Raw genomic sequence first — 57,671 nt, 5'->3', positions numbered from 1 at the left:
CACGGGCTGGGCGTTCGGGTGCTTGCGGAAGTGGCGGTTGGCGAGCAGGAGGGCGTGGTGCAGGTTGGTGCCCTTCTCCCACTTCTCGTCGAGCCCGACGAGCTGCTCGATCTGCATGACCTTCGCGGCGCGCCCGAACCCGATGAGCTGCAGGTCGTCCCCGCGGAACCGGCTGGTGACCAGGGTGTGGAGCGCCAGCGCGGTGCGCTTCATCGGCACCCAGCGCCCCTCCATCGCCATCGAGAACGACGTGTCGACGAGCAGCGCGACGCATGCCTGGGTGCGCGCCTCGGTCTCCTGGATCTCGACGTCGTCGACCTGGATCGTGCGCGACCCGCGGACCAGCGCGTTGGTGATGGTCCTGCTCACGTCCCACGGCTCGGTGTCGCCGAACACCCACGGGCGGGTGGACCCCGACGGCTCGCCCGCGGCGCCGGATCGGCGGATGTCGTGGCCGCCGGTCCGGCCGGACATCGTGTCCGCGACGTCTTTGAGAACCGCCGTGCCCAGCTGCCGCATGGCCTTCGGCGTCAACGCGAGCTGGCCGTCCGAGCCGCGCCGGATCGTGCCGTTCTCCTTGAGGCCCTTCTCGAGCTGCTGCAGGGTGCGGGCATCGACGGCCGCGTCGCGTCCGAGCTGGCGGGACAGCTTCTCGAGATCGAGGTCGTCCAGCTGGGAGCCCTCGTAGGACTGCGCGAGCTGTTCCGCGAGCGCGTCGAGGTCGGCGAGATCCTGGAACACCCCCGTGCCGTCGCCGAGCCCGAGCCCGTTCTGGCCGTCCATTGTTTCTGACCCACCCCAGTTCTCGCCGGGTCGCAGCGATCGCAGGCTGTCGTCCAGCTGCCTGAGCTCGTTCACGAGGTCCGACGAGCCGAACGCCTGCTGCGCGAGCGCGTCGAGGTCGTTGCGCTGCTCCTGCGTCATCGAGTTCCGCATCCGCTGCGCCGCGGCCGCCCGTGCTGCGAGCGCGTCCAGGAGCTCGTCGAGCGTCCGCGGCTGCTCGGGGAAGTAGTCCCCGTACTTGGCCATGAAGTCGTCGAACTGCTCCTGGGTGTCCTGGCCACGCTTCCGCGCGTCGAGCAGCCCGTTGAGGTCGGCGAGCATCTCGTTCAGCGCGGCCCGGTCGTCGTCGGTCGCGTTCTCGAGCGCCTCCTTGATCCCGGCGAAGCGCTGCTCGAGGACCTCCCGGCCCAGGAGGTCCTTGATCTTGTCGAACTCGGCGCGCGCCTCGTTGCTGCGCCAGTCGTAGCCGTTGAGCTCGTTGACAGCGGCAGCCGGCGACGACGGCAGGTTGTCGAGCTGCAGCTGAGCCAAGGCGCGGTCGCCCTCGTCCATGTCGACGTCGCGCGCCAGCTGCTTGCGCTCGGCCAGGACTGCCCGGTCGAGGAGCTCCTTGACCTGCTGGAGGGTGCCGTCGAGGTTGTTCCTGCTGGTCAGCTCCTTGCGCTTCTCGGCTACGCGCCGCGCCAGCTCGTCCAGACCGGCCTGGTCTCGTCCCCCGCGCCGCAGGAACTCGCGCATGGCGCGCTCGGGCGAGTAGCCCGCCATGACGTCCCCGCCGATCGCGTCCAGCGCCTCCGCCAGGTCGACCGGCGGCGCGAGCGGATCCGGCCCGTCGACGTACGGGGTGTACCTCTTCAAGCGCCGGTTCGGCCTAGCCATAGATCGTCTCGCCGCCCCCGGACTCCTTGCTGATCCGTCGGGACAGGTACAGACCCTCCAGCGCGAGCTCGATCGCGGCCGCCCGCTCGCCGTCGTTCGTGGCGTTGAGACGGTTGGCGATGTCGTCGTACAGCTCGGACTCACCGAGCGGCGGGAGACCTTCCAGCACGTCGCGCGCCGTGACATGCTCGCCGGTCGTCACCATGGCGCCGCCCTGGATCGCCTCCACCAGGAGTCTGAAGTCGATCCCCGTGAGGTGCGCACGGACGGTCTCCGCGGTGGCGAGACGGAGCAGGTGGTCGAGGATCTCGTCCTCGCGCCCCTCCTCCCCCGACTCGAACTCGATCTTGCCCGCGAGCACGTCGACGGCCGTCTCCAGGTCGACCGGCCGGGCCACCGCTTCGTGCTCGCCCTGCCGTGCGGCCCGGTGCAGAGCGGAGGCGGCGACGGTCTCCGCGCCCGCGATGGCGAACCGCGCACTCACCCCGCTGCGCTGGTCGACCGAGCTCGACTCCCGCAGCGCCGTAGTGAAGCGGGCCAGGATCTCGATGAGGTGGTCCGGCACGACCGCGTGGAGGAGTGCCTCCTGGCGGATGACCGCGACCTCGTCTTTGAGTTCGGTCGGGTAGTGCGTCCGAATCTCCGCCCCGAAGCGGTCCTTGAGCGGCGTGATGATCCGCCCGCGGTTGGTGTAGTCCTCCGGGTTCGCGGTGGCCACCACGAGCACGTCCAGCGGCAGCCGCAGCACGTAACCGCGGATCTGGATGTCCCGCTCCTCCATCACGTTCAGCATCGCCACCTGGATGCGCTCCGCGAGGTCGGGGAGCTCGTTGATCGCGACGATGCCCCGGTGCCCGCGCGGGACCAGGCCGAAGTGGATCGTCTCCGGGTCCCCCAGCGCGCGCCCTTCGGCGACCTTCATGGGGTCCACATCGCCGATGAGGTCCGCGACGCTCGTGTCCGGGGTCGCGAGCTTCTCGACGTACCGCTCGTCGCGGTGGCGCCAGGTGATCGGGAGATCGTCACCCTCGTCTGCTGCCCGCCTCTTGCTGGCCACCGTGATCGGCTCGAACGGGTGCTCGCCGATCTCCGACCCGTCGATGACCGGCGACCACTCGTCGAGCAGGCCTTGGAGAGTGCGCAGAAGTCGCGTCTTGCCCTGTCCGCGCTCGCCGAGCAGCACGATGTCGTGGCCGGCGATCAGTGCGCGCTCGAGCTGCGGGATGACGGTGTCGTCGAAGCCGTGGATGCCCGGCCAGGGGTCGCGACCCTCTCGGAGTGCCGCGAGGAGATTGGCGCGGATCTCTTCCCGCACCGACGTGTGCACATGCCCCGACGCACGGAGCTCGCCGACAGTTGCCGCTGTGGGACGCATCATTCGGCCGAGCGTACGTCCGGCTTCGCCGGATGCATCCCGAGTTCGCCGACGGGTGAACGGTTGCCGATGCAGGGTCGCCGGGGCAGGGTCTTTCCTGGGGTGAGAGACATGGCGAAGAAGACAGGCGTGGCCCTGGCGGTCGCGTGGCCGCTGGCCAAGAAGGTCGCGACACAGGTCAGCGTGATCGTCGCGAACAACCCCGACCTCCAGAAGCGTCTGGAGAACCTCGGCAAGAAGTTCGCCGACGTCCAACGAGCCCGGACGCCCGAGGCCAAGATCTCGCGGGCGATGGAGTCGGTGCGGGAGCAGGCGTCGATCGTCCTGAGCTCTGAGTCTCAGGGAGTCGAGTCCGTCGCCTCCGTCCAGGCCGCGGGCTGGAAGCAGCGCGCCGACCAGGTCGACCGGGCTCTGCAGATCCTCCAGCACCAGCCGCGCAAGATGCAGAAGTCGCAGCTCCCCCGCATCGCGGCGATGGCGGACTCGCTCGTCGCGGAGGTCCTGACGTCGCTCATCGACGAGGTCGACAGCGAGCAGGGTCAGATCGGCGGGACTTGACCCGCGCGAGTGGAGACCGTGACCGTGAACTTCGGGTCGCGGCTGACCTGCCGGGTAGGTCCGACGACGCGCTCCAGCGCCGGCCGGTAGCGCAGGTGCGAGTTCCACACCACCCACAGCTCGCCGCCGGGTGTGAGGATTCGCGCGGCCTCCGCGAACAGCGCCCTGGCCACCCCGTCGTGCACCGCGGCACCGACGTGAAAGGGCGGGTTGAGCAGCACGACATCGGCGCTCGCGTCGGGAACTGTTTCAGCGCCGTTCGCGCGCACGACGACGACTCGGCCCTCCAGGCCGTTCGCCGCGACCGTGGCTTTGGCGGAGGCCACCGCGGCGGCGGACTCGTCGGTCGCCGTGACCGTCACCTTCTCGTTAGCCCGGGCCAGGAGAGCAGCCAGGACCCCTGTTCCGCAGCCGAGGTCGACGGCCGACGTGACCTCCGTCGGGATCGTATCGAGGTGCTGCAGCAGGGCCCGAGTGCCGATGTCGATCCCCGTTCCGGCGAACGCGCCGCCATGGGCGCACACGGTGATGCCGAGGTCCGGGTGCTCCCTGTATTCAGGCCAGCGGTTTGCCGGGCGCTCGTCCTTCGGCCGCGGTGTGGTCGCGACGAGCACCCGCGACTTCTGCCTTGCCAGGTGCGCCTGCACGGTAGAGAAGTGGCGCCCGAGGATGTCGTTCATCGCCGTCGTCATGTGCTTGACCCGCCCGCCCGCCACGACGACCACATCGGGATCCGCGTGCTCAGCGATCAGGCCTGCAATCTCGTCGAGCGCATCGAGCGACCTCGGGAGCTGGAGCAGCACGACCCTCGCGCCGTTGACGAGCTCCGGCGTCAGCCCGAGCTGGGCAAACCCGCCGAGACCGAGCCGCTCGGCGTTCGCCTGGAGCGCCAGCTCGCCGAGCAGCCGGTCCTGGTGCGTGCGGACACCGGAGAGCCCGTGCCGCGCGATCGCGCCGAGCGTCAGCGCGCCGTGGTGGTCGCCGATGACGACGACGCCTTCCCTGGTGCCTTCCGCCAGCGCGGGCGCGGCCTCGCCGAGGATCAGCCGGTCGCTGGCATCGACTGCGTGCAGGTTGGAAGCCTCGAGATCGGGATAGCGCCGAAGGTCGGCGAGCACGTCGGTGTTCTCGTGTCCCGCCGCCGCACTCACGCCACCGAGGCTAGCGGTCAGCATGACCGTGCTCCATGAGGCGTCGGACCGCGCTCAGGCCGCCTCCACGCGGTTGGTTTGACCTCAAGCTCCGGGTTGCGGTTGATTGACGACGCGCGTGTTCGTGTCCGGCACCGACACGACGATGGCCGACTGCTGAACCTGGCGGGGACGAGCTCGGTGCTGCATCTCACGTCGTCCACTGCGTCTGTGGCATGACCGAAAGCTATCGGCGCGTCGTGGCATCTCAGCCACGGGTCCAGACGACAGAAGCAGCCACCCGCGGGCGGGTGACTGCTTCGTCGTCGTGCACGATCGCAGCGCAGACAAGTGGAGGCGGCGGGACTCGAAAGCGCCAACAGCCGTCGGAAACCGTTGGTCTAGCGCTGTAACCTGCGCGTCCGCTACGCGGCGGAGAGTGCGGAAGGGGCGTGAACCCGCCGGTCTCCACCGGGCTCAAGGCCCTTCCAACATCGGATCCACCAGCGGACTTTGCACTCACGAGCTGACGATCGAAACGTGTGGCCTCTGCGCCCCACGCATCCCTGCCCGGCGTGCCACCTCGGCGCGGGAGCTGATCGCTCCGAGCAGAAAGGCGCACCTCGAGGGCGGCTGTGCACACATGGATGACTCAGACATGTCGACGTGGGGCTACGTCGGCGCCAACGACGCATGGCAGACCGTCTGCAATGGCAACGCGATCCACGCAGATGCTCCGTCGACGCTCGAATCTGTCAGCCCCTGCAAGGACTGCCTGAACGGCCCGCTCGGCTGAGTAAGACGCACTACTCGCCGGGTAGGAGTACGCCGGGATCGCCAAGCCCGTTCCGGGATGCCGAGCCGGCGGATCACGCGACACGACGGCTCTCGAGCGCACCTTTGCCGGGATGGTCACGGGCGCGAGTAGACCGACTCCGACTCAATGTTCGCGTGGCAGAAGTCGCTCGTAATGAACGGCCTCCAGCGACCCGTCCGGGCACAATCTGGCCGGCCTACACGTGCACGTGGGCCTCGATGATCACCACGCACCTCCCTGCCACGCTCGTACACTGACCGGCATGTCTGACGAATGGAGCTCCGAGGAGCCCGAGAACCTGCTCTCACAGACCGACGTCGTCATCGAGGGCATCAAAGATATGATCATTAGTGGCGAATTGGGTCCCGGCGATCGCCTACCCATCGAGAAGGACCTCGCCGCGGCGTTCGGCGTCTCTCGCGGCCCGCTGCGCGAAGGCGTCCGGGCCCTCGTCCTGCTCGGCGTGCTCGGCACCCGCCGTGGCAGCGGCACCTACGTCACGTCGCTCGACGCCGCCCGGCTCCTGAGCCCCGTCGGCTTCCTCGTGGACCTGTACCAGCCCTCCAGCTCGGCGCACCTGTCCGCCGTCCGCCGCGTCCTGGAGGTCGAGGCTGTCGGACATGCCGCGACCGCGGTCGGCCAGGCTGAGCTGGACATCCTGACGGCCATACTCGAAGACATCGACCGTGACCTGGCCCACGATCCGGACGGCCCGGTTCTCCAGGCCGTGATCGACGCAGACAGCCGGTTCCACGCGACGATCGCGCGGGCCGGCGGCAACCCCGTCCTCGCCGCGCTGGTCGAGAGCCTGGTCAGCCGGACGTTCCGCTCCCGCCTCTGGCGCGCGATCCACGAGCGTGGCGCCAACCGACAGACCCAGGCGGAGCACCGGGCCATCCTGGAGGCCCTGCGACGCGGGGACGCCGACGCCGCGCGGATCCAGATGGCCGCGCACCTTCTCGCTGTGGAGCAGTCCGTCGAGCATCAGGAGAACGCGTTGCCCGACCAGACGGAGCCGGAAGGGTAGGAGTGGGCGGCCACCGAGGACCCGCGCATCTGCGCGGAGTACCCCGGCCGGGACGGGAGCAGGTAGTTGCCACCCTTGACCACGCACGGGTCCGTGAAGTGCTCGTGCAGGTGGTCGACGAACTCGGTGACCCGGTTCTCCAGCGTCCCGGACACGGCGACGAAGTCGAAGATCGACAGGTGCTGCACGAGCTCGCACAACCCCACCCCGCCGGCGTGCGGGCAGACCGGCACGCCGAACTTCTTGGCCATCAGGTAGACCGCCAGGATCTCGTTGACGCTGGCTAGCCGAGCGGCGTCGAGCTGGCAGAAGTCGATCGCGTCGGCCTGGAACATCTGCTTGAACAGCACCCGGTTCATCCCGTGCTCCCCGGTGGCCACCCCGATCGGAGCGACCGCCTTGCGGATGGCAGCATGCCCGAGGACGTCGTCCGGGCTCGTCGGCTCCTCGATCCAGTACGGTTCGAACTCGGCGAGGCGGTGCACCCACTCGATCGCCTCGGGGACGTCCCAGACCTGGTTCGCGTCGATCATGAGCTTGACGTCCCAGCCGATGACCTCACGAGCGATGCGCAGGCGACGCACGTCCTCCTCGATGTCGGCACCCACCTTGAGCTTCACGTGGCGGTACCCCTCGTCGACCGCCTCCTGCAGCAGTCGCCGCAGCTTGTCGTCCGAGTACCCGAGCCAGCCGGCGGACGTGGTGTAGCACGGGTAGCCGCCCCGGGACTCGAGCTCCGCTATCCGATCGACGCGCGTGGGCTCCATCTCGGCGAGGAGCGCGACCGCCTGCTCCCGGGTGAGGACGTCCGACAGGTAGCGCAGGTCCGCCGCGGCCACCAGCTCCTCGGGCGTCATGTCGACGAGCAGGCGCCACAGCGGCTTGCCCGCACGGCGGGCAGCGAGGTCCCACAGTGCGTTCATGACGGCCGCCATGGCCAGGTGCACCACGCCCTTCTCGGGGCCGAGCCACCGCAGCTGCGAGTCGGAGGCCAGCTCGCGGTAGACCGCGCCGAGGTCCCCCACGAGCTCTGCGACGTCGCGGCCGACGAGGGGCAGCGCGCGCTGCCGCGCAGCCTCGACCGCCAGGTCGTTGCCGCGCCCGATGGTGAACGTGAACCCGTAGCCCGCGAGCGCCGCGTCGTCGGTGTCCAGGAGGACGTAGGCGGCCGAGTAGTCACCGTCCTTGTTCATGGCGTCCGAGCCGTCGCGCAGGAGCGACGTCGGGAACCGGATGTCGTAGACCCGGATGCCGGTGATGGTCGTCATGATCAGGTTCCTCGCTCTAGGGCGGTCGCCGGAAGAAGCCCGTCGGCTACGAGCTCGGTCCAGAGGTCGTCGGACACGGGTGCGGTGTAGCGGCCGACGAGGCTGGAGACGTGGTGTGCGGTGCGCATCCCCACGACGACAGACGCCACCGCCGGGGGGAGGAAGGGGAACTGCACGGCCGCGTCGGGCAGCGTGACGCCGTGCCGCTCGCACGCCGCGGCGATCCGGCGAGCACGCTGGACCAGGTTGCCGAGCTGCGACGCACCGGACCCGAGCCGGGCGAGCACTCTGCCGTGCCATGGCCTGTCGGCTCTCACGTACGACCTCGTTCGCGCTCCGGTGGATAAGTAAGATCAATGATGCCATGCGCAGGCGCAACGGCGACGTTTACTCAAGCAACTCGGCACGCTAGGGTCCGTTGGTATGACTACTTTGCCTGACGCGACCACTTCGGTCGTCGGAGTCGCCTACCTCGGTGACGCCCGGATCGACGTACGCGAAGCGGCCGCAGAGCCGCCGGCGGCCGGGCAGGTCCGGATCCGCGTGGCCTATGTGGGGCTGTGCGGCACCGACCTCCACATCGTCCACGGGGCCATGGACGCGCGGGTCAGCACGCCTCTGGTCTTCGGCCACGAGATGAGCGGGACGATCGAGAGCCTCGGCGAAGGAGTCGACGGGTGGCTCGTGGGTGACCGGGTGACCGTCATGCCGCTCGACTGGGACGGAACCTGTCCCGCGTGCGTCGCCGGCCACCAGCACATCTGCCAGAACCTCGACTTCATCGGTATCGACTCGCCCGGTGCGCTGCAGACGCTCTGGAACGTGCCGGCATCGACGGTGGTCGCGCTACCGCCGGATCTCGCCCTCGAGGTCGCGGCCCTCGTCGAGCCGACGGCCGTCGCCGTGCACGACGTGCGGCGCGGTGAGGTGGCGCCGGGCGACCGCGTGGTCGTCCTGGGCGGCGGCCCCATCGGGGTCCTGATCGCCAGCGTCGCGCGGCACATCGGTGCCCAGGTCGTCATCGCCGAGCCGGACGCCCGCCGTCGGGCGCAGATCGACGAGCTCGGCCACCTGACGATCGACCCCCGCGCCACCGACCAGGCCGCCTGGGTGACCAAGTGGACCGCCGGCGCGGGTGCCGACGTGGTGTTCGAGGTCTCCGGCGCTCCGTCAGCCGTTGCCGCGTCGACCGGGCTCGCCAAGGTGCGCGGAACGGTCGTCGTCGTCGCGATCCACGGGGCCCCGCGGGAGGTGGACCTCAAGCAGGTCTTCTGGCGGGAGCTTCGGCTCCTCGGGGCCAGGGTCTACGAGCGCACCGACTTCGAAGCCGCCGCCGAGCTGCTCGCCGCCGGCGTCGTGCCGAGCGAGCTGCTCGTGACGGCGATCGTGCCGTTGACCGGCGTGCGGGCGGCCTTCGACGACCTGGAGCAGGGCCGCGCCATGAAGATCCTCGTCGACGTCGCAGGTGCGGGCAACGAGGTGGCGGTATGAGCCCGTTCGACCTGACGGGGCGGCTCGCCGTCGTCACCGGCGCCAAGCGTGGCATCGGATTCGCCATGGCCGAGGCCCTCGCCGCAGCCGGGGCCGACGTGATCGGTGTCAGTGCCACTCTGGAACCGGTCGGCAGCGCAGTCTCGCGCGTGGTGGAGACGTACGGACGCTCCTTCGAGGGGCACGCCGTCGACTTTGCCGACCGGTCGGCCGTCCTCGCCTTCGGGCATCTTGTGGCCGAACGTGCGCCGGACATCCTTGTCAACAACGCCGGGACGATCGCTCGGAAGCCTGCCGCCGACCACCCCCTCGCCTGGTGGGACCAGGTGCTCGAGGTCAACCTGACCAGCCAGTTCGTGCTGACCCAGCTGGTGGCGGCGCCGATGCTCGAACGAGGCTCCGGCAAGATCATCTTCATCGCAAGCCTGCTGAGCTTCCAGGGAGGCATCAATGTCCCCGGGTACACAGCCTCGAAATCGGGCATCGCCGGCCTGACGAAGGCGCTCTCGAACGAATGGGCGTCCCACGGGGTGAACGTCAACGCCATCGCGCCTGGGTACGTCGACACGGACAACACCGAGGCGCTGCGCTCCGACCCGGTCCGCTCCCAGGCGATCCTCGACCGCATCCCCGCCGGCCGCTGGGGCACCGCTGCCGACCTCGGCGGTGCTGCCGTCTTCCTCGCCTCGTCGGCGTCGGACTATGTCAACGGGGTCACCCTCGCCGTGGACGGAGGCTGGCTCGGTCGGTAGCCGGCGCCTGGCTCGCCCGTGTCATCCTTCGGGCCGCGCGCTCCGCCGGCGGCGGGACCGGACGTTCCCGTCGCACACGTCAGGACAGGCCCGCGCGTACAGCGCTCGGACGCGCACGGCGAGGCGGTCCGCCGCGGTGGCGACTCCCTCGACGTGTGTCCAGTCGTCCTCGAGCTCGCCGAGACATGCATCAGCCGCGAGCTCCACTATCGACCGCTCCGGCTCGCCGAGCGACGGGATCACCGCTCGGGCGGCACGTCCTTGGAGACGATCGCGCCGGTCTCCAGCGTGACGACCATGCGGGCCAGGGTGAGCACGACATTGCGCTCGTCTCCGACCAGACCGTCCAGGAGCGGCTCGAGGCTGTCGTCGATCGAACGACGCAGATCCGCGACGGGGGCGGCCGGCACGAGCTGGTCCGGGCGGGGGCCGACGGACGTGAGCTCCAGCGGCGGGCGCGGCGGCGGATCGGTTCAGACGCCATACAAGCGCGACGCCGTGCGCCAGGACAGCTGTTCGCGCTCCGCGGGGCTGGCGGCCAGCTCGTCCAGGACAATGGACAGCCATCGCCCAGGGGCCAGCCGTCGGGGCAACATCGCCGACATCGGCCAGTCGCTGCCCACCATCGCCCGGTCCGCGCCGAACGCATCGAGCGCGACCTCGAGCCACGGGCGAACTGCGGATGCCAGGTCCTGGTCGTCACGGAGCTCGGGGGGCATCCCTGACAGCTTGACGCTCACCTGGGGTAGGGCGGCTAGCGCGCGGAGGTCCCGCTCCCAGGTTCCGTCATCACCGGTTGCGACCGGCGGCTTGGCAAGGTGATCGAGCACAACGGGCAGCTCCGGAACTTTCGCAATTAGCGCGGTCAGGGCAGCAAGCTGGTGATGTCGGATGCACGCATCGAACGGCAGTCCCGCCCGCGCGAGCGCGCGCAAGCCCTCGAGCAGGCCGGGATCCTCGAAGAACGACAGCGGCTCATCCTGTAGCAACCGGCGGATGCCGACCGTGCGGCCGGCTTCGCGCAGCGCCGCCAGATGAGTGACGACCCTGCTGCCCTGCTCTAGCGGCGCGTGGGCGACGACGCCCAGCAGCTCCGGCCAGCCGAGAGACTCGGCCCAGGCCACCTCGTCCGTCGTGCCCGCTGCGCCCGCCTCGACGAATATGAAACCGGTGGCGGCAGGCGCCGCGGCCTTGTATTCGGCCGGAAGGTAGGGGCGATCGAGCTCACCGTCCAGCCAGGAGTACTCCAAGACGGTCGGATCCCAGATGTGCACATGGCTGTCGATGAGGCGTGCGCCGTCGTTCTGGTCTGCGGCTCCGGCGGGCACGCGCACAGCAGTAGTCAGCGTGGCAGGACGCTCGCCCTGGTTCATCAGTCGACCGCACCTGCGGGAGCATCGGCGACGAGACGGAGACCCGTACGGAGTGACCGCACATGCGGCCCCTCTGGCGCTGGCCAACTCCCCGTGCGTTGGATGGCGACGATCGCATCCTCGTCGATCGCGACGCCGTTGCCGGGAAGGTCGCCGAGCACGACCCCGCCGTCGAAGAACTGCTGGTCGACCGAGATGCCGAACGGAGACCCGAGGTCTTGGACCTCGGATGAGAGGTGATTCGGAACGGCGGCCGCTGCGTGCGCGACGGCCGGGTTCGCCGTCAAGCCGACCGGGCTGATGGGGAGGTCGCGGGAGTGCGCGGCATAGGCCACTCGCAGGAAGTGCGTCACGCCCCACACGCATCCGACCTGCACGATGTCGACCGCGCCGCGATCGAAGAGCGGGGCGAACTGTTCGAGACCGGTGAGGTTCTCGCCGGTGGCGACGGCGGCGTGGACCGCGGTGCTGAGGCGCGCGTGACCAGCGGCGTCCCATCGCCGCAGCGGCTCCTCGATCCAGGTCAGGTCGCGATGCTCCTCGATTGCGGTGACATATCGCACGGCCTGTTTGAAGTTCCACGATTCGTTCGCGTCGAGCATGACCGCCGGAGCGACCGCGTTGCCGCTCAGAGCCTCGGCGACGATCCCCAGGCGTCGGATGTCGCCCCCCAGATCACGACCACCCTTGAGCTTTCCGCTGGAGAACCCTCGTTCATTCATTGTGCCGTACCAGGTCGCGAGCTGGTCGTCGTCGAGGGCGATGTCGAGACCGGAGGCATAGCCGCTCACGAAGCGGTCGCGTGCGCCGAGCAGCCGCCACAACGGTTCGCCGGCGAGCTTGGCCTTCAGGTCCCAGAGCGCCATGTCGAGTGTGCCGATTCCCCCGAACGTCGCACCCGAGTGCCCCGCCTTGAACACGCGGGCGAGCATGCGGTCGTAGAGGGCGGTCACGGCTCGAGGGTCTTCGCCTTCGATAGCAGGGAAGAGTCGGTCGATGTCCTGGTGCGACCCCATGCCGACGCCTTCGATGCCCTCGTCGGTCTCGAGGACGACGATCGAAACCTCGCTGATGCCCGGATCGATGAACCCGTTCACGTCTCCGACGGGCCGGCCCCAGTCGTGGAACGTCCGCAGACAGCGGTAACCGGTGATCTTCATGTGTCGCCCCTCGTAGATCGTCGTGGTGTGCGGGGAGCAGGGAACCACGGGCGTCCTGCCACTATCGGAATGCCAGAGGATGCTGTCGGCGGCGACCCTTGACCGCGTCGTCGCCGACCGTTCCGTTCGCTTTTCGTGATGCCTGCTCGTGGACGCGAAGAGAGGCATCGGGACACCTACGTCACGTGGTCGGGTTCTTCGTCGAGTCGCGTGGGGTTGTCGTCCCCGCCGTACCAGATCACGTCAGCCCTTCACACCGCCGGTCGCGAGACCGGTCTGCCAGAAACGTTGCAGGTACAAGAACACGATGACCAGCGGGATGATCGACAGGAACGCGCCGGCGATCACGGTCGAGAACAGCGCTTGTGCGCCACCGCCCGCCGCCGAGGTCGCCTGCTGCTGCGCGAGTCCGACCGTCAGGGGCAATAGCCTTCCGCTATTGAGCATGATGAGCGGCAAGAAGTAGTTGTTCCAGGTAGCCACGAATGTGAACAGCATCACCGTGACCATGCCAGGCGCGAGCAGGCGCAGGGAAACCGTCCAGAAGATCCGGTATTCGCCCGCGCCATCCACTCGTGCAGCCTGCATGAGCGAGTCAGGTACGGCATCGGCCGCGTACACGCGCATGAGGAACACGCCGAACGGACTCACGAGCGAAGGCAGGATGACGGCCCACGGCGTATCGGTGAGGTGCGCCGACGAGAACAGCAGATAGGTGGGGATCGCCAGTGCCGTGAGCGGGATCATGATCGCGCCCAAAGTGATGGCGAACAGCAACTTGTCACCCGGGAACTTGTACTTTGCGAACGCATAGCCCGCCATCGTCGCGAGCGCGGTCGCGCCGACCGCGGCCACGCCCGCGTATATGCCCGTGTTCAGCGCCCAACGCGCGTAGATGCCGTCCTGGTACGCGAACACGGCCCTGATGTTCGCGAAAAGGTTGAAGTCATGGCCAAACCACAGCCCGAAGGTGGTGAACAGGTCGCTGTTGTCTTTTGTCGCGGACATGAAGAGCCAGATGAGCGGCACGATGAAGTAGAGCACGCTCAACCACATCACCAGGGTGAGCAGATTGCTGCGGCGCTTTCCGCGACTGGCCGCCTTGCGGCGCTTGTCGCTCTTGGACGGCGTGCGGGGTGGCGCTGTCACCGGGGTCAGCTGGGCGGTCACGACTGGACCTCCCTCTTGTGCATGCTCAGTTGCACGACGTACGAGACGATCATGATGACGAAGCCGAGCAGGAATGCGATCGCCGCAGCGTAATTGATGTCCTGGTTCACGAACGCGACGTTGAAGGCGTAGAAGTTGGGCGTGAACCCCTGCGTGATCGCGGTAGGAGCGATCTCCACCAGCAGTTTCGGTTCGTTGAAGATCTGGAAGCTCCCGATGACCGAGAAGATGATGGTCAGGAAGATGGCGGGCCAAATCATAGGGATCTTCACGCTCCAGGCCAGTCGCCATTGGCTCGCGCCGTCGATCTCGGCGGCCTCGTGCAGCTCGGAGGGAATCGACTTGAGCGCCGCATACAGGATGATCATGTTGTAGCCGACGAACGCCCACGTAACGATGTTCATGATCGAGAACAAGATGAGCTGATCCGACAGAAAGTCAGTAGGGGGCAACCCGAGTGCGCGGGTGATCTGGCCAGTGAGTCCGAAGTCCTGCCCGTAGATGTAGCCCCACATGAGCACGGCGACGACGCCGGGCACCGCGAAGGGCAAGAAGATGAGCAGCCGCACCGCCTTGCTGCCGCGCGCTCGACCGGAGTCGAGCGCGAGCGCGAAGAACAGCGCGAGCCCGAGCATGATGGGCACCTGTACCAAGAGAATGAGCGCCGTGCGTCCGAGTCCGAAGAGGAAGGCGGGATCCTGGAACGCGCGCACATAGTTTCCGAAGGCGACGAATTTCACGCCGCCGACGAGCTTGTGCGCGAAGAAGCTCAGGTAGCCCGAGTAGGCGAGCGGTGCGATGAACATCGTCGCGAACACGGCAAAGAATGGGAGGATGAATCCGTACGCGACGAGGTGCTGCTTGCGCTGGATCGCGTTGGTCATCTCGAGCTCCTTCGATCAGGTGATGGTTCGGCGGGAGCGGCCCGGGGTGTGATCCCCGGGCCGCCCGCTTTCTATCCGTTGACCGTGAAGCCCTGCTGCTGTGCATAGTCGACGAGCGCGTCCTGCCAGGCATCCAGGCCCGCAGCGAGATCGCCCTTGGCCGCGACGGCGGCCCCGAACGTCTCATTGAAGCTGGAGTAGGCGAACTCCATGAACGGCAGCCACTGCCAATCGGTGTCTACCGTTGTGGAGATGTCCGCGAAGAGCTTGTTGACCTGCTGTCCACCGTAGAAGTCAGACTCTTGGTCGACGAAGACCGGGTCCTCGAGTACCGAGATCGCCGTCGGGAAGAAGTTCTGCTGGGTCGTGAACAGCAACGCTGGCTCTTGCGCGCTGTTGATCCACTTCGCCAACTCGTAGGCCGCGATCGGGTTCTTTGTGGTCTTGAGCACCGCGTCGGCTGAACCGCCCTGGTTGCCCGAGGCCGGCTTGCTCGTGTCCCACTGCGGCAGCGGCGCGGCGCGCCACAGGCCCGACGTGTCCTCCGCGGCACCGGAGAGGAAGACCGGAGCCCACGCCGCCGTCAGCCAGCCGGCATACTTGCCCTGGTTGAGACCCTGGTACCACTCGTCGTTGAAGTCAGGGTCGATGGAGACGAGATCGTTCTGGATCATGTCCTGCCAGTAGGCCATGACTTCCTTCGCCTCCGGGCTGTTCACGTTGATCGTGACATTCTCACTTCCGTCATAGCCGAACGGCTTGACACCCGCCTGCCACAACAGCCCGAGCCACCCTGCGCCCTGGCCCGGCGCCATGTTGGAGATGTAGGAGTCCGTGTTCGCGCGCACCTTCTCCGCCGCGGTCTTGTAGTCCGCCCACGTTGCGGGCGGCTCAGTGACGCCTGCCGCGGTCATGATGTCCTCGCGGTACAGGTTGCCCATGGGCCCCGAGTCCTGCGGGATCGCCAGCACCTGGTCGCCAGAGACGACCTGCTTCCAGACCCACGGCACGTAATCGTCCGCGATGCCTGCCGCACCGTACGGCGTGAGATCGAGCAGCTCGCCGGTCTGTGCGAACGACGAGATGAACTGGTACTCGAGCTGAACCACGTCTGGACCGCCCGTGCCAGCTTTCGAAGCGGTGCGCACCTTTGAATAGTGATCCAGGCCCTGGCCGACGTTCTCGACCTTGACGTGAATCTCCGGATACTCCTTCTCGAACATGTCGACCTGGTCCTGAACGTCGGGCACCCAGGTCCAAAAGGTCAGATCGGTCGGCGTGTTCAGCGCTTCTTCGCGTTGCGCATCCGTGATCTCATCGCTGGTTCCACCCGTGTTATCCGAGCCCGGATCTGTGTCTGACGTGCAACCGGCGAGCGTCAATGCTGCCACGGCGGCGATCGAGGTGATCGCGACCGCGGCCTTGCGTGCTCCTTGCCTCATGATTGCTCGATTCTCTCTGGTTCTGGGATGTACACGGCCCCGGATTTGGGGTCGCGTTGCTCGACGAGGACGGTGACGTCCCACGGTTCGAGAACGATCGGTTCTTCCCCGCTCCGTTGCGGCGGGTGAGCGGTGGCGGGCTCGGGTGACCAGTTGCTGATGAACCAGACGCGCTCGCCGCCACTGCTGCCGGAGGTGACCGTGACCGGGGCGTCCAGCTGCCATTCGCTCGCGCTCGCGATCGGTACGGCCCAGCGAAGAATGGATGTCGCAAGCGCGAGGTCGGGCAGCGTGCCCACGTAGGTGACGCGCCCGGCGCCGTGCTCGCGCGAGGTCACCACGGGTCGGCCCGCGTAGATGCCCGAGGAGTACACGGCCACAACATCGGCGCCGTCGGCGACGAGCGCATCCGCCCAACCCTCGGCTCGGCCGCCACCGAAGGTGGCGCCGTCGATGCCGACCGGAGCGTCGAGCGTGGAGTACTCGTCGTACCAGACCCCCGCCGCGGCGGCGAGACGCCCGGGCGCTCGCTCGGGCCTTGCCCTGGCGAGCTGGTCACCGTAGCCGGTTCGGATGCCGACCACGAGGTGCCCGCCTGCCTCCGCGTAACGCACGAGGGCGTCGAGCATGCCGTCATCGGCGACGTAGAGGGTCGGCACGACGAGGGTGGGGAACTCGGCCACGAAGTCCTCCGCGTCGCGCTCCCGGAACTGGTCTGCGTGCACGATCCGACTCTGGATACCCGCCTCGAAACCCGCGCGGTAGTAGCGGTCGAAGATCCGCAGGTACGACGTGCGATCCGGGCCGCCCTCGGCGTCGGCGAGCGGCGGGTAGAACTCGAAGCTCTGTTTGGTGTCGATCGAGTAGAGCAGCGCGACATCGGCATCGGGCGTGAAACCCTCGAGCACTGGCCCGAGGTCGCGCAACCGGCGACCGAGCTCCGCGATCTCACGGTAGATGCGACCGGGTTGGCCACTGTGCGGCAGCACCCCGCCCCAGTAGGTTTCGATGCCGTAGTGGGGTGTCTGCCACTGCCAGTACTCGATCATCCGAGCGCCGCGGGCAACGAGCGCGAGGCCCGCGAGCGCGATCTGGCCCGGGTACGGCGTGTGGTGTTGCCAGTGGGACTGCCCGATGGACTGCGCATTCGTCTCGGTGACCAGGAACGGAGCCTGTGCCGAGCTGTACATGCGGTCACCCTGCTCAAAGAGTGCCCACACTCCGGACGACCACCACTTTGCGGTTCGCGGCACCTCGACCCCGATGCGGAGTGCCTCCTGCATCAGGTAGTAAGGATTACCCGCCGTGACATCGAGTTGCTGCACGAGCTGGCGGTCGTCCATCGCCGGGCGTTCGTACGAGATGCAGGTCGTGACGAACTGGCGGGGACCCGCGTACTCGCGCACGATGCGGGCCTGCCACGCGATGAACTCCGTGACGAGCTCGGCCTGGTAGCGGCGCCACTCGAGCTGGTACTGCGGCGAGTGGTTGCCATCGGGACGCCAGAGCTCGTCCCAGCTGCGGATCCGCTGCGACCAGAACGTGAGCCCCCATTCGCGGTTGAGCGTCTCGACATCCCCGTACCGGCCTTCGAGCCAGCTCAGGAAGCCATCGAACACGCGCTGGTTGTGCAGCAGGAACGGGCCAGGCTCGTTGTCGACCTGGTAGCCGATGATCGCGGGGTGGCTCGCATACTTCGCGACGATCGCCCGGATGACGCCCTCCGCGTGCTGCCGGAACAGGGGATGCGTGATGTCGACCTCTTGGCGCCACCCCCAGGGATGACGCACCCCAGTGGCCTCCTCGCCCGCGAGCTCCGGATCCATCGCGCGCAGCCACGGGGGGACGGCATAGGTTGGCGTACCGAGCACGACCGAGATGCCGCGGGCATGCGCACCGTCGAGCACAGGCTGCAGCCAGTCGAGGTGATACACCCCCGGCTCTGGCTCCCACGTCGCCCACACAGACTCGCCCACGCGAATGACCGAGAAGGAAGCCTCGGCCATCAGGTCAAGGTCGCGCTCGAGGTCACCGTTGACGCGGTACTCGTCGTAGAAGGCTGCTCCGAACAGGATGCGGTCAGGTAGCAGGTGCGCGTCGGCCAAGAGCTCACTCCATTGTGGCTGGGTTGCGGCGATGTTATCGGCAACATCCTGTGGACATCATGATGTTGCCGGTAACATCGTGCTGTCAAGCCCCGGCCTCGTCCTCCCATGGTCGTGCTGTGCCGGTGACGTGAAAAGTGCTCCTGACCTGGGATGACGTAGTTTGTCGAGGGCCGTGTCATCGCAGTTCGAGGAGCACGTTCGATCCCTACGACCTCGAGCACGACTCCGGCGAGTGGAACCGGCGCCCACCCGCACGAGAGCGGGCCAGTCCGTCACACTCAAGCGCCAAGATCGGACGCGTGACCACCGAGCCGTGCTCGACCCGATGACGGATCGAGGCCAGCCGGTAACGTCATGGTTTCGAGACCTCATCGCGGCGGAGGAAAGATGATCGAGGCGCAACCAAGCGTCGAACGGCCAGCCACGATCTATGACGTGGCGCGAGTTGCCGGCGTGTCCCACGCGACCGTGACCAGGTTGCTGAAGGGCTACACGGGAATCCGCCCCGACACGCGCGACCGCGTCGCCAAGGCGATCCGCGAACTCGGCTACAGGCCCAATCTCAACGCCCGCTCGCTGACGACGGGCCGCTCGCACAGGATCGCTACGCTCACCCATGAGATCACGCAGGTCGGTCCGAACAAGATCCTCGAGGGCGCCAACATGGCCGCCCGCGATGCCGGCTACTTGCTAGACGTCATCACGCTGGATGTGCACGACCCCGCAGCGATTCGCGAGTCCATCGACCTCGCATCGCAGTTCGACCTCGCCGGGGTGCTGGCGCTCTCGTCGACCGACGAGGTGACGAACGCGGTGGAGACGACGACGTTCCGGGTGCCCCTCTACCTGGCCACAGGCACAGACAAGAGGCCGACCGACTCCACGCCCGCTGGAAATGGCCTCTTCGCCGTGCTGCGTCACCTCGCCGATCTCGGTCACCGTGATGTCGTGCACATCGCCGGCCCGCACGATTGGGTGGGGGCGCGCAACCGCATCCGCGAGTACGAGGCCGCGGTCATCGAGCTCGGCCTGCGCTCTCGCGGGGTCATTCACGGAGATTGGTCCGCCCGCTCCGGCTACGGGGCAATCGCGTCTTGGCCGGACGAACTGCCCGCGACGGCGTTCGTCGCAGCTAACGACCAGACTGCGCTCGGTGTCATCCTCGCCCTCAACGAGCGCGGCTACCGTGTACCGGACGACGTGAGCGTGACGGGAGTCGATGACATCCCGGAGGCAGCGTACTTCTCGCCGCCACTCACGACCCTTCGGCTCGATTTCACAGCCCAGGGCAGGGAGGCGGTGCAGCAGCTGCTTGCGCGCATCGACGGCGTAGCGCCCCCGCCGCTTCCACCACGACGCTCCGAGCTGATCGTGCGTCGTTCGACCGGCCCAGTCCGGCCACGCGTCTAAACCCAGCAGGAGGTGGCGGGAATCGAAGGCGCTGGGAGCCGTCTGGAACCGTTGGACCAGGGCTGTCACCTGCGGGTCCGCTCTCGACCGACTCGGGCGAATCTCGTCGATTCGGGTTCGTCCGTTGACAGAGTCAACACGGCCCCTTTACCGCCTGATTGCAGCCTCCGAGGAGCGTTTCGGCGAATCGCGGTCTTGTCGCCAGTGTCATTGCACAAATCCCGGAGTAGTGATCCGGTCCCGACTACGGGCCGCAACGCTGACACGGCGCCCTGTTCCAGGGTATGCCAGCACGCACCGCCCCGTCGACAGCTCTCATCTGAGACGTTCCAGCCCGACGGATCACGGCGTATGCGAAAGGGGGCGCGACCGATCGCGAACACCGGAGCGCCTACCCGCGCGGACGGTTGCAGGAGGCACGCACGCCCGAGTCGGGTGGCGGTATCCGGACCGGCGACCAACGCCGCCGAGGATTGACTCCGGCAAGCAACAGAGAGCCCACTTGGGTCCTCACGGCGCTCAGTTCCATCTTCGGCGACGTGCCCAGCAAATGCGCCTGGCGCGACGGACGCAGCAGGAGGAAGATCTGGTTATGGGACCCGGGGACGTGGGCTCATTGACTGGCGGACTCGGCCGACCGGCTACATCGGCGGAGCTACTTGGCCGCTCTCCGCACATATCCATTGACGTCCCGCCGGACGGGCCGCGGCGAGCCACAGGGCCGCCAGGGGATCTGAATCGACAATGAGTGCGCCATCGCCGCTCGGCCACCATCGGCGAGCATGACTTGTGTACATTCGGAGCAATACGGTATGGCTCAAACAACACACGGGAGCTCTGGTGGAACCCCAGGTCGTTGCGGCGCTTTTGGCGGGCCTCGCATCACTCGTCGTAGCGATAATTAGCTTGGCTTCAAGCAGGGGGCAGGACCATCGCCTCAAGGAGCTGGAAAAGTTCAAAGCAAATCTCGCACAAGTCGCCGTCGTTGAGAAAGCTCGCGTCGACTATCAGTATGACGCTCGGCGCCACCTTTACGAGAAGTTTGAGCCAGCCGTGTTTCAATTGCTTGACCACGCCGATTATGCCCTGGACAGGATAAAGAACCTTACCAACTCTGAAGTCTGGAAGTTCTTCGCAGATGGCGAGCCGGAACCGCCCAACGAGTTGAGGCGCCCGCCAATGGTGAGGCCGAAATATGAAGTCGTGTCCACCCTCTATGGCCTCTACGCGCCGCTCGCGATCGTGCGAACCATGGGTCGCGGGCTGACCCAATTTGATCTCTCGCTAGAGTCGCGAATCGAATTTCAATACTATCTCGCGACCAAGCTCTACGGCTCGTTCAAAGATGATGCGAATCTAGCATCCATTAGCCCCCGCCTTCAATATCGACCGTCGGCGAAGGACTGGCGGATACTGCGAGAAGAGGAGCCGCAGATCTATTGGTGGCAGGGCCTGACGATGGGCAGACTTGAGTCCTCCCTGGACCTTCTGGTCGCGCCCACGGCACGTAACGGCAATCCGGGCCGACTCCTGAGTTTCGGCGAATTCGAGACCCTATGTGTAGATCTCTACCAAGGGAGCGGCGAGGAGTATCAGCGAAAGGCGCTTGCCGTCGCAGCCAATGCTCTATACCAGTTTCGCGCAAGAGATCGTCCGGTTTATTGGCGCATGCTCATTGCGCAGGCGCGCCTATATCAGGCACTCCTGCGCACGCGCTCACCTTCCTTCCGCGTGCCGGATGGCAATTGGGATTTCCTATTTCACCTTGAGGACTCGGGCGGATTCGAGTGGCGCGACAATCCGGGTCGCCCCCTGGAGGAGACACTCGCAGTGACGAACGTCTACTTGACGGAACACGTAGTGAGTCCGTGGCGCTCCCTCCATGACGCGCTACGCAATCATCGGGAGGGCTCGAGCCGCGACTCGTAGAAGTCGCTGCCGCGGCGAGTGAGCAACGGGCAGTGCCAACGTTGGGTCACATTCATGCGCGCCAGCGCGGCTCCTGGTCCGCACTCCTCTCGTCCCGGCGGTTGTGAAGCGTTGCGCGGCGCTGCCACTCGGCGTCCACCTTCTCATCAGACAGAAGCGGCGGCTTATTGATGATGTCGCGCTTCCTGTCGCGGAGGGCGGCAAAGTCCCGCAAGAGCAACGCGCGCTCGACCTTGGACAGCTCGTATCGGACGACGTAGTAGCCCGCGTCGTACGCCGTCGAACGCGGACCCGACCCGGCCCACCGAGGCCAGCACCCCCGAGGTGCGCAGTGCCTTGCCGAACTCATACGACGTGCGTCGACGACCACGGCCAGGTAGATGAACTCTTCCCAGGTGCGCCGGTAGGTGATGTCCTCGACCCAGAGCCTGTTCGGTACCGGGGCGGTGAACTGGCGAGCGACCAAGTCCGGGGCGGTCGCGGTCGAGATGTCCGCCGCCCGTACTTGCCTCGCAGGCGCCGGCGCGCGCCCTCGATGCCGGCCACGCGGATCAGGCGGGCGACGTGCTTGTGGTTCCCAGAAGTGTCCGCGGTCGCAAACCTCGGCGGTCAGGCGGCGATCACCGTTGACGCCGCGGTGCTCGACGAGCGCCTCTCGGGCGACGTGCACCCGCTGGGCCTCGTCGACCTCGGCTGGCGTCGGACCACCGCCAAGGGCAGCCAACGCTTAGAAGTTGGGCGTCTTCACCCGGCACAGGCGAGGGACACCGAAGGTGGTCTTCTCCGAGTCGATGAACGCCAACGCCGGGCTCCAGCTCACTGACCGGTTTCCATGGCGAAGAGGAGCGGCGGGACAAGATCGACACGCCGTACCTGTGACGACATGGTCGAGTCCAACCGCTCGCCCTTCTGCGGCCCTTGTATTGCCCTGTCGCAACCGGGACCGCGGGTGGCTCGCTCGACGTGACACTAGGCGGCAGGGGTGGACATCAAGATGACGAGCAACCTCGCGGGATCCTCCAGCAGGAGTCGCATCTCAGCTGTTGATGGTGCGACCGCAATGAGATCTGGCGACACTCTCGCGGTGTCGCAGTTGGGCACCCCGACTCGCAGCCTGCCCCCCGCGTGGAAGAGGCAGCAGCGGCCGCCCTACCGTGTGGGCACGCTCGACGAGATTTCGACTGCGTCGGTGTCTCAGTTGGCCAGTGGGTCTCAGTTGGTTCGCAAAGATGGTCGCGTAGCGAGCAACAGCAGCACGGATGCTGCGGTCCGTTCGACGACGGTGCCTCTATCGACCCGGCGACCGTGAGAAGCCGGAGCAGGGCCTCCGACCTCATCCACTACGGCGATCTCCAGGGCTCCTGTCCGGATCCATGCCGCTTGTACCACTCGTCATGTCGCTGGTACACCGTTCCTGTCGACGATACGGAGGACGGGGTTCTGCACCGCCAGCCCCACAACCGCCCGTTCGAGGCACGGATCGGCTCCGCGACCGAGAGATCTCGCCGCGGCAAGCCACTCAAGTGCAAAAGCAGCACGCGTCACGCGGGGCCGGTCAAACCGGTAGGTGAATCCATATGGGGGCAGGGCACCAGTCGACGTCAACGCTGGCCTCGCCTGTGCAGGTCTGCCTCCTGGGACGCTTCGAGATCCTCAAGCACGGAGCGCCAATACCACTGCGGCCCGGGGGAAAGGTGGAGCAGCTGGTCGGCGCCCTCGCCATACATCGCAATGCCGGCGTCCGCCGTGAGGAACTCATGGAAGGCGTCTGGCCAGATAGGGACGGCGACCAGGCCGGGAACTCGCTGAACAACCTCGCCCACTGGCTCAAGCAACAGCTGTGCGACGCGCTCGGCGGAAAGTCACCGGTGCACCACTACGGCGGTCGCTACTTCCTCGCCCTCGGCGAGGACCTGGCGGTGGACACCATGGAATTCGACCGACTGGGCGAGCTGGGCAGCCGCCACTCCCTTGAGGGCGATTTCGAGACCGCCGTACGCCTGTACGACGAGGCACTCCAACTCTATGTCGGTGACCTGACTTCCGGGTCCGACATCCTGTTCCTCCTCGAGCGGGAGCGGCTCCGGGGTCGCTACCTCTCGATCATGGCGACCCTCGCGGAGCGCTGCTACGCCCTCGGCGACTACGAGCAGTCGCTCCAGCACGCGCTCGCCCTGGTGTACGCCGATCCGTGCCGGGAGGACGCGCACCGGATGATCATGCGCTGCTACGTCCGCAACGGCCAACGCTCGCAGGCGCTCCGGCACTTCGCGCTGTGCCGCGACATCCTCCACCGCGAGTTCGGCGCCGTTCCAGAAGTCGCCACCCTCGCCTTGTTCGAGGCGGTCCGGACGAATCCCGCGACCGTGTGACGACGGGTAGCAGCGGCTCCTGACCCGGAACTGACCCAACTCTGCGTCGAGCTGAGACTCCTGGCGGATCCGGTCTTGGTCCTCTCGTGAGACGCCGGCGGTAGACCGGTCTCATACCCGGAGGAGGCGCGGATGACTGAGGGATCGGATGACAAGCTCACTGCAGCGAGGCACCTGGCCGCGATCCTGAGCATCGACCTGCGGCCGAGCGGCAAGCTCGAGGGCACGATCCGCGACGCCGCACACCACTACCGGTTCTCCGGTCTGACCGGCCTTCCGGCTGCCGTCCTGCGCTGGTTGACCGAGGAGATCGGACGCCCGATCGAGAGTGACGTCGACGTGGTGCGCCACGACGACACCGGCCCCACCCCTTCACGCCCTGACGACGAGCAGCCATGTCCGTGGCCGTGATCCCTTCGCACGTTCGCCGCGACGGCACGCAGCTGCTCGCGCAGCCCGGACCGCCCCGGAGCCCGAGACTCGGCCCACGGGCGGACCTCGATGCGAACGCGAGCGCGCCGGTCTGGCCGTGCCAGGACCTCGCCCTCACCGATCCCTCGCAGGCCGAGCCCGCCGAGGCTACGTGTCGCACGACCAGTAGTCGGAGCCAGAGCGCTCCCGCACTCACGGAGAGGTAATCGCATGGCTTCGCAGCTGCGTCCCCATCGTCTCGATGTCACCGACCGGTACCCCATGGTCGCGTTCACCATCCGCACCGACGATCCGCCCCGTCTGGCCGAGGTGGTCGTCGCAACCGATCCCGAGCTGTTCACGGCGAAGGAGAATCGCACCTCCTCCACCTTCTACTCGAGCCGGGAGCACGGGGTACTGTCCCTCGTCGGCGGTGAGGCCGTCTACGTGCTGCGTCCCGACGTGCTGGTGCGATTCATCCGGGCGGACCGGCTCTACTTCGGCCTCGCGACGGCGACCGCGCCGACCGGTGCCGACTGGCGGGTCGACATCGTCCCGACCGTCGGCAGCCCCTACATCTCCCTGACAGGGCTCACCGACCGAGCGTTGCGTCGGGTGCGGATGTTCCCCGTGCGCGACCGCGCGGCGTACGGCACGAACGGCTCCCCGTTCGTCCTCGGCTGGGCAGGCGACGGCGCCAGGCGTGACGCGGTGCCGGCCTCGGCGCGATCGGGTGCCGAGCAGCGTCCGGACGTCGCGCAGCCGGCAGGCCCGACGACGAGGCTCGCACCGGTGCCGCCGGACGTGCCGTACGACGACGGGTTCGGTCCGCTGCCCCCGCTGCAGCCGTCAGGGGACACCCCTGCCGTCGCGCCCTCTCCTGTGACGGCCGCGCAGGCGGCGTTCGGCGCACCATGGTCACGCGCGTTCGAGATGGACCCCGAGGTCATGGGCATCGAGGAGCCCGTGCTCGACGATGCCGTGACGCCGCCGCAGGCGACAGCACTCGGCGACCGCCCGCGGGCGCTGACCGCGGCAGAGTACCCCGGGGTCAGGGTCATGGCGTCGCCGGCGTACAACGAGGGCCGACGCGGACAGGCGATCGACCGGATCGTCATCCACATCACCGGGGCGCCGCAGTCGCCGCACCTGGGCAGCTGGTTCACGCGCGAGGACGCGAACACGAGCGCGCACTACATGGTGGATCAGAACGGCGACATCCTGCAGTTCGTCCGCGAGCAGGACACGGCCTGGCACGCCCGGGGCGCCAACCGCCGCAGCATCGGTATCGAGCACGTCGCGGTGCAGCAGGGCGGCGCGCGCTACCCCCGCCGCGACGGCACCGTGAGCACCTTCCCCTACACCCCACCCACCGAGGTCGAGTACCGGACCTCGGCCGCCCTCGTTGCGCACCTGTGCCGCAAGTACGGGCTGACCCCCGACCGGACGACCATCGTCGGCCACCGCGAAGCGGACCTCGGGACCGGGCACACATCCTGCCCCGACGGCGCCTGGGACTGGGACCTCTACATGGCGATGGTTGCCGAGTGCTACGCGGCCACGCCCGTGGCACTGGGGGTGGGTCGTGCACTCGATGTCGAGGTCGACCCAGAGACCAGGGGCATCGACGGCCCCGCCTCGAGCGGCGAGATGCCTGCGTCCGCGGCGGTGGTCGACGCGCTGGCCCTGACGGGGAACGAGTACGACCGGGTCTCGCGCATCGCTCCCTCGCTGGCGTTCACCGCAGGCCGCAACGGGACCGCCGTCGACCGCATCGTCGTGCACATCACCGATGCTCCGACGACGAGCAGCACCGTCGGCCACTTCACGCGCCCAGACGCCACCAGCAGCGCCCACTACCTGGTCGGCCAGGACGGCGAGGTGATCCAGTTCGTGTCCGAGGCCGACACCGCGTGGCACGCACGGGGTGTCAACCGCCGGAGCATCGGCATCGAGCACGTCGCGGTGCAGAAGGGCGGCGCCACCTACGGCCGGACGCCCTTCCCTGCCCTGGCGCCGACGGACATTCAGTACCGCGAGTCGGCCGCCCTCGTCGCGCACCTGTGCCAGAAGTACAGCCTGACCCCGGACCGGACGACGATCGTCGGCCACCGCGAGGCCGAGCCCACCACGGATCACTCGCCCTGCCCCGACGGCGCGTGGAGCTGGGACACCTTCCTGCAGCACCTGGCGGCAGCCACGCGCTCGCCGCAGCCCGCGGCGCAGGCCCTGGCCCTCCCGGCCCGCACCCGTCAACGCGTCACGGCCGTCGCCTTGGACGCCGCGACGATCAGCGTCGCGCGGGAGCAGCGGAGCATCACCGCGCCGCAGGTCGAGACCGTGCCGCTGCTGCGCCGCCTGGTGATCGAGAGGGTGCTGGACTCCGTCCCCGCCCTCGCCCCGCTGGTCCGAGCGGCCGCCGCGGCCCAGGCTGCCGGGGTGTCGGTCGGGATCGGCGTGCCCGCCGGGGGCGGCCTGCTCCACGGTGGCGGTCTGGGCAGCGGAGTCGTCCTCGCGCCCGGCGACGTCGTGGGCGTCTACGGGCACGTGGAGGTCGACGCGGGGTTCCTCACCGCGATCGGCGACTCCGTCGAGGTCACGGTGGTGAACGGTGGGGTCGACGCGTTCCGCAGCCTCGGCTACGCCGCCGGCATCTCGGGCGGCGACGGTCTCTCGGGCGGTGCAGCCGCGCTGTTCGACGCCCAGCACCAGTTCCAGGGCGTCAGCCTGCAGGTCGGCGTGGGCGCCGCAGTGTCGCCCTTGGACATCTACACCAGTGTGCAGCGCACCGTCGCCGGGCTTGCTGCTCCCGCCGCGGCAGCGCTCGGCGCGGGCGACGACACCGTCGAGATCAGGTACCGCGCGTTCATCCCGTCACCGCTGATCAAGGGGCCGAACTCGGACTACGACCTCGGACCGATCGCCTCGGGTGAGGACTTCTCGGGAGACGGCCGCAGCTTCAGCTACGACCAGGGAACCAGTCGCGCCGCGATCACCGCGACGCTCACGCTCGACGGGGCAGGCCGCATCTCGGGGCTGACCACGGTGAGCCGGCACTGGGGAGAGTCCAAGGCCTACGACTCGAGCTACACGTACCACGTCGCCGGCAAGCCGGAATGGTGGATGGACAAGCATGCCGGGCTCGAGCCGCTGCGCCGCGCCTCGCTGGCCGCCACTGACGACAACCTCAGCATCTCGCCCGGCGCCTCCAGCCTGCAGCGCAGCATCCTGGCCGTCACCAGCCAGAGCAACGTCGTGTCGATCAAGATGGCCGGAGCGCTGCCGCTGGTCAGCCCGTCGCCCGACATCGACGCCGACGTCTCGATCTACCTCAAACGCGGCCCCGACGGGGGCATCCAGGTGATGGTGGTGGGCGACCACGACGGCTTCCCCTGCCACGAGCTCTACATCAACCGCCGGCAGATCTACACGTACGACCCGGTCGCCGCGGGCAACGACCCGTCCAACCTGTTCCCGCCGACCGACCGGGCGATCAGCACCTCGTGGATCGACGTCCCGCGCAGCGTATCGGCCGGGGCCCACGCACTGGTGCACGGCACGAGCACGCGCGCACGGACGCTCGACGCCGAGGACTGGTCGATCAACTGGAACGACGTGTTCGTGGTGGGACAGCCGACCGACCGGAGCTGCTGGGCCACCGCAGCCGCGATGATCGACGGCTGGCGCCGTCGGCAGTCGGTGTCCATCGACGCGATCGCCCAGTTCGACGCCCTGTCCACCCAGAACGGCCTGCCCCCGGCGAGCGCGGCGAGGTTTGCCGAGGCGATCGGCTTCACCGTCCACCCGAATGCCTGCTACACGCCCGAAGGGTTCCGCGAGATCCTCGAGGCCGACGGCCCGGTATGGGTCGCGGCCAAGGTGCCGGGGCTGCACGCGATCGTGGTCACAGGCATGTACCGCAAGGACGGGCAGTACTTCGTGCGCGTCACCGACCCGTGGGACCGCGTGGTCGGCACGCCGGGTGCCCCCGGGCCGTATGCGGCGACGCACACCAGCGGGAGCCGGTACATCCTGACGTACGACGACTTCGCAGCCGAATTCGAGGCCGCCGGGGACACACAGTTCGCGCAGCTGTTGCACACCGGCGGCACGCACGGTCACACCATCGACCGTGGCAGCGGGACTAGTGCCGGCTACGCCTTCTCACGCGGCCTTGACGCCGCCGCCGCGCCGCCTGCCGACGGCGCACCGCCGGTCGACCGTGGCGAAGCGCACCGGGACTTCGCCGTCTCGCTCGTCCGCCGGGCGTACGAGAAGAACGGCCGGCGGTACGACCTCGCACACCTGTCGGGCTTCGTCGAGCCGTCGAACGCACACGCGGGTGGCGCCGGGATGCCGGCGCTGCCGGGCGAGCGGGTGGTGCTCGACGACTGGCCGTACATCGAGGGGCCGAGCGGCCGCACGCAGGCCGGTGTCGGGATCGACTGGAGGTACCGCAACGGCGCGGTCGGGGAGATCGTGATCGAGCCGCTCGACGGACAGGTTCTGGACGGCTGGGCCGCCGCGGTCCGCGCCGACATCGCACCGGACGTCTCGACGACCGCCCGCTCCAGCGTCAAGGTCCGCGTGACCACGACCTTCTCGCGCACAGGTGAGGAGGACCAGGTCGCCGTCACCGACGTCACGCTCTCCGGTGACGGTCGGCAGTCGACGCTCCACGGAGCAGACGGCACGCCGGAGCTCGCAGCTCCGGCCTGGGGCGGCACGGACGCTGCGCGCGCACCGGCGGCCGGGCAGCCGCAGCTGGTGACGGCATGAATCGGACGCCATGACCAGGTACATCCCGCCGCCGCCGGCCGGGCGTCGGCGGGCGGCGCAGGCCACGACGCTCGCGCGAGACGCGTTCGGGCGCGAGATCGCGACCGTGGACGCCCCCTCCGAGACCGAGCCACCAGTCCTGGGCGGCGACCCGGAGGCGGCGCCACGGCAGCGAGCGACCGACGCGCTGGGGCGGCGCGCGGGCGCGCTGTCCGACGAGATCGACTTCCCGGCCTTCGTCGCGTCGCTGGTCCACGGCACCTTCGACGCCATCGTGGACAGCTCCATCAAGCAGATGGAGAGCTTCGCCGACCTGGTCTCCGCCGTGGCCAAGCCGCTGGACCAGTTCGCGCAAGAGAACGTGACCCTGGGACAGGCGCGTGCCTGGCTCGTCGAGCAGTTCCCCCGAGACGTCACGCTGGTCGAGGCCAGCGGCGAGTACCTGCTGGCCCCGCTGGTGGCGCCCGGCGGAGAGGAGCTGCCTTCACCAGCCTGGCTGGCCGACTTCGGCCAGGAGGGCAACGAATTGTCTGCCGAGCTGCTCGAGGAGACGCTCCTCCCGCAGGCGCGCGACCGGGTCGCTCGCCAGCGCCTGTCGACACTCTCCACGATGGTGCTGCTCGGCATGCAGCGGGTTGTGGTCAAGGACGGCTCGGTGGGCGCGCGGCTGAGATTCCGCGCCGCCGCCGTCGATCGCGCGGCTGTCCAGTACGCGACGTCCAACGATCCGGAGACCGGTGGCTCGACGTGGGTGACGCGCGGGCAGACGGCGGCGATCACCAAGGTGTCGACGGTCGGCATCAACGCGCAGTCGGACAGCGAGCTCAAAGCGGAGCTGTTCGGCGACGTCAAGATCAACTTCGCCTCGGAGACGCTCCCCCTCGACCGCTTCGCCGACGAGGCCCGACGGACGTTGCTCGAACGACACAGCCGCCAGGCCCCCGCACCGCGCGCCGCTGTGCCTGCTCCCCCGGCGGCGTCCGCTGCCCCCGTCACAACCGTTCCCGAGACCACGCCCGGCCCCGGCCTCGCACCGGTTCCACCAATCACCTCCGTCGTCGCCCCGGCACCGACCGGAGGTGGCGCATGAACAGCAGGCGCGGTCTCGGCGAGCTCCTGAGCGAGCTGGCCGACAGCGTGGCGGCCCTCGCCGTCGCCGCCGACACGCCGGTCCGCGTGCGCTCGATCGCGCTGACCATCCCGGTCGACCTGCGTGTGGCGAGCACGGAGACGGGCCTGGAGGTCGTCGCAGACGTGCCCCTGTTCCTGACGCGGACCGCGTTCGACCCCGACCCGGCACGCCTGGGGATCGACTGGCACGCCGTCCCGGTCGTCTCGGAGGCGGCGTCATGACTCGCGACGCGACGCTCCGGCTGGAGGACTTCATCCAGGCCGTGCAGAGCCAGCTCGACAACGCGCAGGCGGCGATGGCGATCAAGGCGCGCAACCTCAACCTGCCGCTGACCTTCGCGATCAAGGACGTCAACCTCGACCTGCGCGCGCACGTCGACTTCGTCGACAGCGAGATCCGCATCCGGCCCGCCGCTGCGGGTGAGAAGGAGACGAGTGTCTTCCATCTGGTCTTCACCGCCATCACACGGCCGGCCATCGAGGAGAACGCGATCAGCTTCTCGACGGATCCCGACGACCAGCCGCTCGACGAGCTCGGCAGCGAGCTGACGACGGACGAGCGCAAGCGGCTCGAGTGGGCGGGCGTGCGCACGGTCAAACAGTTCCAGGAGGCGGAGGAACGCGGCGCGGTGCACACCATCGGGCGGGTGACCAACCTCCCGGTCGACCGGCTGCGTAAGGCGTTGGAGCGTGCTGCGGCCCCGCTGGTGCAGCGCGTCGAGCCGGTACCGCCCGGCGTCGACCGCGGAGCCCTGGAGCCGCCGCTGCTGCGCGTCACCGGGCGCAACCTGATCCGTCACGGCGCACTCCCGCAGGTGAGGATCGGCGACCGACCGGTGTCGGTGCTGAAGTCCGCTCCCGACGAGCTGCTCCTCGCGCCGGACGACGGGCAGTGGGCCGGCGAGCTCTCGCTCCGGTCCGCCCCGACGCTCGCGACCGCGATGAGCTTCGACCTCGAGGCCTTCCGACCTTCACCGCGGCCGGTGTCGGACCCGGGCGACGGCACGTCGGTGGCTCGTGCGACGGGGATCGCACCGGTCCCCGTGGAGGCAGGACGATGACGACCCGCCAGCCGGCCCCGCCCTGGGCGGCACCGGGAGACCGGCAGTACAGCCTGCCGACCAGCCTGCTGGTGAAGCTGGCACTGGGCGAGGCGCCCGAGCACGTCCCTGCCGTCCGGGACGTCGTCCGCGGTGCGCAGACGGCGGCCAGCTCGATCGACGCCGGCGCCATCGACCGGATCATAGGGGAACGGACCGGGGGCTTCCGCGCGGCGAGGCTGTTCGACGCAGCGGGTGGGCCGCACCGGCCGGGCACGGGCCACCTCGGCTACGACAGCGTCGAGCAGACGACGGGCATCGCACGCACGCTCATCCTGCGCGTGCCGTCAGGAACCCGGGTCGGGCTGCTCTGCGAGACCCTGGCGCAGATCCCGCAGGTCGAGAGCGCCAGCCCCAACTACCTCACCGTGACGCCGTTCCGCACCCTCGCGCCCCTGGCTCCACGGACCGAGGACGACGACGGCTGGGCGGCGCGCCGCATGGTGCGGCAGACCGAGGCCCATGCGGTCGAGCCGGGTGACGACGGCGTGGTCGTCGGCATCGTCGACAGCGGGGTCAGCAGACGGCACGCCGAGCTCGCGCACTCGTTGCGCGCCGGCTTCGACACGGTCCGGCTGGAGAGCGCCGATCTCGCACCGGGCATCGGACTGCTCGGCGACCACCGCCGCGACGACGAGAACCCCGAGGACCACTTCGTGGGGCACGGCATGGGGTGTGCCGGGATCATCGCGGCCCAGGGCCACGCGATGCCCCGCGGGCTCGGCGGCTCCTGCCGGATCATCCCGATGCGCGCGCTCGCGGCAGCACGCCTCCCCGGCAGGCCCGCGGCGATCGGCCTGGGCTCGCTCAGCGACCTCGACCTCGCCGTGAAGCTTGCCGTGGACCTCGGCGCCAAGGTCATCAACATGAGCTTCGGCACGGACGACGCTGCGCTGGCGCCCCACAGCCCGAAGCCGCACGCGGACGTGATCGCGTACGCGCTGGAACGCGGGTGCATCCTGATCGCCGCGAGCGGCAACAACGGACGCGAGACGCGCTACTGGCCCGCGGCGTACCCGGGCGTCATCGCGGTCGGCGCTGTCGCCGACGACGGGCTCCCCGCGGCGTTCTCCACCCGCGGCGACCATGTCGCGCTCTGCGCGCCGGGCGAGCACGTGCTCACCACCACCATCGACGACGGATACCAGTACGCGACCGGGACCAGCTTCGCCGCACCGTTCGCCGCCGGGGCGGCCGCGCTGCTGGTGGCGCGCAGCCACCGCCGTGCGAGACCGATCGACGCCGAGACCGTCCGCCGGATCCTCATGCGCACCGCGCAACCGTTCGCGACGGGCGAGCACGGCGGCTGCGGCGCAGGAGTCCTGGATGCCGCCGCGGCGCTCACCGCACTCGACCACGAGCTCGACGGGCCTCCGGGAGACCAGGCCCGAGCCGACGGAGGTGCCGATGACGACTGACGCCATGCCACAACCCGACCACCGAGAGCCACACCCAGCGAGGAGTCCAGAGCCGTGACCACTATCGATCCGACGACCCGTTTCACCGACCTCGCCGAACGCGAGACCCGGGCCCACGACGCGCACGTGAACACCGTCGCACGGCTCAAGCAGGTCAAGACCAAGCGCGCGCTCAGCGATGCGGAGAAGAAGGAACTCCGCCTGTCGGAGTCGGTCATCACCGAGCTGGACACCAGCCGCACCGGTGGACGGAGGCGCGAGGTCTGCGACCCGCTCTTCGTCGCCACCCGAACGCTGCTGAACGTGCAGAAGCTCATCGACCCCGAGCTGCGGACCCAAGAAGACGGCGTACTCCTCTTTCAGCCGTACGTCGACGTCGACAACGTAGAAAGGGCAGTCGCCCGAGCGGCGAAGAAGAAGAAGTCGCCCGCTGTTGCCCCACCCATCATGCTGACCGCCCTGACGCTGGGCCTGCTCATCGTCGACGGCGCCAGCCCGCCCCCGGTGAAGACCGTCGCGCAGCTCGGCAACAAGACCGGCACGGAGGATCCTGGCAGTACTCGGAAGGCCAAGAAGAGCAAGAGCACCAAGAAGACGACGAAGAAGACGGTCTACCCCGAGTGGGAGCACCCGGACGGACCCGCCTTCACCCAGGAGTTCTTCCGTGCTCTCGGCGAAGCCCGCAGTTACAGCGCCCTGGCGGACAAGGTCCTCGTGCTGCTGGCCCAGGAAGGCGATCCCGACGGAGCGGGAGGCGCCACGCCTGCCGTCCGCTGCGATGAGTTCGCTCGGGTCATGCGCAAGCTCGCCAAGGCGAGGGTGGACGGGAACGAGCCCCAGCTGCGCCGCCGCATTAACGAGATGCTCGACAGCGTCCAGAACGTGGGTACCGAGGACCGCATCGCCGAGCGGGACGTCGACCTGCCCGACCTGGACCAGATCCAGGACGAGAACATCATGGAGGAGAACGTCCGGGTGATGGGACCCATGATCATCTCGACGATGTTCGAGGAGCTCAAGGTCTTCCAGGTCGTCGACCGCATCGTGGAGCAGTTCCAGGCCGGCGTGCTCCCGATCGGGCCGGGCGAGGCCGGTCAGCAGTTGTACCGGTACTGGCGCGAGGCCCCGAACCGGATGAGCGAGCAGGAGAGGCGCAACTTCACGGCGATCACGCTCGGCGTCCCCGGCGGTGACCCGAGTGGCATGGTGAACCGGGACTTCAACGACCTGTGGATCCGCTTCGTCTCGTCGGTCTCCTCGTTCATCCGCCAGAACGAGGTGGACTCGCTCCTGCGGTCGGCGACGCCCAGCCCCATCAGTCACCAGCAGGTACGCAAGGCCGCGCGCGACCTCGCCTCCAACCTCTCGCTCCACGGCTACGGCATGGCCCACTACGCCGCGCGTGAGGTGGCGGACCAGGTCACACGCATGATCAAGCTGCTGCAGGATCCCGAGATCCGCGCCTGCTACGGCGCGAAGGACATGTGGCAGGTCGTCGATCAGGTCGCGACCTACGACCTCGGCGGTGCCAAGACCAGCTCGCGCTACCGCACCCTGGCGACGTGCGGCGCCATCATCACCGCGTGGCTGGCCAACAACGTCCACCGGATCAACCGGTCGACCGGCCCTCTGCTCGACATCGACGTGGTCCGCAACCCGCCGGTCGCGTCCGACCACAAGGCGACCAAGAACCCGAACGACTACGACCTGGTCAACGCCTGCGAGCTGTGGCTCGCCGACACCGCCACGCCGGACAGCGAGGTCGAGAAGCTCAGCCAGCAGCCCCGCCAGTCGCCCACGATGACGTCGAAGCCCATCCCTATCCCGGCCATGGCCGCGAGATGCTCGACGACCTCGACCTCGACCTCGGAGTCGGGCTCGCCCACGGGTATGCACCGTCCCGTCCCGCCGGCTTCAACGGCAACGGGCACGCTCGGGCCTACTGACGCCGGAGCACCTTCCAGCCCTCTTGTCACAGGAGACGACATGCCATTCGATCCAGACCAGGAGCCGCTGCTCGGGAAGGTCGAGCGACGGCTCAGGACCGCGGGCCGCTCGCTCGGCACCGCCGATCCCTACGCACCCTCGCGTGACCTGTTCATGCGCACCTTCCAGTACCCAGCCGATGCCTATCGCGACAACGCGCTCATGCCGATGGGGGCGCCGTTCGAACCGAGCTTCTCCGAGTCCCAGCCCGGCACGGTGCGCTTCACCATCGAACCTCTGCCTCCCGAGGCGAGCTCGGTCGACCGGCGTGACGAGTCGACCCGCGAGATGCGCCGCCTGATCCGCGGCTGCATGGGTGGCGACGCCCTCTACTGGTTCGACCATGCCTCCGAGCCGTACCGGGGCTTCGCCCACGGTGGGAAGCTGGACTACGGCGCCTTCTTCGGCTCGAGCTACGACCGCGACGGTCTCTACGCCTCAAAGGTCTTCTACGAGCTTCCGGGCGGGCAGGGCGCGATCGACGACCTGCCGTTCGGCCTGCAACGAGTCGTCCGGGCGGCGTTGGAGCTGGTGCCCGGTCTGCGTCCGCTGTTCACCACGCTCGCCGCACAACGTGACGTCGGCGGGCAGCGGCTCACGTTCGCGAGCACCCAGGCCTTGCGGCTGACCGACCTCCAGCCCGTGATGGACGCGCTGGGCCTGGGCCAACGTCTGCCGGCGATCATGCAGCTCTTCGGCCTCGTGCTCGGAGGGCGGTTCGACCTGCCACCGGACAGCGCCCTGCTGGCCTTCGGCGACGGTCCGGCAGGTCCGGAGGTCGAGATCTACCTGCTGCTGTCGGCGATCCCCGACGTGCCGCCCAGCTTCCTCAGCCTCTTGACGATGGGGCTGGCGGAGAGGCCGAGGGGGCTCGCGGCGCTCGAGCGCTGGATGGGAGCCTTCACCCCCGAGGACGAGCACTGGCCGGGGCGCTTCTCGATCATCAGCCTGCGTACCGACGCCCGCTTCCCGCCGCGCGTCAGTCTCTACCTGCGCCCGATCGAGTTCGAGCTGCCCCAGGCCGCGTTGCCGCTGGCCGTGTGACGCCCCTCCCCCAGTCTCGGAAGGCCACATCATGTCCGTCCCCACCGCCCTCGCACCGCCGCCGGCACAACGACCTACCCTCCCGGTCCCGGACCCGGTCGTGCGGCACGGCGTCGCGCAGATACTCACCCAGGCAGAGGCGTTCCGCGCCCTCCCGCCCGAGGACCAGAAGGAGATCGCCAAGAACACCGCGCTGATCGCGGACTACCTGGCACGGCCGGAAGGCATCCAGGGCAACCGGATACCGCAAGGACTCGCCAACGCGCCGGCACGGGCACTGGCCGACGGCGACGCCTCGGCACCCGAGGCGACCTGGGGTGAGCGCGTGGCTGCGGTCGACGCCGTCGGCGGGGGCCCTTATCAGGCGAACGCAGCGCGGGAAGGCGCCGCGGTCGCCGGCCTGCTCTTGCGCGAGGTCAAGTTCCCCACGTTCGTCGCCGGCCTCATCGAGGGCGTCTTCAGCTCGATCGTCAAGAGCTCGATCGAGCAGATGCGGGCCTACCAGGACATGATCGCGGCGGTCGCCCAGTCGCTGCACCAGTTCATGGACGACCACGTCTCACCGAACCAGGGCCGGGACAACATGGTCGACCAGTTCCCCGACCTCTTCGAGATCGGCACCGACGAGTGGGGCGACAGCGCTGAGCCCCGGCTGAAGCTGCGCGACGGAGTCGACGAGGCCGACGCGCTCCAGCGGGTCAACAACAAGCTCGAGTTCGAGAACGGCTCGCTCAAGAGCCTGGACCTGTCGGACGAGAACGTCGAGAAGGCGCTCGTGGAGAACAGCCGCATCCAGCTCGCACGCCAGCGCCAGCAGCTCATGGCCAGCCTCGTCCTGATGGGGATCAACCGGATCGTCGTCACCGACGGGCGCATCTCGGCGAAGATCATCTACGACGTCCGCTCGCAGGACCGGCTCACGCGGCGACGCAGCGCGACGGCCATGGACGTGGCTCGCGACAAGGACGGCAGGGTCCAGACGACCTACGCGGGCGAGGGCAAATACGACCAGGGCGGCACCACCAGCAGGAGCCGCAGCGACGGCGACTCCCAGTACGACGCCGACTACTTCGCCAAGGGCGAGTACAAGTACGAGAACAAGCCGATCATCACGGCACAGACCTCCGCGTCCGAGACCTCGGACGCGGCGCTGCAGACCAAGATCCAGCTCACCGGCGCAGTCGACGTCAACTTCAAGAGCGACTACCTCCCGCTGGACCGCATGGCGACCCCGCAGATGATCGCCACGATCCAGGGGAACGCCACGCCCGCAGACCCGAACGTCGTGCCGAGCCCCAAGGCGCCGGCACCCGGCACGGCCGCGCCTGGCGCTTCGACCACGGCCGGCACCGTCGCGCCCCCGCCGGGAACCGCTCCCTCGACTCCCACCCAGCCCGCCGGTCAGGGGTGAGCCGGATGGACACCGGCGTCGTCAACCTCCCGCCGCACACGACACTGGCAGCGCCCCCGCCGACCAGCGCGGCCGCCATCGAGGCGGCACGGCCCGAGGTCTTCCAGCTCCTGATGCGCACTCCCGCCTTCCTGAGCCTGCCCGAGGAGGAGCGGCGCAGGATCGCCGGGGACACGGTCCGGGTGCTCTCGTACATGACCGATCCCAACGGCGTGCGCAGCGAGGTGGCGGCGCGCGAGGCCAGCGGTGACCCCTCTCGCTCCGCCGCATCCTCGCTGCCGGCGACCGCACCGATCGCCCGGACGCTTGCGGACGATCCGGTCGAGGCGACCAAGCGCCAGCTCTCGCAGAGTCCTGGCTTCGCCGGAGCGCAGTTCGACGCCGGCGCCGTGCGCGAGGGTGTCGAGCAGTTCGGCGAGCTCGTGCGGAAAGTGGACTTCCCGAAGTTCGTAGGAGGCTTGATCAAAAACGTCTTCCAGGCGATCGTCGAGAGCTCGATCGAGCAGATGCGCGCGTACGGCGAGCTGATCGCCAACGTCGCCAAGACGACCGACCAGTTCATGCGCGACAACATCGGTGAGGCCGCCGGCCGCGACTACCTCGCCGATGCCTATCCCGATGTGCTCGCGGTCGGCACCGACACCACCGCGGACGCCTTCGCGGAGGGGGAGCAAGGTGAGCAGCCGGATCCGCGGATGACGGCCCGCGGCGACAACGCGGCGGTGCGTCTCGCCGAGATCAGCCGCGAGATGAACGTCAATCCCCCGGTCACCGACCTGTCCGACGCCGACGCCGAGCTCCGGCTCGTGACGGCGGCCCGGCTGCAGATGGCGAAGTCACGCCAGCAGCTCCTGTCCTCCATGGTCATGCTGGGCATCAACCGCATCGTCATCACCGACGGCTCGATCAATGCCAAGGTCGTGTTCGACATGCGTGCGAGCGACAAGGCCAAGCGCAATTACACCGCCTCCATGCACGACAGCGAGGCGCAGCGCTACAAGCAGAGCATCAAGGCCGAGTACGGCAGCTGGTACACGCCCTACTCGGCGAGCGCCGCCTTCGAGGGCGAGCAGGAGCACGTCGCCACGGTCGGGTCGGCTGTCGATGAGAGCAGCGAGTCCAGAGCCGAGGTCAAGGCCAAGCTCTCGGGGGACGTCCGCGTGAACTTCAAGAGCGACTACCTGCCACTGGAGAAGATGGCGACACCGGAGATGATGTCGGTCATCCAGGGCAACAGCACGCCCTACAACCCCAACGGGGCGACCACTCCGGCTCGTGGGACGGGATGAGCCATGGCGGCCGCGATCGCTCCCGTCGCCGACGCCCTGCTCGCATTCGCGCTCTCCGCGAGCGAGCGACTGCTGGCGCGCGCGACGGCACCTCACCTCACCGTCGCACTCGACCAGCTGGGCGACATCGACATTCCCGAGCCGGTCGCCCAGCACATCGACGCCGCACAGCTGCGCGCCCTCGCCGCGCTCTACCTCGCCGCCGACATCGAGTCGGCGGGCGTGATCGCGTCGGTCGAGGCGCTGGCAGGCCTCGCCTCCACCGGCTCGATCCGCATCGATCCCGGCGGGGCGCAGCCGCTGCTCGCAGACTGGTGGCGGCGCCGTCACGAGAGGGTCGACGCCGGAGAGCGCTCCGCCTTCTTCTCCCGGCTCTTCGGAACTGCACCGGGCCCCGTGGCAGCAGATGCCGACCCGAACCTCCAGTTCGAGGACCGCATGCTGGAGCTGTGCGAGGCGCTCTACAAGCTCGACGAGATCCCGACCGGTGACCCCTACGGCGGCAGCATGCAGCAGGCGCGGGTGCGCCGGGCCGCACGGGCGTTGACGGAGAACCTCGGCGACGCCGGCGGCGGTATCACCGCGTTCATGGCGGGCGAGATCCTCGCCGCTCTCAAGCAGGCCTTCGCGATCATCGGTCATCCCGACCTGCAGGGGGTCCTCGGGGCGCGCGACGTCTGGGGTGTCGTCTCCGCTGTCGCACGACTCACGCGCCAGCCGGTCAACCCACCTGGGCCCCACGTCAGACGCGGCAAGGCGGGCATGACGGTCATCGCCTGGCTCGCCGAGGTCTCGGACCAGCTCGGCGGCCCCAGCGGTGCCCTGGTCGCGATCGGGCACCCGGTGGTCGGCGCGGCGATCGAGTGGCTCGAGGCGACGCTCGACATCGGCGTGGCCCACGCTCCCGCGGCGCCCGCGCGGCCGCCCTCGCCGACCTCGCCCTGGTCGATGCTGGGGGCCTGATGACCGCGACGGCGCGCGTTCCGTCGGCACCGCCCGTCCGGTCGGCCGGTCCCGTGCCCCGCCAGGACGCGCGCGTCGGCGTGCGCGAGCTGCTCTCGACCGAGCGTGGCTTCGCGGCGCTCGACGACGGCACGAGGCGTGAGCTGGCTGGGGCGCTGGCGCGCATCGGATCGACGGCGCTCGACAACGCCGAGGTGGCGGGGCGACGTCCGCCGACGGTGGTCTCCCGGGGACTGAGCGCGGGGTCGGAGTTCTCCGGCGTCGCCACCGACCGACTTGCCCGGACCACGCGCGACACGCTCGACGCCGTCTCGTTCCCGCGTTTCGTTACCGAGCTGATCACCGGTGTGTTTAAGGCGATGAACGACTCCAACCAGCAACAGCTGACCGCGTTCGTAGACCTGATCCGCAACGTCGCGCAGACGACCGAGGGCTTTGCCGACAGCAACGTCGGCGTCTCCGGTGCTCGACAGTGGTTGGCCGAGCGCTTCCCCAGCAGCTACGTGATCGAGGGCGCCGAGGAGGATGCCGATGCCGACGACCTCACCGGCCTCGACCCCGAGGAGCGGCGGGAGCGCCAGGCGGAGATCCAGGCGGAGCGGGACGCCAGCACCCGGCTGGTTTTGCGCCCCGGTTCCAGCCCACCCAGCGAGGCAGCGCTGCGCACCGCGCTCGGCGTGCCCGAGGGCGACACCATCTCTGCTGGTGACCCGGAAGGGCTGCTGCCACTCGTCCGGCAGGCCTTGGCGCGCAACCGCCAGCAGCTCCTGGCCACCATGGTGCAGATGGGCCTGCAGCGCATCGTCATCGAGAGCGGTCGGCTCAACGCCTCGATGCGGTTCCACATCGACACCAGCAGCGCGGCGCAGAACGACAAGGAATCGCAGTTCGATCTGCGCAACACCGTGGAAGGCGGCGTCGGCGCGAAATTCGGCCCCTGGGGAGTCGAGGCGAAGGTGCAGAACACCATCGGCTACGTCACGACGGACCGCACCAGCACCAGCGAGGAGATGAACACCTCGGTCGACCTCGACAGTGGCGTCGAGCTGGTCTTCCGCACCGACTACGTCCCTCTGGATCGGCTCGCGACCGGTGCGGATGCCGATCGGATCCGGGTTAACACCCTGAACCCCAATGCCGAAGTGGAGACCAGCGCCCGCAGACGGGACGCCCAGACGGCAGCCAGGTCCGCCGAGCGGAAGGCACGCGCTGAGCGGCTTGACAGCGCGCTGCGTCCGCCGACACAGCCCGCCGCTCCCGCGAGGTCCGGCTTGCCCGGCGCAACCGGTAGCGCGGGGGCACCCGGTAGCGCGGGGGCACCCGGTGGCGCGGGTGCACCCGGTGGCGCGGGTGCACCCGGTGCCGGCAGCCGTACAGGCACTGCCGGCGATGTACAGCCCGGTACGGGCACCGGCGGTGCCGGTTCGGGCACCGGGGGCTCCGGCGGCACAGGCACAGGCGGCTCTAGCGGCCGACCGGGAGCCCCGGGAAGCGGCACCACCGGGGGCTCCCCCGCCCCCGGCGGGACAGGCAGCGCACCGGCGCAACCTGGCGGCGGCCGTGACGGCGTAGGCCCGGGCCCTTCCGTCGCCAGCGGCGGGACGAGGACTTGAGCCGGCACGGCCACGCGGCCGGCGCGGACACCGCAAATATTCGGGCTCCCGACCTGGAACTGCCCTTCGACCGCGACGAGAGTCGTGACGAGGAGAGCCCTCCATCCGCCCGACCCATCGGGTCCCGTCTGGAACCGTCTGAGACGGCCAGGAGCGGGAATCGAAAGCGTTGAGAGCCGTCTGAAAACGTTGGCCGAGCCTGCTACCTGCGGGTTTGCTCTCAACCGGTTCGCGCGAATCGCATCGAATCGGGTTCGCCCGTTGACAGGATCAACCAGTCCAAGGTCCCCATCGTCAGCGGCGTCGAAGAGCGCTTCGGAGAGTCGGAACTACGTTGCCGGAGCCGCTGCACAAAATCCCGGAGTAGTGACCCGGTCCCGCCCACGGCGCACGTTGCTGATCCGACTCTCAGCAAAGTTTGACGCGCGCGATAAAAGGCACCTAAGCGGTGGGCGGCGCGGGGAGTACGGTCGGCTCGTGGCACCGCTCGACGCGCACGCCGGCGGCCAGCAGCGGCGGGTGCCGACGAGACGCTTCGTCCCACACCCACCACGGACGGTCCCCCTCATGCTCCCGCACGGCGGCGGCCAGGGCAGCGACGGGAACATCCGTCGACGAGAGGAGCATCGGCGTCGGTCAGGGTCTGCAGGTCGACGACGTCGGGGCGCGACGGGTCGTCGACGTGCAGCAGCAAGGACACGGCTCATGGTCGCAGCCGCGTCCTACAGGGCACGTCAGGACGCGGCGCCCACCACGTGCCCGACTGTCTCGGGCCGGTCGAGCGTGCGGAGCATGAGGTCGGCGACGTCCGCCCGCGAGATCGACCAGCCGCCGCGGACGTTCTGGTCGAGTGCGGTGCGGTACGTGCCGGTGAGGGCCCTGTCGGTGAGCTTCGGCGGGCGCGCGATCGTCCAGTCGAGTCGGCTCGCGCGGACCACGTTCTCCATGGCGGCCAGGTCGGCGTAGTGCGCCCTGAAGAGCGTCTTCGCGATGCCGCTGAACAGGTGCCGCATGAAGAAGCCGTCGCCCGCGTCGTGCGTGGGCGGGTGCGGGTTGTCCGGGGACGCGACGGTGCCGATGGGGGCCGCGCTGACGACGACGAGCCGCGCGCTGCCCGTGGTGCGCATCGCGTCGACGATCGCCCGGGTGCCGCGGGTCGCGATCCCCTCGTCGGCCTTGGTGCGTGCGCCGAGCCCGGACAGGACGGCGTCCGCGCCGGCGACGGCGTTGGCCAGTGTGGCGGTGTCCTTGTCGAGGTCGATCGTCATGACGCGCGCGCTCGTCCTCGGCAGCCTGCTCGGGTCGCGGACGACCGCCGTGACGTCGTGCCCAGCGGCGGTCGCCTGCTCGAGAATCTGACGCCCGATGCCGCCGGTCGCGGCGATGATCGTGAGCTTCACGGGTGTGCTCCAAGTCCCGGTGTACGGTCTCCTCAGAAACCAAGAAGATATGAGGACCGTAACATATGGCTTCCGAAGTGTCCGCCGACGACCGTCGCCGCAAGCGCCGACTCGCTGTCGACGTGCGCGACGCGATGCGCGAGCTGAGCATCCAGCTCGACCTGCTCAACCACCAGGTGAGCCAGCGCCTCGACATGCGCGACGTCGACCTCGACTGCCTCGACCTCATCGGCCGCCACGGGCCGCTCGGCGCCTCAGCGCTCGCCCGGCTGGCCGGCCTGCACCCCGCGACCATGACGGGCGTCCTGGACCGGTTGGAGAAGGGCGGCTGGATCGTCCGCGAGCGATCCGCCGAGGACCGCCGCGCCATCGTCGTCCGCGCCGCGAAGGAGCGGGGGGCGGAGATCTACCAGCTGTACTCGGGCATGAACGCATCGATGGAGGGCCTGCTCGACGGGTACTCGGAGCGGGACCTGACGGTCATCGCCGACTTCCTGACCCGGGCGCGGGAGGCCGGCGTGGCGGCGACGGGTGAGCTGGCGCGTGACTGAAGACCGGATCGTCCCCACGGACGAGCAGGTCACCGCCGCGAGCTCCGCATCGCCGCCGTTACGGTCATGCGTGATCCGTCGGGTGCGACGCCGGCAGCCAGTGCGTCGTAGTCGGACGACCCCACTTCGCAGCCCGACGGTACTCAGGTAGCCGTTGCGATGGACAAGGGTCGACACTCGACCGTGGCGTCGGTGGCGAGTTGCTGGTTGCGCGGCGGGTGCTCAGTGTTCATTATTGACCTATGTTCATTCTCGATGAACACGGTGTTGATCTGAACACCGTGATCCAGGACGTCGCTCGGGCTCTCCTCGACGTCGGCGTCATGGTCACGCCCACGCCCGGTCCCTCAGAGCCGGGCACCCCGCGCGCAGACCTTCACCTGACGCTCGACGCAGGCGCACGGGGTCGGGTCGATTACCCGACCGTGCTGAAGACGGGTCCCTTGGACCGCCGTATCGCAACGGCCATCGCTCTGCCGCCCGACCGACCGCTTCTCCTCATCGCGCCTCACGTCCCCGACTCGGTCGCAGAAGTCCTGACCGCTCGCGGTGTCGACCACGCAGACGCAGCCGGCAACATGAGGCTCGCATGGGACGGCATGCTGCTGGACGTTCGTGGTCGCCGCCCCAGGACCTCCACGACCCCTCACAGTCGCGACGCGACCGCCGCGCGAGCTTTCACTCGCACAGGCACGATGATCGTGTTCGCACTGCTCAGCTGGCCGGAGCTCGCGGCGAGACCGATGCGCGAGATCGCGACTGTCAGCGACGTCGCCGTCGGCACGGTCCATACGGTGATGCGCGAGCTCAGCGCCGCTGGGTACCTCCGCGACGGCGCGGCCGGCCGGACACTGAACCGCGCCGGCGAGCTTCTCGATCGATGGGCCGAGGCCTACACCATCAAGCTCGCGCGAAAACTTCCGATCGCGTCGTTCACCCTCGACACCCTCGACCGACTTGGCGACCTCGAGGTCGATCTCAAGGCCGAGGGTGCGCAACTGGGTGGCGAGCGCGCCGCGAGCAGGATCGACCCTCACCTGTATCCGACGACCGCGACGTTCTACCTCAGCGGCGTGCCGGCTTCGCTTGTCGCGCGATACAAGATGCGACGAGATGACGACGCCGGTTCGATCCACCTGCGCCGGCGCTTCTGGCGTCGCCCTGGCGACACGAGTCCGCTCGTTCCGTCACCGCTCATCTACGCCGATCTCGTGTCGTCGGGCGACCCGCGACAGCGTGAGCATGCAGAGAGGATCCGACGTGTCGACGATCGACTTGTCGAGCTCGACCGACTCTAGGATCGCCGTCGCCGGCCAGGTCCTGGCCATGCTGCAGGAGACAGCTCGTAGTCATGACATCCCGCTGATGGCGATCGGCGCGACTGCGCGCGACATCCTCTCTGTCGCTGTCGCTGGCGCTCCCCCGAACCGGGCTACTGCGGATATCGACATCGCGGTCGCAGTGTCGTCGTGGCATGCCTTCGAGTCACTCACAGGCGACCTGGAACGCGTAGGTCGCCGCCAGCACACGTTCGTCGTCTCCGGAATGCACGTCGACGTCGTCCCGTTCGGCGAACTCGAGACCAGCGGGCGCGTGATCGACTGGGGCGACGGGAGCGCAATGAACACGCTGGGCCTTCGCGAGGCGTATGCCGCGAGCCTCACGGCCCTTCTCCCCGGGAGGACAGAAGTGCGCGTCCCGTCTGTCGCAGGGCTCACGACGCTGAAACTCATGGCGTGGTCCGACCGGCGACTCGAGACCCGGCGCGACGCCGTCGATCTGCAGACGATCATGGGATGGGCCACGACCGGCGCGCTGCTCGACGACCTCTACGCGACAGGTGTCCCACTCCTGGAGGCCTACGACTTCGATACCGATCTCGCAGCATCGCACCGGCTCGGTTCGCAGATGTTCCAGCTGCTCGGCTCGGTGGCACCGCAGGTGCTAGCGCTGTTGGACGACGACAACCTGTCGAGACTGGCCGCCGACATGCCCACGACCGTTGTTGCTCAAGGACCCATGCTCCGCGCGCTGCGTGCCGGGCTCAGCGGTCCAACGACGCGGGGCAACACGGGTTAGGTCGCGAATTGAGACCCGCGCACGACGGCGACCTTCGACCAGATCCAGCGCACTCGCGAGCGCCCGCGCTTGAACTCCTACTCGTCGCCGACACGCCGGTAGCTGCCGTGGTGACGGACTTCGACGAGCACGAACTGCGCCGCCGGTTCGAGCCCATCGCCGCCAACCCTGACCTCGACGGCCTTCGGGACCTCGCGCCGGTATGGACTCCGCCGACGATCGGGTATCCCAGCGCCCATCACAGACCATCCCGGCCGCGCAGAGCGGGGGGTGGGCGCTGCCGAAACACGGAGCCGGCGTCGTCGACCCCGCCGGGGCCCAGACGAGTCGGGCCGAATCCGGTTCCGGCCCGGTCCAGCCGGCCGTCGTTCAGGCGGCCGTGTCTGACATCGCCGGGATGCCGCCCCGACTCTCGGGCTCCCGGGTCGGGGAGGAGGCGGGCAGCATCGGCGTGCTCGCTCAGGCTGGTGGCGTCGTGATGAATGCGGTCACGTCGAGGGCGACACGCTCCGGCTGTTCCCACAGGACGAGGTGGCCGGTGCCCTCGTACGTCACCAGACGGCTCCCTTCGATCGCCGCCGCCAGCTCGTGGGCCTGGCCGGCGGGAAGGACGTCATCCTTGGCTCCCCACAGGATCAGCGTTGAGACGGTGATCGGGCCTCGCTGGATCGGCGGTGCGGCGGCCAACAGGCCGTCGAGCGTCGCGCGCAACACGCCCGTGGGGATGGTCATCGCGGCAGTCACCTGGTCCTGGAAGAACGTGTCCGGTACCGGGGTGTGCAGCGGGAGCGCGCCGTTGAGGGCGACCATGTCGTCCCGGGTCACCGGATCGTGGAACGACGCCAGCAGATCGGCGAACGTGACGGGCATTGGCCGCTGCAGATTGCTTGGTGCCCCGACCAGCACCAGGCCACGCACTCGCTCGGGATGATCCACGGCGACTTGCTGGGCGAGGTATCCACCACTGGAGGTCCCCACCAACCAGCACGCTTCGAGGCCCAGCGCGTCGAGCAGCGCGATCACGTCATAGACGCCGTCCTGCATCGCGTATCCGTCCGCCGGCTTGTCGCTCTCCCCCGCGCCCCGCTGGTCGGGCACGACGAGATGCAGGGTGCTCGGTAGCAGCGGCACGAGGCGGTCGAAGACGCGATGCGTCTCGCCCCACGCGTGCAGGAGCAACACCGGTTCGCCGTCACCGAACTCCTCGACGGCCAACTCGACACCCGTCGCGAGAGCCACTCGCCGCATCCCGCCATATCCGGCCGGGTTCGTATTGGTCGACGATCTCGTTGGGCGCTCTTCCCTTCTAGGCCTCCGCGGTGACCCGCGCGTCTCCCCGTCTTCCCGCAACCGCGATCCGCCAATTCCCCGCCGACCACGTGGACGGCCAGCACCCTCCTCTGGAGTACCCGCGCTCCACGAAGCCGTGCGTCTCTGGCCACGCGCCACCTGGTCGAGAGTCGCTCAGCTGCGACCTTGAGCCCGCGACGCGCCATACCACGGCCGCGTGCGAGGTGGCAGGTCCGCACCTATGGGCAGGGCAACGAGCCCGGGACTTGTTTGGAGGTCACTTGGTCAGAGCCGTGTTGGAGATCGACACTAATGTCGGCATCCAAGCTGGCGTGTAGCACCTCATACTCGTTATCCAGTTCACAAACGCGACCCACAGGATCGTAGTGCCACTTTTGGCGAACAGTGATCTCGCCGTCAACGATTATTAAAGTCCTGAAACCACACGGAACATCAATTCGATAGCCCTGGGGCGTGTGGTCAGGCAGCGGAAGAGTGGCTGATTCCTCGTAGGCCTCTTTGTATGTCACAGTCAACCTGACTTCGGAGAGTTTCTGGTGTGCTTCTGTCCTCTCTACCGCTTGCTCAACCTGGGTGCCCATGCTGGCCAGGGCCGGCGCCCCGAAATTGGCAGACACGACAAGCTTGGCGCTCTCTTTGAGTTGTACTTGTGTCAGTCGAGAAGTGGTGTTTGCGGTCTGTGTCTCCATGCCTGTGACATATTTGAAGTCGAAGTCTTTGTGGAGGTGAACCGGGTGGCTCACGCAAGGATCGTCGGATAGCCTACGCAAGCTTCGCTCACAGTAGGCGAAGCCTCGCCGATCGAAATCGTCGTACAATATCAGCGATTTCACCTCAACCGTGCGTTCCTCGGCGCCATGCAGGTCGTCGCTCGTGAACTGGTCGTCTGAGGTCAGCAATTCACAGACATTCGGCCCGGAATCGACGGAGGTCCAGCCCAAGTCGAGAACTCCCGCTCCGAGCAGCTCCTTGAGATCCTCCAACGCGGCGGGTGGATCCCCCTGCAGCGGCCCGTCTACATACAAGTAGTCGCTGACTTTCATCTGCACTGTCTGCTGAACACTTGCGACCAGGTCGGCGACATCCGCTTGGTCGACTTGAACAGCGATCGCTCCGTTATCGAAGCTTGCAAACAGTGCCAGGGCGCCCACGCACCGGTCCGTCTCGATCTCGGCGCGCAGCTCCTCGACGTCATGCACTTCTATACCCACCAGGAGGCCCGGTCCGTGAGCGGACATCCATGCTTCGGCCGCCGAGGTCTGGTCTGGAGAATAGATGGCCATTAATCCGACATTGACCTTCTTGTCGAACGCCTCTTTTTGTAGTGCAACCCTCAACGTCGAGTACTTCGCATCGATCGCTGACGTCTTTGCTCGAGCCTCATCTGCACAGAGCTTTGCTTTCACCAGGAGAGATTTTTCGGCCTTGGTGAACCCATTGTCAGGCTCCACAATGTGCGCTATTTCGCTGGCGTGAAATCTCGATTTTCCATCAAACAGTTGGTCGAGTGAGTCGAAGCAGTCCTGAAGCTGTTGCCCTATTAAGGCCCGCTCAGCTTTCGCAGCAGCGTCTTGGTCAACCAATTCTTGTCGATACTCGGTGCAGGTGGATATGGCCATCGGATTGCCTCCGTCTAGGCTGTCCAAATCTGCGAAGAAGGCGGGAGGACCCCAATCCTGCGTTCTGCAGGTAATATTGGCACTCTTGAGTCACGACCTGTCAGCGGTCCGTAACGCTGAGCATTGGTGGTGCAGCGACGGTGGACAGACTCCGCGTGATCTACGGAGGGTCCGTTGGTCAGCGCCTGATCGGCCTCTCTCGAGTTCCTAGGTCCGCGCATAGATCGCGCCACATCTCCGTAGATCGCCCCACATCTCCGGGGGACCGTCGTCATGCAGCCTGGGGCCGCAGAGCGATCCGCGTTTCATCACCCGCACCGCGAGGATGAAGAGCAAGACGATGCTCGCAACGATGATGACAATCCACATGGGACGACCCGCTTTCGACAACCACACTACGCCGAAGGCGTGCAGGCGTGAAGCGAGAGGGATGAGCGTCTATGGCTGTCCGCGGCGTTGGCGCGGTGGCGCCCTACCGGGTGCGACCCTCGTGATGCTGGAGCGCTCCCTGGCCAGTGCCCGTCGGTCACGCATGTCGAACTAACCTGCCTCCCCGTCCCCGTTGGGTTCGTTATCGGGACGCGACCCGGCGATAAGCCGCGCCGGTGGTGGCTGGCGAACACCGCGATAACGACCGGGACCACCACTTCACCGGCCCAGCTTGCCGACACAGCCAGCGCACCGGTCACGCGGGGCTCACCGGTTCGTTCGCCCACCCGATCAGCTGCCACTCGGCGCTGGCGTCCGCGCGCGTGAACAGCCGCGTGTTGAAGAATCTTTCCCACGTCCCGTCGGGCTGCCGCATGGAAACGACGCACCTGGCCACCGCCGTCACCTCCGCCTGCTCAATGTCAATGTCCTCGGTTACGCGGACGCCGCTTCGCTTCACGCCGTCGAGAAAGTCCCCCCTGTCGACGAGGGCGCCCCCGGCTCGACGCATCGCGAAGACCGGCGCCAGGATCTTCTCGAACCAGTCGCGGTCGCCCTCCTCCTCACGCTTTCCGATCTCCAGGTTCAGCGCCTTGAGGTCCTCGCTGGTTGCCACGACAGTCCACCCCCTCCAGGCAGGGCACGAAACCGTGGGGTGGAGATGGGCGCTTGCCCCAGGGGGTGGCGAACCATGCGCAGATGCACAAGTCCGGCTGGCCGCCTTCGCTCGCGATCGCGCCGATGTCCGGCCCGGTTGTAGGTCCCGTTCGGCGGCTGTCGAGGGCGAAGGCAGACGCCGGCCCGAGACGGGCCGTCGACCCCGTCTCCTCGTCTGTGAACTCCGCGGCCCGACCCACCGGCGGACTCCCATGCCGGACCGTGCCGGCCCAACGCCGCAGCGCCCGGTCAGCCGGCCGAGAGGTTATAGCGTCGCCAATGAGGCGACGGATGCGGTCGAGAGAGCCTTCCTGAAGGTCAACCGCCCTGCCGTCACGGTCAGTGACGTTTACGGCGATGTGGTGATTCGCCCCCGGGTCGTCGATGGCTGGGGCTTGCGGAATCCCGATTTCGGGGACGTAGCGCGCCCTGGCCATCACCCCTCCAACGGCCGCGAACTCCCAGCAAGCGGTGGACACACCCAGCCTCCTCTGACCTAGGAGCGGCGGCAATGACTTGCGCGCACTTGCTTGGCGCTGAGAGTTCGGTTGCACAGTTCGGCCCGAGTGAGCGATCGCCCGGGCCCTGGCCCGGCGCCACTAAACTTCCGCCTGCCCAGAGACAAACTTGCTCGAAGAGTGCGCCCGTCGACGCTGTCGGTATCGCGGTCGGCGAACTCGATCGCGCGTCGGTGACGTATCCGGTGGTGGCGGTGGCCGGCGATCGAGCACCCGGTGTACCTGCCAACTGAGTCAGCACGGCCAATTCCTTCACCGGCATCGCCATGTTCTACCCCGCACCTGCCGGACACCAGCTGGCGGGTACCTGCATGCGCTCCCAGCCCCGATAACTGCCGCGCCGGACCAGCAGTGCCGATGGGACATAGTGATCTTCGACGGGGCGATCGTTGCGGAGACCGACACAGAGGTACTGCTCGACTGGATGGGCCTCTACCAGCATGACGTCAACGTTCCAGCCGGCGCCGCCTCGTGGGCAGCAAGCGTCGGCGACGAACTCGGCCGCTGGTACGCCAACCGTGGAGTTCCAGCCGACGAGCGCGACGCGCGCCTACGCCTCTACGCAGCAGGCTGCAAACCGGCCAAGGGTCATCCCACCGGGTGCGCGTCGGGGTCGGGGGCGCCCAGGATCGCCCGGACGGCGATCTATGCCAGCGCGAGCGCGGCATACCGGTTCATCCCGAGATCGAGCACCTGACGCGAATGGAAATGCAGGCGCGCGGCCTTTCGGCGAGTCTCGACCATGGTGATCGTCAGCCAAGGCCAATACCCTCCGGCACCGACGTTGTAGTGGACGTGGTGAACACCCATGGACGACGCGATCCAGTCCGCTTCCAAGAACGCGAGCGGGGCACAGCGGGTGCGTGCGTACGCGCGGACGCGCGCCGTTCCACCAAGCTGCACCTCGAGGTCCGCCAACATGTTCTGTTCGAGCTGCTTGTTGCGGCTCGGCCCGCCGTCGTAGATGACGATTCCCTGGTCCAGATCTCGGAGAATCTCGATAGATCGGGCTTTGATCGGCATCACGACCTCCTTGTCGCGTTTGCTGCAGACTGCGCGCTTCTGCCGCGCCAGCCAAGGATGAAGACCCTGGTCGACCTCTTCGGCCGAACGTCGGAGGGCGTACGTCGTTGGCGCCGCCAATGGCGCCTCGGACGAAGGCGCTGCGGGCGCGGTCAAGGCGGCGCTGCTCTGAACGGCGCAGGGGGACTCTCGCCGGACTGAACCGCCACGGATTCACCTGAGGCGTGGGACGCACCCACGCATCATGCAGGGCCGCGACGGAAGAGGCTGAGCCGCATCACCGCATGCTCAGGGGGAACAACGCCGGATCAGATTCGCCGGGAATGGTCACTGGTTCCCGACGCACACCCAGCCGATGTCCAGCTTGACCGAGAACAGCGCATCAGCGGACGGGCACGTGCCGTCCGCCGATCCTTTCCCGATGCTCACGTATTGTGCGTTCGGGTCGTCGCACGAGACGTTTTCGACCTGGTCCGGTTGACCCGGCACGTCCTTCCAGCACGACTCCAGCGTCGGATTCGCTTGAGGTGCGTAGTCTGTCGGCGTGTTTTCGGTCCCGCCCGTGCCTGACCCGAGCGACGCAGCCACGATCACGATCACGGCCACCCCAACCGCGGGCGCGAGCCACGACGCGGGGCGCCGGGTCCACCGGGGCGCAAACATTGGCAGCGGCCCATCCAAGACGACAGGGAGTCGGCGAATCTGCGCTAGGTGGGACCGGTTGCTCACCAGAGCGACCAGGGCCGCGAACGGCGCGATCAACCCCCACCAGCCGGCAACCATCGTCCTGGCTTGCATCTCGTGGTAGGCCGATTCCCCGCAGAACCGGCATAGGTTCACTCGCAGCGTGTGCCACGTCCACCACAGGACGACTCCCGTGACCCGGTTGAACTGGACGGGTGCGCCCGGCCGTCCGCAGAACTCGCACGGGGCATACCCAGTCACCTGCGACTGGTCTTGGACTCCGGCCGGGAACGGGTCGTACCGGGAGTCGCTTGGTGAAGTCGAGCGGGGCACCGGCGATGGCCGAGATGGTTGCGCCGACCGGGCGGCGGGTGTTGCAGGAGGGGTGTGCGCACCGACGCGCCGGGTCATTACGGCGACAGCCTCGTTGAGTCGGGTCATGGCACGTTCGGCCTCGGCTCGCTCACCGACGGCCGCCCGGTCCGGGTGGTACAGCCGCGCCCGACGTCGGAAGGCCGCCTTCACTTCCGCTTGGGAGGCGTTCATTGGCACGCCGAGGACCGCCGCAGCCTCCTGTGCGTCCATGCCCAGACCTTCCCCGACCTCGCCGACCGTGGCTACCGGCTAGTACGTCCAGCCGCCATACAGCGCTCGTCCGGCAGCCATCCGGATCGTCTCGGCGCGCAACGCATTGAATGCCTGCATCGCCTCGTCCTGGGAGACCGATATCTGGACGACGCGCGGCTCTTCCTCGATGAAGCTCTCGGCGGGCAGACGCAGGCCTGTCTGCAGGATGCTGGCCGCTGGTTCTTCCGATCCTGAGGTCTCGAAGGCGTACCAGTCGCGCACCTCGGGCTCGTCGTCAATGCCCCGCCACCCCTCGAACCGACGGCCGTGGAAGACGCCTCGGTAGATGCCCATGTCGTACCCGAGCGCGTACACCTCCCCCTCGACGAGCGTCGACGGGTCACGCACCGGTTCACCGTCCATGAACCAGACCTGCGGCCACGCGTGCGCGTCATTGTTCGTCGCGGCCCGATGACGTACCCACTCCTCGTGTTCGCGCTTCTTGCGTTCAGGATCCTCCGGCAACGCGGGACGCGGCTCTGGCGGAAGGGGGGCGACGAACTGCGGGTGCCGGAACGCCAGGACGTCGCGCCGGCGGCGCGGTATCGCCAGGATCGTCTGCGCCACCCAGAAGATCACAGCAATGAGCACCAACGCCCCGGCCATCGAAGCGTGACCCCGGACGAGCTCAACGACCGCCCCGATCAGCGCGCCACCCAACGCGAACATCAGTGCGATACCTGCGGTGTTCCGGAATACCTGACCGACGATCACAGCGATCAGCGCACAGACCAGGCCAGCACCGATGACCTGACCTGCGGCACGCTCGTCGAAGGCCCCGCTCGCTGCACCCGAGACGAAACTGGCCGCCCAAAACAGTCCCAGGATTGTTCCCAACATGACCGGAACCTACCCGCACCGAAGTGGTGCCCGATATGCCCGATTCGAGTGAACTCTAGACGCACACCGTTGGATCACGCGCGAACGGGAGCTCCTGACGACGAAGTCATCGATTGCCATCACGGCTCGCAGAGCCGAGGCTGCACGGGAGTGAGTTTCCTTGGCCGCCTCGGTCCGCTTTCGCGTCAGTCATCATTTCGATTGACCGCTGGGATCGTCCGGTCCGCTTTCGCGTCAGTCATCATTTCGATTGACCGCTGGGATCGTCCGCGCGGCGATCTCGGCCAGGGAGTGCGCGGCGTACCGATTCATCCCGAGATCGAGGACGCGGCCTGACGGGAAGTGTAGGCGCGCTGCATTGCGACGCGGCTCGATCGTGCTGAGCTTCGTCCAGGCCCAGAGCCGCGCGGCGCCAGCGTTGTAGTGCACGTAGTGGACGCCGACGGACGAGGCGACCCAGTCCGCTTCCAGGAATGAGAACGATGCACCGCGCATGCGGGCATACATGCGGACTTGAGCTGTGCCGCCCAACCGAGTCTCGAGCAAGGCGAACATTTCCTTGTCGAGCTGCCTGTTGCGGCTCGGCCCTCCGTCGTAGACGGTGACTCCCTGCTCCTGTTGCCGTATGAGTTCGATGGATCGGGCGTTCGCGGGCATAGCGACCTCCGTGTCGGATTGGTCGCAGATTCGCGCCCTCCGACGGCACCGGCCAAGGATGAAAACGTGCGACCTGCGGCCATTCGGATGACGGCGCGGCGCACGGGAACGGTCACTAGGTTCACAACGACAGAACTGTCCCGCGTTTTAGGCGGCCTTCGAGATGCGTAAGCACGTGGTTCATAAGAAGTACCGACGCCCACGGCCATCTGCTGACCACTCTATCGGGGCACTGACGCGGCCACCTCCAACTGACACTTCTGCAGAACAAGGAGGTCCGCGATGGTCGCTGTGGGTCGCCGGGCGCACGTCGAGCGCCACTGCAACGCCACACTGCGCGGGGCCGCGCCTGAGCAGGGAGCTACCGAAATGCACGTCGCAGCGGCGGAGCATGCGATGTACATGACGGTCGCCAGGTTCCCAACGGTCACCGGCTCCAGGCTTGCGGACGTCGAGCTCGGTGCCGCCATTTCCCGAACGGACCTCGGCGACGCCGGCTGGGTGCACCTGCCTATCGACGGCGCGTTCCTCGGCAGGACGGCGCCTACCTGCTGCGGCTCTCGGTGTCACTTTGCCAATGCGCACGGGTGGAGGTTTTGGGGCTCTTCACGATCGAGGGTGTAGTTGCGGCCTCAAGCCTCCGGTCTCGAGCAGCGATCTGGCGATGTAGTTCGTGAGGTTGCGGAATGCGATCGGCCAGTCGCGGCCGATGACCGCGGACGCCTGATCTGCACGTCCGCGTTCGCGGATCCGTCGTGACGACCCGATTCGAGGCGAAATCCGTTGACATGGTCAAACACACGTCCGCCGCGGCGCTGGAGCCGCGAGCGGCCGTCGCCACGGCGCTGGGATCCATCCGCCGACCTGACCAGGATGACAACGGACGGCGCCGGCCAAGCGTGCGACCGGTGACGGTTCACGCGCCCCCGGAGACCGCCTCGAACGGTCTGTGCGTGCGGCAAATGCTCGTATGAGCTCAGGCAGCCCAGATGGCCACGATCCCCCGGGACGTTCGCTCCATGGTGGTGATGCTCGGCAACGGGTCGACACTGGTCCCGCTCAGAGACCGTCCGGGCCGACGACTGGGTCTTTCGAGTCCGGGCCGGCGTAGTGTCCGAAGCATGTCGCGCGGCAAGGGGATGCGTGATGTCGAACTTGACGACGGCGGACCGGACGACGGCGGTCCGGGGGCCGGCGCCGAGGCGGCGCGTGCGCGCCGAGATCCGAGACACGGACAGCGCGAGCCGGTCTCAGTCGTCGCTGCCGGCGCTGGGGTCGGACCGGCGCTGTGGGCTCGTCGTCGATGGCTGCTCCTCGCGTGCGCAATCGCATTGCCGAACGGGGGCGTGAAGGGCATGTCTTCCGGAGACACTTCCGGGGCCTGAACGATCGTGCCGCTCATCCCAGTCAGGAAGCCGCCGTACTCGTCGTCGTGGTCATGCAGCGGGACCCATCCCCAATCCGGTCCCGACGTCGACATCATCGTCTCGCCGCCCACGGCCTTTCTCGCCCAGTTGCCCCCCGGTCAGGTAGTGGCTCATTCACGAAGTCGGGCTCGAGGATGGGCCCGGGATCGCCCACCGGCAACGGGGGTCCCTGAAGCCCCCGCGCCCGTGCTGGCGCTGCCCTTCGACCTGCGGCACGCGTCGTTCCGGTGCGCTGTCTCGGTGGCATGACATCCCCTGTGCGCCAAACCCCACGGTGTGCCGTTCGCGCTCAGGCACCAAATCAATGATTCTCCCAGCTAGCCAGCCCTTGAAGGCGAGCAGGCCTTCCACCGCTCAACCCCACAGCCTGGGAATGACTGCGTGGTCCCCGCGCGCCGCCACAGCAGCCAGCACACGCCCTGGATCTTCAGGCAATGGTTGCGCGCCGCCGGCCTGGTCGGGTCAGTGGGTCGGGTCGCCTCGAGCGTGGACAACACGATGATGGAGACGGCCCGAAGCGAAGACGCTGGGCCGGGAGGCAGTACGCGCCGGTCTTTCGAAGACGGGCGCGTAGCGGTATCGTCGCAAATGCAGAACTCAAACATCGGTTCAAGGACGCAGCGGTCCGAGACGGTTGTCCCGCCAGGGAAGTGCAGTGTTTCTTCGCCGTCGAAGTCTCCGCCAGCAGCGCGCTGCCCGAGCCGATTCCCAACTCTCACCATGCTCGAGCTCCAAATCCGATCCGAGGCGAACTATGATTCGCGGATTTGCAGACGTTCACTGCCACCAGTTCGCGCAATACGCATTCGGCGGGCGGTTATTCTGGGGAAATGCATATGGTGATCCCAGCGAGGAACTTGCGCACTGCACACCCGCACATGGACCAGGGGGCACTGCGGACTTCCTCGGAAACTGGATACGAACGTTTAGCCTTGGACTTCCGTTCCCCGGTGCATTTGGGCATCTTGTTGGCGGCTTTCCGCAGTTCGACGGCTGGCCGCGCTGGGACAGCACTACTCATCAAGCCGTCTTCGAAGATTGGCTACTCAGGGCCGTGGACGGCGGCCTTCGATTGATGGTAATGCTTGCGGTCAACAACGAACCGCTTAGCGCCCTGGCCCATAAGGCGCCAGGGCGAACCGCTGATGACATGGAGGCTGTAGACCTCCAGCTCAGCGGCGCGCGTGCAATGGAACAATATGTCGATACCAAGGCGGGCGGACCGGGGCTGGGTTGGTACCGCATCGTCACGACACCGGCCGAGGCCCGTCGCGTGGCCGAGGCCGGAAAGCTCGCGGTCGTTCTGGGAATCGAGGTCGATTATCTTTTTGGTGCCCATGGCGAGGAGGATCTATCGCCAATGAGACTCCGTGCCGAACTTGATAGGTACTATGACCTTGGCGTGCGGCACATCTTTCCAATCCATTTCGCGGACAATGGATTCGGGGGCGCGTCGTTTGACAAGGTACTTCAGAGCACGCGTGAAGACCGACTCCTCGGCAACCCGGTGCTCGCGCCGTACCCGTTGGACGTGGAAGACGGAAGGAAATGGGGATATGCTTACCGCGGCGGGAAGCGCAATGTTCGCGGCTTAACCGAACTCGGCAAGGTACTCGTTCGAGAGTGCATCGTCAGGGGCATCGTGATCGAAGTCGATCACATGTCTGCGCGGTCTCGCGAGGACACATTTGCGATCTGTCGCGATTCCGACTACCCGGTATCGTCTGGTCATACGGGATTCGTAGAGATCGCCAACGGAGACAAGCGACACGAAGGAAACCTTCTGCCAGACGAACTGGATCAGATTCGCGATCTCGGCGGCATGGTCTCCGTCATCGTGCGCCAGGGCGATATTCACGAGATCGCGACATGGGAAGGTTCGCCAACGACCATTCGGCACACGTCCGGCGCCTCCACCAACACGCTTGTGCAGGCATATCTCTACGCGGCCAGCAAAATGGCGGGCCATCCAGTCGGACTTGGGACCGACTTTAACGGCTTTGCCGGTCTCCCACGACCACGCTTTGGATCAGAAGCCGAACCGCCGACGCGTGACGGGCGCGGGCAGGAATCCCTCGGGGCGGCGCTGAGATATCCGTTCGAGGCCGCCGCGACAGGGCGAACATTACAAAAGAGCACCATCGGTATGAAGGAGTTCGACATCGCCTTTGACGGACTTGCGCACGTCGGGATGCTGCCGGACCTGGTGAATGAATTCATGACCATGGGTCTCACGGCGGCAGACATGGAGCCGCTTCTGTCCTCCGCGGAGGGCTACATTGCTCTCTGGGAGAAATGCGATCGAAACAAGGCAATACCCGAAGGCCCGCGGCCGACTGGCGACGCGCTGAACCCGGGCGATGTCCTCCATCCTGGAGAAGAGATCCTGTCCCAGAATTCTCAGTATCGTCTAGCGTATCAGTTGGACGGAAACGTCGTTCTTTACCGAGGAACAAGGGCAGTTTGGGACGCCGGTACGACCGGTGCAGTCGGTGCAGTCGCCATTCGGCCGGGTGGGAGCTTGATTGTCGTCCGCCCCTCGGCCCCGACTTGGGTACGCCCCGGCGACGCTCGGGCACAGCCTGAGAGTCGACTCGTGGTCCAGGACGACGGCAACATCGTTATCTACAGCCGCGATGACGTGCCCACCTGGTCGTCCAACACAGGCGTGCCTACCGGGCCGGCCCCGACCGGGGACACGATGCGCCCAGGCGACGTCCTCACACCCGGAGGCGAACTCAAGTCCGCGAACACCAGGTATCGGCTTGTCTACCAG

General features: G+C 67.8%; 43 protein-coding genes and 1 pseudogene (1 of these 44 running past the window's edge). 22 read left to right on the top strand and 22 right to left on the bottom strand.

Annotated features, from left to right (window positions below; all coding sequences use genetic code 11):
* Together J2X26_RS11305 and J2X26_RS11300 are read right to left on the bottom strand one after the other, a co-directional pair.
* On the bottom strand, positions 1–1,662 hold the 5' portion of the coding sequence (locus J2X26_RS11305) for a vWA domain-containing protein (protein WP_307492327.1). 324 nt of this gene lie to the left of the window's left edge; only the first 1,662 of its 1,986 coding nucleotides appear in the window; its start codon is at positions 1,660–1,662; its stop codon lies beyond the left edge, outside the window.
* Entirely contained in the window at positions 1,655–3,040 is a 1,386-nt protein-coding gene (locus J2X26_RS11300; protein ID WP_307492326.1) for an ATP-binding protein, read from the bottom strand. Before J2X26_RS11300 ends, J2X26_RS11305 begins: the two co-directional genes overlap by 8 nt.
* A gap of 108 nt (positions 3,041–3,148) precedes the next feature.
* Between J2X26_RS11300 and J2X26_RS11295 the strand changes: the two genes are divergently transcribed.
* Complete coding sequence (locus tag J2X26_RS11295; protein WP_307492324.1) at positions 3,149–3,595, top strand: hypothetical protein; 447 nt, start codon at positions 3,149–3,151, stop codon at positions 3,593–3,595.
* Here the strand turns inward: J2X26_RS11295 and J2X26_RS11290 are convergent.
* Entirely contained in the window at positions 3,577–4,746 is a 1,170-nt protein-coding gene (locus tag J2X26_RS11290; RefSeq protein WP_307492323.1) for a class I SAM-dependent methyltransferase, read from the bottom strand. The two genes, J2X26_RS11295 and J2X26_RS11290, sit on opposite strands and share 19 nt — an antisense overlap.
* Before the next feature lie 1,058 nt (positions 4,747–5,804).
* Between J2X26_RS11290 and J2X26_RS11285 the strand changes: the two genes are divergently transcribed.
* Positions 5,805–6,569 carry a FadR/GntR family transcriptional regulator gene (locus J2X26_RS11285; protein WP_307492321.1) on the top strand — a complete coding sequence of 255 codons (765 nt, stop codon included), beginning with the start codon at positions 5,805–5,807 and terminating at the stop codon, positions 6,567–6,569.
* On the opposite strand, the gene J2X26_RS11280 is transcribed toward J2X26_RS11285, so the two are convergent.
* Positions 6,527–7,837, bottom strand: coding sequence for an L-fuconate dehydratase (locus J2X26_RS11280; protein WP_307492319.1), 1,311 nt, complete (start codon positions 7,835–7,837; stop codon positions 6,527–6,529). The genes J2X26_RS11285 and J2X26_RS11280 overlap by 43 nt on opposite strands.
* Before the next feature lie 2 nt (positions 7,838–7,839).
* Positions 7,840–8,154 carry a hypothetical protein gene (locus J2X26_RS11275; RefSeq protein ID WP_307492318.1) on the bottom strand — a complete coding sequence of 105 codons (315 nt, stop codon included), beginning with the start codon at positions 8,152–8,154 and terminating at the stop codon, positions 7,840–7,842.
* Positions 8,155–8,260: 106 nt separating this feature from the next.
* Between J2X26_RS11275 and J2X26_RS11270 the strand changes: the two genes are divergently transcribed.
* A complete protein-coding gene (locus tag J2X26_RS11270; protein ID WP_307492316.1) occupies positions 8,261–9,328 on the top strand; it encodes a zinc-dependent alcohol dehydrogenase in 1,068 nt (355 codons plus the stop codon).
* A complete protein-coding gene (locus J2X26_RS11265) occupies positions 9,325–10,080 on the top strand; it encodes an SDR family oxidoreductase (RefSeq protein ID WP_307492315.1) in 756 nt (251 codons plus the stop codon). The genes J2X26_RS11270 and J2X26_RS11265 overlap by 4 nt, the downstream gene beginning before the upstream one ends.
* 239 nt (positions 10,081–10,319) lie before the next feature.
* Here the strand turns inward: J2X26_RS11265 and J2X26_RS11260 are convergent, their stop codons facing one another.
* From J2X26_RS11260 to J2X26_RS11230, 7 genes are all read right to left on the bottom strand, one after another.
* On the bottom strand, positions 10,320–10,490 hold the full coding sequence (locus tag J2X26_RS11260) for an aminoglycoside adenylyltransferase domain-containing protein (RefSeq protein WP_307492314.1): 171 nt from the start codon (positions 10,488–10,490) through the stop codon (positions 10,320–10,322).
* Between the two features lie 63 nt (positions 10,491–10,553).
* The gene (locus tag J2X26_RS11255) at positions 10,554–11,453 is read right to left on the bottom strand and encodes an amidohydrolase family protein (protein WP_307492313.1); all 900 of its coding nucleotides are present in this window, start codon (positions 11,451–11,453) and stop codon (positions 10,554–10,556) included.
* Positions 11,453–12,613, bottom strand: coding sequence for a mandelate racemase/muconate lactonizing enzyme family protein (locus J2X26_RS11250; protein ID WP_307492311.1), 1,161 nt, complete (start codon positions 12,611–12,613; stop codon positions 11,453–11,455). The genes J2X26_RS11255 and J2X26_RS11250 overlap by 1 nt, the downstream gene beginning before the upstream one ends.
* A gap of 243 nt (positions 12,614–12,856) precedes the next feature.
* Positions 12,857–13,783 (bottom strand): carbohydrate ABC transporter permease, encoded by a 927-nt coding sequence (locus tag J2X26_RS11245; RefSeq protein ID WP_307492310.1) that lies wholly within the window; start codon positions 13,781–13,783, stop codon positions 12,857–12,859.
* Complete coding sequence (locus J2X26_RS11240; RefSeq protein WP_307492308.1) at positions 13,780–14,667, bottom strand: carbohydrate ABC transporter permease; 888 nt, start codon at positions 14,665–14,667, stop codon at positions 13,780–13,782. The genes J2X26_RS11245 and J2X26_RS11240 overlap by 4 nt, the downstream gene beginning before the upstream one ends.
* A gap of 71 nt (positions 14,668–14,738) precedes the next feature.
* On the bottom strand, positions 14,739–16,109 hold the full coding sequence (locus J2X26_RS11235; RefSeq protein ID WP_307492307.1) for an ABC transporter substrate-binding protein: 1,371 nt from the start codon (positions 16,107–16,109) through the stop codon (positions 14,739–14,741).
* Entirely contained in the window at positions 16,106–18,214 is a 2,109-nt protein-coding gene (locus J2X26_RS11230) for a beta-galactosidase (RefSeq protein WP_307492306.1), read from the bottom strand. Before J2X26_RS11230 ends, J2X26_RS11235 begins: the two co-directional genes overlap by 4 nt.
* A 390-nt stretch (positions 18,215–18,604) precedes the next feature.
* On the opposite strand from J2X26_RS11230, the gene J2X26_RS11225 reads away from it, so the two are divergent.
* Positions 18,605–19,627 (top strand): LacI family DNA-binding transcriptional regulator, encoded by a 1,023-nt coding sequence (locus J2X26_RS11225; RefSeq protein ID WP_307492305.1) that lies wholly within the window; start codon positions 18,605–18,607, stop codon positions 19,625–19,627.
* A gap of 840 nt (positions 19,628–20,467) precedes the next feature.
* A complete protein-coding gene (locus tag J2X26_RS11220) occupies positions 20,468–21,556 on the top strand; it encodes a hypothetical protein (RefSeq protein WP_307492304.1) in 1,089 nt (362 codons plus the stop codon).
* Between the two features lie 52 nt (positions 21,557–21,608).
* Here the strand turns inward: J2X26_RS11220 and J2X26_RS11215 are convergent, their stop codons facing one another.
* Positions 21,609–22,280 carry a hypothetical protein gene (locus J2X26_RS11215; protein ID WP_307492303.1) on the bottom strand — a complete coding sequence of 224 codons (672 nt, stop codon included), beginning with the start codon at positions 22,278–22,280 and terminating at the stop codon, positions 21,609–21,611.
* Positions 22,281–23,250: 970 nt separating this feature from the next.
* On the opposite strand from J2X26_RS11215, the gene J2X26_RS11210 reads away from it, so the two are divergent.
* From J2X26_RS11210 to J2X26_RS11155, 12 genes are all read left to right on the top strand, one after another.
* On the top strand, positions 23,251–23,928 hold the full coding sequence (locus J2X26_RS11210) for an AfsR/SARP family transcriptional regulator (RefSeq protein WP_307492301.1): 678 nt from the start codon (positions 23,251–23,253) through the stop codon (positions 23,926–23,928).
* Between the two features lie 132 nt (positions 23,929–24,060).
* Positions 24,061–24,339, top strand: coding sequence for a hypothetical protein (locus J2X26_RS11205; RefSeq protein ID WP_307492299.1), 279 nt, complete (start codon positions 24,061–24,063; stop codon positions 24,337–24,339).
* A 231-nt stretch (positions 24,340–24,570) separates the two neighbouring features.
* Positions 24,571–29,118: an N-acetylmuramoyl-L-alanine amidase gene (locus J2X26_RS11200; protein WP_307492298.1), complete on the top strand. Its 4,548-nt coding sequence runs from the start codon at positions 24,571–24,573 to the stop codon at positions 29,116–29,118.
* 10 nt (positions 29,119–29,128) lie between these two features.
* Positions 29,129–30,208, top strand: coding sequence for a hypothetical protein (locus J2X26_RS11195; RefSeq protein WP_307492295.1), 1,080 nt, complete (start codon positions 29,129–29,131; stop codon positions 30,206–30,208).
* A complete protein-coding gene (locus tag J2X26_RS11190; protein ID WP_307492294.1) occupies positions 30,205–30,471 on the top strand; it encodes a hypothetical protein in 267 nt (88 codons plus the stop codon). Before J2X26_RS11195 ends, J2X26_RS11190 begins: the two co-directional genes overlap by 4 nt.
* Positions 30,468–31,310, top strand: coding sequence for a hypothetical protein (locus tag J2X26_RS11185; RefSeq protein ID WP_307492293.1), 843 nt, complete (start codon positions 30,468–30,470; stop codon positions 31,308–31,310). The genes J2X26_RS11190 and J2X26_RS11185 overlap by 4 nt, the downstream gene beginning before the upstream one ends.
* Entirely contained in the window at positions 31,307–32,767 is a 1,461-nt protein-coding gene (locus J2X26_RS11180) for a S8 family peptidase (protein WP_307492292.1), read from the top strand. The genes J2X26_RS11185 and J2X26_RS11180 overlap by 4 nt, the downstream gene beginning before the upstream one ends.
* Before the next feature lie 54 nt (positions 32,768–32,821).
* Complete coding sequence (locus J2X26_RS11175; protein ID WP_307492291.1) at positions 32,822–35,797, top strand: hypothetical protein; 2,976 nt, start codon at positions 32,822–32,824, stop codon at positions 35,795–35,797.
* A 31-nt stretch (positions 35,798–35,828) separates the two neighbouring features.
* Positions 35,829–37,208, top strand: coding sequence for a hypothetical protein (locus J2X26_RS11170; RefSeq protein ID WP_307492289.1), 1,380 nt, complete (start codon positions 35,829–35,831; stop codon positions 37,206–37,208).
* 5 nt (positions 37,209–37,213) lie between these two features.
* Positions 37,214–38,497, top strand: coding sequence for a hypothetical protein (locus J2X26_RS11165; protein WP_307492287.1), 1,284 nt, complete (start codon positions 37,214–37,216; stop codon positions 38,495–38,497).
* Between the two features lie 3 nt (positions 38,498–38,500).
* Positions 38,501–39,460 (top strand): hypothetical protein, encoded by a 960-nt coding sequence (locus J2X26_RS11160; protein WP_307492286.1) that lies wholly within the window; start codon positions 38,501–38,503, stop codon positions 39,458–39,460.
* Positions 39,461–39,540: 80 nt separating this feature from the next.
* A complete protein-coding gene (locus tag J2X26_RS11155; protein WP_307492285.1) occupies positions 39,541–41,073 on the top strand; it encodes a hypothetical protein in 1,533 nt (510 codons plus the stop codon).
* A 734-nt stretch (positions 41,074–41,807) separates the two neighbouring features.
* Here J2X26_RS11155 and J2X26_RS11150 read toward each other — a convergent pair.
* Positions 41,808–42,473 carry an NAD(P)-dependent oxidoreductase gene (locus J2X26_RS11150; protein WP_307492283.1) on the bottom strand — a complete coding sequence of 222 codons (666 nt, stop codon included), beginning with the start codon at positions 42,471–42,473 and terminating at the stop codon, positions 41,808–41,810.
* A 65-nt stretch (positions 42,474–42,538) separates the two neighbouring features.
* Between J2X26_RS11150 and J2X26_RS11145 the strand changes: the two genes are divergently transcribed.
* From J2X26_RS11145 to J2X26_RS11135, 3 genes are all read left to right on the top strand, one after another.
* On the top strand, positions 42,539–43,024 hold the full coding sequence (locus J2X26_RS11145; protein WP_307492280.1) for a MarR family transcriptional regulator: 486 nt from the start codon (positions 42,539–42,541) through the stop codon (positions 43,022–43,024).
* A gap of 242 nt (positions 43,025–43,266) precedes the next feature.
* On the top strand, positions 43,267–44,322 hold the full coding sequence (locus tag J2X26_RS11140; protein ID WP_307492278.1) for a type IV toxin-antitoxin system AbiEi family antitoxin: 1,056 nt from the start codon (positions 43,267–43,269) through the stop codon (positions 44,320–44,322).
* Entirely contained in the window at positions 44,285–45,103 is an 819-nt protein-coding gene (locus J2X26_RS11135) for a nucleotidyl transferase AbiEii/AbiGii toxin family protein (protein ID WP_307492277.1), read from the top strand. The genes J2X26_RS11140 and J2X26_RS11135 overlap by 38 nt, the downstream gene beginning before the upstream one ends.
* Positions 45,104–45,562: 459 nt before the next feature.
* Here J2X26_RS11135 and J2X26_RS11130 read toward each other — a convergent pair whose 3' ends face one another.
* From J2X26_RS11130 to J2X26_RS11100, 8 genes and pseudogenes are all read right to left on the bottom strand, one after another.
* Positions 45,563–46,342 (bottom strand): alpha/beta fold hydrolase, encoded by a 780-nt coding sequence (locus J2X26_RS11130; protein ID WP_307492276.1) that lies wholly within the window; start codon positions 46,340–46,342, stop codon positions 45,563–45,565.
* A 290-nt stretch (positions 46,343–46,632) separates the two neighbouring features.
* Positions 46,633–48,033 carry a hypothetical protein gene (locus J2X26_RS11125; protein WP_307492274.1) on the bottom strand — a complete coding sequence of 467 codons (1,401 nt, stop codon included), beginning with the start codon at positions 48,031–48,033 and terminating at the stop codon, positions 46,633–46,635.
* Between the two features lie 685 nt (positions 48,034–48,718).
* Entirely contained in the window at positions 48,719–49,078 is a 360-nt protein-coding gene (locus J2X26_RS11120; RefSeq protein ID WP_307492272.1) for a hypothetical protein, read from the bottom strand.
* A gap of 1,204 nt (positions 49,079–50,282) precedes the next feature.
* Positions 50,283–50,660 (bottom strand): hypothetical protein, encoded by a 378-nt coding sequence (locus tag J2X26_RS11115; RefSeq protein WP_307492271.1) that lies wholly within the window; start codon positions 50,658–50,660, stop codon positions 50,283–50,285.
* A 327-nt stretch (positions 50,661–50,987) separates the two neighbouring features.
* A complete protein-coding gene (locus J2X26_RS11110) occupies positions 50,988–51,260 on the bottom strand; it encodes a hypothetical protein (protein WP_307492270.1) in 273 nt (90 codons plus the stop codon).
* Positions 51,261–51,761: 501 nt separating this feature from the next.
* Positions 51,762–51,929: pseudogene (locus J2X26_RS21685) on the bottom strand (J domain-containing protein); the annotation flags it as partial.
* 39 nt (positions 51,930–51,968) lie between these two features.
* Positions 51,969–52,811: a hypothetical protein gene (locus tag J2X26_RS11105; RefSeq protein WP_307492268.1), complete on the bottom strand. Its 843-nt coding sequence runs from the start codon at positions 52,809–52,811 to the stop codon at positions 51,969–51,971.
* Between the two features lie 234 nt (positions 52,812–53,045).
* Positions 53,046–53,468 (bottom strand): hypothetical protein, encoded by a 423-nt coding sequence (locus J2X26_RS11100; RefSeq protein WP_307492266.1) that lies wholly within the window; start codon positions 53,466–53,468, stop codon positions 53,046–53,048.
* Between the two features lie 2,481 nt (positions 53,469–55,949).
* Here J2X26_RS11100 and J2X26_RS11095 point away from each other — a divergent pair.
* Positions 55,950–57,671 (top strand): membrane dipeptidase (locus J2X26_RS11095; RefSeq protein WP_368671705.1); only part of this gene is annotated, 1,722 nt, incomplete at its 3' end.

Origin of the sequence: Cellulomonas humilata (assembly GCF_030814415.1) — a bacterium.
Classification (GTDB): domain Bacteria; phylum Actinomycetota; class Actinomycetes; order Actinomycetales; family Cellulomonadaceae; genus Cellulomonas; species Cellulomonas humilata_A.
The sequence above is the reverse complement of the archived record's forward strand: the minus strand, read 5'-3'. Positions and strand labels throughout refer to the sequence as shown.

Excerpts from the sequence above, each read along its gene's own strand:
- J2X26_RS11300 (WP_307492326.1), bottom strand. The coding sequence starts at position 3,040 with ATGATGCGTCCCACAGCGGCAACTGTCGGCGAGCTCCGTGCGTCGGGG.
- J2X26_RS11295 (WP_307492324.1), top strand. The coding sequence starts at position 3,149 with ATGGCGAAGAAGACAGGCGTGGCCCTGGCGGTCGCGTGGCCGCTGGCC.
- J2X26_RS11285 (WP_307492321.1), top strand. The coding sequence starts at position 5,805 with ATGTCTGACGAATGGAGCTCCGAGGAGCCCGAGAACCTGCTCTCACAG.
- J2X26_RS11280 (WP_307492319.1), bottom strand. The coding sequence starts at position 7,837 with ATGACGACCATCACCGGCATCCGGGTCTACGACATCCGGTTCCCGACG.
- J2X26_RS11270 (WP_307492316.1), top strand. The coding sequence starts at position 8,261 with ATGACTACTTTGCCTGACGCGACCACTTCGGTCGTCGGAGTCGCCTAC.
- J2X26_RS11265 (WP_307492315.1), top strand. The coding sequence starts at position 9,325 with ATGAGCCCGTTCGACCTGACGGGGCGGCTCGCCGTCGTCACCGGCGCC.
- J2X26_RS11255 (WP_307492313.1), bottom strand. The coding sequence starts at position 11,453 with ATGAACCAGGGCGAGCGTCCTGCCACGCTGACTACTGCTGTGCGCGTG.
- J2X26_RS11250 (WP_307492311.1), bottom strand. The coding sequence starts at position 12,613 with ATGAAGATCACCGGTTACCGCTGTCTGCGGACGTTCCACGACTGGGGC.
- J2X26_RS11240 (WP_307492308.1), bottom strand. The coding sequence starts at position 14,667 with ATGACCAACGCGATCCAGCGCAAGCAGCACCTCGTCGCGTACGGATTC.
- J2X26_RS11235 (WP_307492307.1), bottom strand. The coding sequence starts at position 16,109 with ATGAGGCAAGGAGCACGCAAGGCCGCGGTCGCGATCACCTCGATCGCC.
- J2X26_RS11225 (WP_307492305.1), top strand. The coding sequence starts at position 18,605 with ATGATCGAGGCGCAACCAAGCGTCGAACGGCCAGCCACGATCTATGAC.
- J2X26_RS11205 (WP_307492299.1), top strand. The coding sequence starts at position 24,061 with ATGACTGAGGGATCGGATGACAAGCTCACTGCAGCGAGGCACCTGGCC.
- J2X26_RS11200 (WP_307492298.1), top strand. The coding sequence starts at position 24,571 with ATGGCTTCGCAGCTGCGTCCCCATCGTCTCGATGTCACCGACCGGTAC.
- J2X26_RS11195 (WP_307492295.1), top strand. The coding sequence starts at position 29,129 with ATGACCAGGTACATCCCGCCGCCGCCGGCCGGGCGTCGGCGGGCGGCG.
- J2X26_RS11190 (WP_307492294.1), top strand. The coding sequence starts at position 30,205 with ATGAACAGCAGGCGCGGTCTCGGCGAGCTCCTGAGCGAGCTGGCCGAC.
- J2X26_RS11185 (WP_307492293.1), top strand. The coding sequence starts at position 30,468 with ATGACTCGCGACGCGACGCTCCGGCTGGAGGACTTCATCCAGGCCGTG.
- J2X26_RS11180 (WP_307492292.1), top strand. The coding sequence starts at position 31,307 with ATGACGACCCGCCAGCCGGCCCCGCCCTGGGCGGCACCGGGAGACCGG.
- J2X26_RS11170 (WP_307492289.1), top strand. The coding sequence starts at position 35,829 with ATGTCCGTCCCCACCGCCCTCGCACCGCCGCCGGCACAACGACCTACC.
- J2X26_RS11165 (WP_307492287.1), top strand. The coding sequence starts at position 37,214 with ATGGACACCGGCGTCGTCAACCTCCCGCCGCACACGACACTGGCAGCG.
- J2X26_RS11160 (WP_307492286.1), top strand. The coding sequence starts at position 38,501 with ATGGCGGCCGCGATCGCTCCCGTCGCCGACGCCCTGCTCGCATTCGCG.
- J2X26_RS11145 (WP_307492280.1), top strand. The coding sequence starts at position 42,539 with ATGGCTTCCGAAGTGTCCGCCGACGACCGTCGCCGCAAGCGCCGACTC.
- J2X26_RS11140 (WP_307492278.1), top strand. The coding sequence starts at position 43,267 with ATGTTCATTCTCGATGAACACGGTGTTGATCTGAACACCGTGATCCAG.
- J2X26_RS11125 (WP_307492274.1), bottom strand. The coding sequence starts at position 48,033 with ATGGCCATATCCACCTGCACCGAGTATCGACAAGAATTGGTTGACCAA.
- J2X26_RS11115 (WP_307492271.1), bottom strand. The coding sequence starts at position 50,660 with ATGCCGATCAAAGCCCGATCTATCGAGATTCTCCGAGATCTGGACCAG.
- J2X26_RS11105 (WP_307492268.1), bottom strand. The coding sequence starts at position 52,811 with ATGTTGGGAACAATCCTGGGACTGTTTTGGGCGGCCAGTTTCGTCTCG.
- J2X26_RS11100 (WP_307492266.1), bottom strand. The coding sequence starts at position 53,468 with ATGCCCGCGAACGCCCGATCCATCGAACTCATACGGCAACAGGAGCAG.